Source organism: Mycobacterium sp. 94-17 (assembly GCF_035617725.1).
In the GTDB taxonomy this organism is placed as follows: Bacteria; Actinomycetota; Actinomycetes; order Mycobacteriales; family Mycobacteriaceae; genus Mycobacterium.
The window spans coordinates 8,096-65,766 of the sequence record NZ_JAPIYN010000026.1; the positions used below are offsets into that span (position 1 = coordinate 8,096).

Below are 57,671 nucleotides of genomic sequence, written 5' to 3' on the forward strand. Positions count from 1 at the left end.
ATGAGGAGGAGCGGCGCTGGTGAGTCGCGTCGTGACGATGCAGAGCGTAGCGATGAGGAGGAGCGGCGCTGGTGAGTCGCGTCGTGACGATGCAGAGCGTAGCGATGAGGAGGAGCGGCGCTGGTGAGTGTTGAAGCGCTGGACCGGCCGGTCAAGGTCGAGGTGTTCACGCCGCTGAGCTTGAGGCGCCGGATCACCAACAACGCCGCGACGATCTTCTTCCTGGGCTCGTTCTGCGTGGCGCTGGTGCCACTTTTCTGGGTGTTGTGGATCGTGGTCGAGCGGGGCTGGTACGCCGTCACGCGGTCGGAGTGGTGGACCCACTCGTTGCACGGGGTGCTGCCCGAGCAGTTCTCTGGAGGGGTCTACCACGCGCTGTACGGCACGCTGGTGCAAGCCGGGGTGGCCGCGGGGCTGGCCGTGCCACTGGGCCTGATGACCGCCGTCTTTCTGGTGGAATACGGATCCGGGCGGCTGGTGCGGCTGACGACGTTCATGGTCGACGTGCTCGCGGGGGTGCCCTCGATCGTGGCGGCGTTGTTCGTCTTCAGCCTCTGGATCGCCACCCTGGGCTTCCAGCAGAGTTCGTTCGCGGTGTCGCTGGCTCTGGTCCTGCTGATGCTGCCGGTGGTGGTGCGCTCCGGCGAGGAGATGCTCAGGCTGGTGCCCGATGACCTGAGGGAGGCCAGCTACGCGCTCGGCGTCTCGAAGTGGAAGACGATCGTGCGGATTGTCTTCCCGATCGCGATGCCCGGCATCGTGTCCGGAATCCTGCTGTCCATCGCGCGGGTGATCGGCGAAACCGCGCCGGTGCTGGTGCTGGTCGGCTACAGCCGATCGATCAACCTCGACATCTTCCACGGCAACATGGCGTCACTGCCGCTGCTGATCTACACCGAGCTCACCAACCCCGAACACGCCGGCTTCCTGCGGATCTGGGGTGCGGCGCTGACCCTGATCATCATGGTGGCCGTGATCAACGTCGTCGCGGCGCTGACCCGTTTCCTGGCAACCCGCGGACGCTGATCTGGGTCAGGACTTCGACGCCGCTTTCTTCGCCGCCTTTTTGGCCGGAGCTTTTTTGGCGGCCATCTTCTTGGCGGGGGCCTTTTTCGCCGCGGCCTTCTTTGCCGGAGCCTTGCCGTTGCCGGACCGCGCCTTCACGCTGGCCTCCAGCTTGGCGAGCAGATCCGAGACGTCCTCGGTCTCGTCCAGCTCCTTTGGCTGCTCCTCGGTGGTAAACGCCTCTCCGCCTTCGAGTTTGGCGTCGACCAGCTCTTGCAGCTGCTCCTGGTAGGTGTCGTGGTAACGGTCGGGGTTGAACTCCTCGGCCATCGACTCCACCACCTGACCGGCCATCTTGAGCTCGGCGGGCTTGATCTCGACCTTCTTGTCCAGGATGGGGAAGTCTGGGTCGCGGATCTCGTCGGGCCACAACAAGGTGTGCACCACCATCACGTCGCGCTTGCCGAAGTCCTTGACGCGCAACGCCGCCAGCCGGGTTTTGTTGCGCAGTGTGAAGTGAACGATCGCCATCCGGTCAGTTTCGGCGAGCGTCTTGGCAAGCAGCACATAGGATTTCGATGACTTGGAGTCCGGTTCCAGAAAGTAGCTGCGGTCGAACAGCATTGGGTCGACCTCGCTGGCAGGCACGAACTGCAGTACCTCGATCTCGCGGCTGCGTTCCTCGGGCAAGGTGGCGATGTCGTCGTCGGTGATGATGACCATCTGACCGTCGTCGGATTCGTAGGCCCGGGCGATGTCACGGTATTCGACGACTTCGCCGTCCACCTCGCACACGCGTTGGTAACGGATGCGGCCGTTGTCCTTCGCGTGCACCTGGTGGAACTTGATGTCGTGGTCCTGGGTGGCGCTGTACACCTTGACCGGGACGTTAACCAGCCCGAACGCGATGGAACCCTTCCAGATGGAACGCATGCAAGTCAGTATGCCCATAGTGTTCGCCGCGTAACAGCAGGCGAGCGGCCGCGTCTACGCGCAAGACGCGCGCAAGGCGTCACTGCCGCCAGGTTGTCTGGGCGTCCAGCGCGGCACGATCCGGCAGGTCGGCCCCCGGGCGAGCGACAGTGAGCGCCGCGGTCAGGCTCGCCGCGTCGAGCGCGGACGTCAGCGCGTCCACGTTGATGCCGTGCAACGCGGCGCGCCGGTCGCCGCCCAACGATCCGGATTCCCAGAGCGCGTCGAGCAGACCCGCCATGAACGCGTCACCGGCGCCGACGGTGTCGATCACGCTCACCGCGCGCGTCGGCACCCGTGCGACTCCCGCCGCGCAGAAGCCCACGGCACCGCGGTCGGCCATCGTCACCGCCACAACGGCGGGACCCAGCCTCAGCCACGTCTGTGCGATGTGCTCGGGCGGGTGAGCGGGGTCGATCCAGCGCAGGTCTTCTTCGCTCACTTTCACGATGTCGCTGCGCTCGACGAGATGCTCGATGCGCTCGACGGCCAGTGCCCGGTCGGCGATCAGCGACGGCCGTACGTTGGGATCGAAGGTGACCGTCGCCGAGACGCGATAGGCGTCGATCAGCGCCGCGACCGCGAGGCATCCCGGATCCTGCACGGCGGCAATCGATCCGGTATGGACGAAGAGCGGAGGGGCCACCGGAGGTGTGCCGGAGAGCCGCCAATCCAGGTCGAACACATACTCGGCGGATCCGTCTTTCGCGATTGTCGACCGCGCGGTCGCCGTGCGCTGCGCCGTCCGGCTTTCCGAAACGAGTTGCACCCCTGCGGCTTCGACGTAGTCGACGATGCGCCGGCCATACGAATCGTCGGCGATCGAGGTCAAAAAGTCGACCGCGCGGCCCAGCCTGCCCAGTCCGACGGCGACGTTGAGCGGACTGCCGCCGACGTGCTCGTCGCCCTCGACGACGTCGATCAGCGACTCGCCGATCACCAGCCCCCGGCTCATCGCACCAAGGCCTCCAGGGTCGCGCGAGCTCCCTTGTGGTGCAAGGAATCCAGCGCCCACAGGTATGCCTGGACGAAGCGCGGCTGGTGGGCCAGGTCGCCGAACAGCGCGGCGATCTCGATGAACGCGGTGGGATTCTCATACTGTGAGCGCGCGATCGGGATCAGCGAATCCGCGAGCTGATCCACCACCTCGTAGGGCGTGCCCCATTCGTCGGTGCCCTCGGCGTAGCGGGCCCAGCTCGCCACCACCGCGGCCGCCACGCGGACCGGACCGTCACTGGCGAGGTTGTCGCAGATCACCGGGATCAGCCACTTCGGGATGCGATCCGACGTATAGGCGCACAACCGCGGCACCATGTCGCGTACGGCCGGGTTGGAGAACCGTTCGACCAGCGTGCGGGTGTAGTCATGCAGGTCGATGCCGGGAACCGGAGGCAACGTCGGGATCGCCTCGGATTCGAAATAGGCGAGCAGCAATTCGGCGAACAGGGGATCGTTGGCGGCTTCGTGGACGAACTTGAAGCCGCACAGATGCGCGAAGTAGGCCAGGCACTGATGCCCCGCGTTGAGCAGTCGCAGCTTCATCAACTCGTACGGTGCCACGTCGTCGACCAACAGCACGCCCGCACGTTCCAAGGGTGGCCTGCCGTCGGCGAAGTCGTCTTCGAGTACCCATGCGGTGAACGGCTCGGCCACCACCGGCCACCGGTCGTTGATGCCGAAGTCGCGCCGCACTTCCGCGGCCATCTGCAAGGTGGTGGCCGGGGTGATCCGGTCGACCATCGAACTGGGGAACCGGGCCTGCTCGCCAATCCACTGGGCCAGCAAGGGATCTCGGCTTTCAGCGTTGGCCAGCACGGCCCGCCGGGCGATCTCGCCGTTGTTCTCGATGTTGTCGCACGACACGATCGTCGGCGCGGCGATCCCGCGGCCGCGGCGGCGGTCCAGCGCCTCGACGATCAACGTGAACGCGGGCCCGTCCGGGTCGCGATAACCGCCCTCGGTGATGGTCAGCGAAATGATCCGGGTGGTCGGTGCTGCCAGCACCTCCACCGCCGACTCGGGATCGTCGGGCGCATACCGGTAGTCGATGATCGAGCCGATCACGTGCGCGTCATGGCTGCCGTCGGGGTTTTCCAGGATCAGCGTGTAGAGCCCGTCCTGAGCGTCAAGGACGTCGCGCATGGTCCAGTCGGCGGGCATCACCCCCACGCCGCAGATGCCCCACTGCTGCGCCAGGCCCTGCTGCAGCAAAAGATTGAGGTATGCGGCCTGATGCGCGCGATGGAAGTGACCCGCGCCGATGTGCGCGATCCCGACGGTCACGCTGCCGCGGTCGTAGCCGGGTGCGTCGATGGGCAGCGTCGCGAGCGTCGCATTGTTCAGGTTGATTCCGGCCTCCATTGGCCAACTCCTCCCCGGGTCGGGTTCGGATGGTTACCGGGCGCCCGGACCCCCGGTCGGCAACGCCGATAACAGGAGGGCGTCAGCCAGGGCGCGCCACGAGTCGGTGATAGCGACGGCGCCGGCATCGATCAATTCCTCACGGCGGCAGTCCCGTTCGTCCGGCGGTACGAACATCAGGTTGCCGACGGTGACGTAGCCGGCCGCGACGGCGGATGTCACGCCGGCCACGGAGTCTTCGATGGCCAGCCCCTGCTCCGCCGCGACGCCCAGCACCTGCCCGCTATGCAGATACACCGCCGGGTCGGGCTTGCTGGTGGGCACCGGGAGGGAGTCCTCCGCGCTGAACGTCGCCGCCTCCGAGAGGAGCGAGTCCAGGCCGGTGGCGGCGAAGCAGGCGCGCAGGCGCTTGGTGGCGCTGGAGCTCACGGCCGCCAGCGCGTAGCGCCCCGCGAGGGCTCGCAGCGGCTCCAGCACCTCGGGGTCGGGGGTCAGGGTGGCGGCAAGGTGGGCCGTGACCCGTTCCCGCTCCTCGCGCACCCACTGCTCGAGTTCGCCGGCCGACAACGCGTTGTCGCTCGCGAGGTCGCCGGCCGAGGCCACCACCGCGGCGGGGCGGCCCTGACTCAGCGCCTGATCGAGCGGCACTTCGCATTGCACCGCCAGGTCGAGAGCCGTGGTGCGGAAGTTTTTCCCGACGGCCCGCTTGCGCAACTCCTCGGAGCTGAGCGGGGACGTGACACCGAACCGGGCCAGGAAGCGGTTGGTCACCTCGGTCGAGGCGTCGAACGCCGGCCGCTCCGACCCGAACAGGTTGTCGTCGGCGTCGCACAGCAATGTCGTGATGGGCGCAGGATCGAAGCTGCGCACAAAGGTCAAGCCGTCATTCATCGCGACACCAACTCCCGCTCGTCGTGGCGCATCGCGTCGCGCAGGGTGGGCACCACGCCGCGCTCGTCGATATCGGCAATCATGGCCCTCAGGCGCTCGGCGAAACCGGGAACCGCGCGCACCTCGGCGAACATCTCATGACTCAGCAGAGGGTCGGGGTTGCTGCTCGCCACATTGGCCAGCCTGGCCACCGGTATCGCCTGTGAGTCTTCGAGGCGCAGCTTTCGCCCGTCGAGGTCGTGGCCCCGCATGTAGCGGGCCCAGCCGGCGACCGCCAACATCAGCAGCGTGTGCGGCCTGCCCTGCGCGATGGCCTCCTGCAGGGAGGGCAGCACGAACGTCGCGATCTTGCTCGTTCCCCGTCGGGCCAGCCGGGACAGCTGGTCGCTCATGCGGGGGTTACTCAGCCGCTCGAGCAGGGTGCCCCGGTACTCGGGGGAGTTCATCCCGGGAACCGCCGGCAGCAGCGGCTGGATCTCGTCGCGCAGCAGCTTCTCGACGTAATCGAAGATGACGCGGTCGCGCATCGCCTCGTCGGTGCGCTGGTGACCCGCCAGAGTGGCCAGACATGCGAGCGCGATGTGGGTCCCGTTCAGCAGGCGTGTCTTGATCAGCTTGTGGTCGCTGACGTCGGCGACGAACTCGGCTCCGACCTCGTCGAGCGGTGGTCGCCCGTTGCTGAACGAATCCTCGATCACCCATTGGCGATGCGGCTCGGTGACCACCGGCCACTTGTCGGCGATACCGAACGTCTGCTCGACGAACGCGAGCTCCGACTTGGTGGTTTGCGGCGTGATGCGGTCGACCATGGTCGACGGGAAGGCGACGTGCGTCGCGATCCAGCGGCCGAGCGCGGGATCCTTCAACGTGGCGAACGACACCAACGCGGTCCTGGCAGGCTGGCTGTCGCCGGGAACGTTGTCGCAGCACAACACGGTGAACGGCGCGATGCCGGCGCGCCGGCGCCGGTCGAGGGCTTCAGCCAGGTATCCCCACGCGGTGGCGTAGCTGCCGGATGCGACGAGGTCGGCGCGCACGTCGGGGTGGTCGGCGTCGAACTCGTCGGTGACCGGATTCAGGAAGTAGCCGTTGTCGGTGATGGTCAGGCTGACCACGCGGGTTTGCGGGTCTGCCAGGGCGCTGCGGACCGCCGCGCCGTCATTGGGCGCGTAATGAACGGAGCCGATCGAACCGACCACGCGGGCCGTTTGGCGATCATGGCCACGCTGCACCACCGTGTAGAGCCCGTCTTGGGCCGACAGCAGGTGTTTGACGTCGGGGGAATGCAGGCTGACACTGGTCACCCCCCAACGCCCGGAGATGCCCGATCGGGCCAGATCGTCGAAGTAGACGGCTTGGTGTGCGCGGTGGAAGTTGCCCGCACCGATGTGGACGACTCCTCGACTGAGTGCCGACCGGTCGTAGGTCGGCACGTCGACTCGTTGCGAGTGCAGTCGTAGTGTCGCGTCGCTCAGTGGGACGCCGCCTTTTGGACGCCAGGGAGAGGGGATCACATCAAACATCGTGTGTCTGTGCCCCGAATGTAGGGGAGGTATACGTGTCCGTGCGTCATGTCACAAAATAATCCGGCTCCCACACGATTACCGGTGGTCAAAGCGGTTAACACGCGCGAAACGCGTAGGTTGACAACATGGCACCGCGGGTGAAACTGACCAACGCCGAGAAGGTGCTCTACCCCGCGACCGGAACCACCAAGAGCGACATCTTCGACTACTACACGCGCATTGCCCGGGTAATGATCCCGCACCTCGCCGGGCGGCCCGCCACGCGGAAGCGCTGGCCCAACGGCGTCGACGAGGAATCGTTCTTCGAAAAGCAGCTGGCCGCGTCGGCGCCCGACTGGCTGCCGCGCGCCGGCGTGACACATCGATCCGGAACGACGACCTACCCGATCATCGACAGCGTGGACGCCCTCGCCTGGATCGCCCAGCAGGCCGCGCTGGAGGTTCACGTACCGCAGTGGCGCTTCGTCGCCGAATGGACCCGCAGCCGGGCCGAGGAATACAAGCCCGGCCCGGCGACCCGCCTGGTGTTCGACCTCGACCCGGGCGACGGCGTGACGATGCCCCAGCTGGCCGAGGTGGCGTGCGCCGTCCGAGAACTGATCACCGCGATCGGGCTGGAGCTGTATCCGCTCACCAGCGGCAGCAAGGGCCTGCACCTCTACGCGCCGCTGCGCGAGCCGGTGAGCAGCAAGGGCGCCACCGTGTTGGCCAAACGCGTTGCGCAGCAACTGGAAAAAACGATGCCCACGCTGGTGACGTCGACCATGACCAGGAGCCTGCGGGCCGGCAAGGTCTTTCTCGACTGGAGTCAGAACAACGGCGCCAAGACGACCATCGCGCCGTACTCGCTGCGCGGGCGCGAACGACCCATGGTGGCGGCGCCGCGCACCTGGGAGGAACTCGACGACCCGGAGCTGGGCCAGTTGCGGTACGACGAAGTGCTGGACCGGGTCGCCCGCGACGGTGATCTGCTGGCAGCGCTGGACCGGGACGCGCCCGTCCCGGATCGCCTGAGCAAATACCGCAGCATGCGCGACGCGTCCAAAACCCCCGAACCGGTGCCCAGGGCGAAACCCGTTACCGGGCAAGGGAATAGCTTCGTCATCCAGGAACACCACGCGCGTCGGCTGCACTACGACTTCCGGCTGGAACGAGACGGCGTGCTGGTGTCCTGGGCGGTGCCGAAGAACCTGCCCGAAACCACCTCGGTGAACCATCTGGCGGTCCACACCGAGGATCATCCGCTCGAGTACGGCGGGTTCGAGGGCATCATCCCCAAAGGCGAGTATGGCGCAGGGAAGGTGGTCATCTGGGACGCCGGCACCTACGAGGCCGAGAAGTTCAATGACTCCGCCGAAAAAGGGGAGGTGATCGTCAACCTGCATGGTGACAAGGTGTCCGGACGCTATGCACTGATCCAAACAAACGGCAACCAGTGGCTGGCGCACCGGATGAAGGACCAGAACGTCTTCCAGTTCGACGCCATCGCCCCCATGCTGGCCACCCACGGTTCGGTGGCAGCGCTCAAGGCGGGCCAATGGGCCTTCGAAGGAAAATGGGATGGCTACCGGCTCTTGATCGAGGCGGACCATGGCGCCGTCCGGATTCGGTCGCGCCGCGGCCGCGAAGTCACTCGGGAGTATCCCGAACTGGCCTCGCTGGCCGAGGATCTCGTCGATCACCATGTGGTCCTCGACGGCGAGGCCGTGGTCCTGGACTCCGCCGGTGTGCCCGACTTCCACGAGATGCAGAACCGCGGCCGGGGCTCGCGGGTCGAATTCTGGGCGTTCGACGTGCTGTACCTCGACGGCCGCTCGCTGCTGCGGGCCAGCTACCGGGACCGGCGTAAAGTACTGGAAATGCTGGGCGCCGGCGGCGATCTCATTGTTCCCGAGCTGCTACCCGGGGACGGCGCCCAGGCGCTGCAGTACTCCAGCGAGCGCGGCTGGGAGGGGGTGATCGCCAAGCGGCGGGACTCCACCTATCAGCCCGGCCGGCGCTCGTCGTCGTGGATCAAGGACAAGCACTGGAACACCCAGGAAGTCGTCATCGGCGGCTGGAAGGCGGGGGAAGGCGGACGCAGCACCGGCATCGGATCGCTGCTGATGGGCATCCCCGCCGCCGACGGCCTGCACTTCGCGGGGCGCGTCGGCACCGGGTTCACCGAACGCGACCTGGCCAAGCTGAAGAAGACGCTGGCGCCGCTGCATACCGACGAATCCCCTTTCCGCCCACCACTTCCCCGCAGCGAGGCGCGGGGCGTGACATACGTCGAACCGGTCCTGGTCGGGGAGGTGCGCTACAGCGAGTGGACACCGGAAAACCGGCTGCGCCAATCGAGTTGGCGGGGCCTGCGGCCGGACAAAGAAGCGAGTGAGGTGGTACGCGAGTGAAATGGGTTACCTATCAAGGCGATGACGGCGAGCGGACGGGGGTGCTCGTCGACGACGCGATCCACCCGATGCCGCCGGGGGTGACGCTGCTCGATCTGGTCGGCCGCGGCGCGGAAGGCCTGAGCGACGCCGGCGAGCAGGCGCTGCGTTCGGACCCTGTACGGGTGCACCACGTGAAGCTGATGGCCCCGATCCCGGGTCCGCCGTCGATCCGGGATTCCCTGTGCTTCCTCGACCACATGCGCAACTGCCAAGCCGCGCTGGGTGCCGGGCGCGTACTCGCCGACACCTGGTATCGCATCCCCGCGTTCTACTTCGCCTGTCCGACAACGGTTTTAGGCCCCTACGACGACGCTCCGACGGCACCCGGAAGTGCTTGGCAGGACTTCGAATTGGAAATCGCGGCGGTGATCGGCGCGGGCGGCAGGGATCTCACCGTCGAACAGGCCGAGCGGTCCATCATCGGCTACACGATCTTCAACGACTGGTCCGCGCGCGACCTGCAGCAGCTGGAAAGCCAACTGGGAATCGGGCAGGGCAAGGGCAAGGACAGCGGGGTAACGCTCGGCCCCTACCTGGTGACCCCCGACGAGCTCGAGCCGTACCGCCGCCCCTCCGATCCGGGCAGGCTGGACCTCCAGGTCACCGCCCTGGTCAACGACGTCGTCATCGGCACGGGGTCGACGGCACAGATGGACTGGACCTTCGGTGAAGTCATCTCCTATGCCTCGCGCGGCGTCACCCTCAACCCCGGCGACGTCATCGGCTCCGGGACCGTGCCCACCTGCACACTGGTCGAGCACCTCAATCCCGCTGCGCTGGAATCATTTCCCGGCTGGCTGCAGGACGGAGACGTCGTCACGCTCCAGGTGCAGGGCCTGGGGGAGACCCGGCAGACCGTCCGCGCGAGCGGCGCGCCCCACCGGTTGGCCGCCCGCCCCAATCCGGACGCCCCGCCTGCCGCCCGGCGGGTCAACCGGGCGCCGACCCGGGTGCCCTACACCCGCGGGCTGCACGCAGTCGCCGACCGGGTGTGGGCGTGGACGCTGCCGGACGGCGGTTACGGGTGGAGCAACGCCGGGCTGATCGCCGGCGAGGGCGCCTCCCTGTTGGTGGACACTCTGTTCGACCTGGCGCTGACGCGCGAGATGCTCACCGCGATGCGGCCCATCACCGGACCGGCGCCGATCACCGACGCGGTGATCACCCACTCCAACGGCGACCACACGCACGGCAACCAATTGCTCGACGCGTCGGTGCGCATCATCGCCGCACAGGGCACCGCCGAGGAGATCGAGCACGGCATGCCGCCCGAGATGCTGGCCATGGCGCAAACCGCCAACCTCGGGCCGGTGGCCACCCCGTACACGCGAGAACGCTTCGGGCACTTCGACTTCAGCAACATCACGCTGCGCAACGCCGACCAGACCTTCGAACGCGAGCTGTCCGTCGAGGTCGGTGGTCGACGGGTCGAGGTCTTGAACCTGGGCCCCGCGCACACCGCCGCCGACTCGGTGGTACACGTGCCCGACGCCGGGGTGCTGTTCGGCGGCGACCTGCTGTTCATCGGCTGCACGCCCATCGTGTGGGCGGGCCCGATCGCCAATTGGGTGGCGGCGTGCGACACGATGATCGCGCTGGACGCGCCGACGGTGATCCCCGGCCACGGCCCGATCACCGATACGGATGGAATCCGCGCGGTGCGTGGCTATCTGGTGCACGTCGCCGAGCAGGCCGAGGCCGCGTACCGCCGGGGCCTGTCCTGGGCGGACGCCGCCGACACCATCGACCTCGGTGAGTACGCCACCTGGCTGGACGCTGAGCGCGTCGTCGTCAATGTCTATCAGCGATACCGCGAACTCGACGCGCAGACACCGCAATTGGAGGTCATGGCCCTGCTGATGATGCAGGCCGAATGGCTGGCCAAACGGTCCGCCTGATCACCTGCGGTGCCCAGATCCAAACGTCGAGCGTCGGGCCTGACGCCGAATTCGTGCGTAGGCTCGCGTTCGGTGGGCCCATAACGGCTAGAGCCGCACCGCCCTGACGAAGCGGATCGTGGTTGCGGGAACCTGATTCCCGGCGGGCCCCAGTTCGGGCAGCCCTGCCGCGGAGAACAGGTCGGCGAGCCGGAATGTGGTGGTATCCCACCCGTTTGCCGCCAGGTGTTCGGCGACGTCGGTGTGCTCGCCCGGGTACGCCAGGCCGGCGATGTCCAGCTCGAGCCCGTGCCGTCGCCACCCCTCGGTCATGAGCCGGGACTGGTTCTGCCCTTCCGGCGTCGCCGGGGCGACGGTCCCAAAGTCGGCCGCGAACCGGCTGCCCTCGTGGGACAACGGGATGATGGCGTCCAGCAATCTAATTTCGGCCTCGGGCGGAAGGAACCCGATCAACACCCCCTCGGCCAGCCATGCCGTCGGATGGTCCGGATCAAAGCCCGCCGCCTGCAACGCCGTCGGCCAGTCGTCTCGCAAATCGACACCGACGGTGCGCAGTTCGGCGGTCGGGGCCGCGCCGATCTGAGCCAGCGTCGCCGTCTTGAACGCGATCACCTCCGGCTGATCGATCTCGTACACCGTTGTCTCGGCCGGCCACCGCAGCCGGTAGGCCCGCGAGTCCAGACCCGAGGCCACGATCACCACCTGACGCAGGCCGGCCTGGCCGGCCGCGGCGAAATAGTCGTCGTAGAACCGCGCCCTGGCGGCGAAGGTGTCGACCATCCGCGAAAATCCGACACCCTCCTCGATGTCGTCCGAATCAAGTTCGCCGGTCGCCAGCCTGGTGAACACGTCCAGTCCGACGGCGCGCACCAACGGCTCGGCGAACTCGTCGACGACGACCGGTTGCGGGCGTTTGGTGGCGGCCGCCCGGGCCGCGGCCACCATCGTGGCGGTGGCGCCCACGCTGTTGGCCAGGTCCCAGGTGTCGCCGTCGGTTCGTGCCATGGTTTCTCCTTCGATGGGTGGCAAAACCACGGTATGCCTCGTTGGTGAACGGCGATGTCGCCTACGGTTTCCCTATGCCCGCAGTGACACTCGAACCCGTCGAAGACGACATCGCCTGCATCACCCTGAACCGGCCGGAGCGCCTCAACGCCATCGATGGGTCGTTGATCGACGGCGTCCACGAGGCACTCGACGTGCTGGACAAAGGCGACTACCGGGTGGCGATCCTGACCGGCGCCGGACGCGGGTTCTGCGCCGGCGCCGACCTGAGCGGCACCGGTCGGGCGTGGACGCCGAGCAAGCCGACCACGCCGGCGTTCAAGGTCAACTACGACGCCCAGGTGCGGTTGGCCAACCTCTACACCCGGATCTACGAGATGGATGTTCCGGTGATCGGCGCGGTCAACGGCGTCGCCGTCGGGGGAGGCCTGGCTTTCGCGTTGGTCTGCGATATCCGGGTCGCCTCCGAACAGGCCCGGTTCGGGTCGGTGTTCATCAAAGCGGGCTTCTCGTCGATGGACATGGGCAACAGCTACCTGCTGCCGAAGATCGTCGGCGCCGGGGTGGCGCGCGAACTCATGCTCACCGGCCGCATTATCGATGCGGCCGAGGCCTATCGCATCAAGCTGGTGCACGAGGTCGTGGCCCCCGATGGGCTGATGCCGGCCGCGCTCGAGCTGGCCCGCTCGATCGCCGCGAACAACGCATACGGCGTGTGGCAGACCAAGATCGGCCTCAACGCCGCGCTGGACGCGCCGAGCCTGCGCCATGCCATCGAGATCGAGAACCGCACCCAGATCCTCAGCGGCTTCACCAACAACCCGGCCGAGGCCGCGATGGCACACCGCGAAAAGCGGGCCCCGAAATGGGATGTGCTGTAACGCTTTTCCGCCGCTGACCCGATGGCGGCGGCCCGCCGCGCCCGGCTTCTGTCGATTGTGGCGACCCGCTGCGCCCGGCTGCGCCGCGCTTGCGACCGCCGCTACAGCTTCGCGATCACATTTTCCGCGAACATCTCCAGGTTGCGGATCTTGCTGTCCAGCGGCTCGGTGTCGTTGCCCTTGATGTAGGGGATGCGAAACCCGACGATGACATCGGTGACGCCCTTGTCCTCGAGCCGTTTGATGCCATCCGCGGTGTAGGCGTCGGCCGAGATGACATGGATCTCGAACGGCCCGGTCTTGCCGGCCTCTTCGCGGAACTTCCTGAGCTTGGCCAGCAGCTGGTCGAGTTCCTCGGGGTCGCCGCCGCCGTGCATCCAGCCGTCGAGGCGCGCCGCGCGCCGCAGCGCCGCGTCAGCATGCCCCCCGATGAGGATCGGGACGGGCTTGGTGGGGGCCGGCGTCATCTTGGTCTTGGGGATGTCATAGAACTCGCCGTGGAATTCGAAATACTCACCGGTGGTGAGTCCCTGGATGATTTCGATGCATTCGTCCATCCGCTTGCCGCGCTTGGCGAACGGGACACCCAGCAACTCATAGTCCTCGGGCCACGGGCTGGTGCCGACGCCGAAACCCACCCGGTTGTCGGTCATGGCGGCCAGCGACCCGATCTGCTTGGCCACCAACGCCGGTGGCCGGATGGGCAGTTTGAGCACGAAGAAGTTGAATCGCAGCTTCGTCGTCACCGCGCCCAATGCCGAAGTCAGCACGAAGGTTTCGATGAACTCCTTGCCGTCCAGGAACTCGCGGTTGCCGTCCGGGGTGTAGGGGTATTTCGAGTCGGATTCGAAGGGATACGCGATGCTGTCGGCGATCGTCATGGCGTCGTAGCCGGCCTCCTCGGCCGCCTTGGCCAGTGGGATGTAGTACTTAAAGTCAGTCATCGCCTCGGCGTAGGTAAACCGCACGTCATCTGCCTTCCTGGAGTGGTCGTCACTCGACATTAGAACGTGTTCTAGTTTGAGCACAACCGTCGGTGGGGCGCGGCGAGGACCCGGGTTCACCGGGCAGAGCGGTCTCGGGCTAAAGCTGGTTCTCCGGGCCGATGACCGCCCATACCGTCTTGCCGGACGAGATGGGCGTGCTGCCCCATGCGCGGGACAACGCGTCGACGATCGCCAACCCGGCCACATCGATGCCCTGCTTCGGCGACGGCAATCGCACCGCGGGCGCGGTGCTTGCATCCGATACCGCGACGGTCGCGGTGGTGCCCTGCACCTCGATTCGTACCGCGGGAACGCTGTGGGTGTGTTCCAGCACGTTCTCCACGAAGACGTTGACCACCACCAACGCCACCGGGATGAGCTTGGGCCGCGACCAGATTGTGAGCCATTCGCGGACCAGGCGGCGTGACTCGCGCAGGCTGGTCAGGTCGGCGGGCAGCTGCACTTCGAAGCGGCGCACGGGGCGGCGGCTGTTCTGGCCGAGTGCCTTGAACGCGGCCTTCTCGCTCGAATAGACCGGCATGAAGTGGGTGAGACCGCTACTGGTGATCGCTTCACGGACGGCCCGGTTGGTGCAGGCCAACACGATCGGAATGTGGCCGACGCTGCCGATTTGCCAGTACGCGCCCACGAAGGCCGACCATGCCGAGGGGGTGTGCACCTTCAGCCCGGAGACGTTGACGATCACGGCGGCGGCATCGTCGAGGGCGGCCAGGAGGATGCGTTCGCGAAGGGCGGTCGAGTGGGCGTCATCGAGCTCACCGTCGACGGTCAGAACGGCGACCGCGTCATCGGTACGCATCTCAACGGCGACCGGGCTCATGCCAGCGTCCCGGCGTCCGGTTCCATTTCCGCTCCTCGCATCATCCCCGGTCGATTGCTTGAGTATCCGCTCTCAGCGACAAAAGTCTAATTCGGGGTTCGACGCCCTCGATACAGCGGGAAAATCGCAGGCCGCAACTGCGGATACCGTAAATCCATAGCGCAAGTCCGCAACGATAGCGCCATCCGGTCCCCTCCTACCAGCCCGTCGGGCAGTCGCGCACGCCACAGCCCCATGCCCGGCAGGCGTTTGCAACGGGCATACCACGCGGTGAGCGCCGCCAAACTTTTCGTTTAAATCCGGAAAACAGGTCGTTGACCTGCGCAAAGCATCGACTTCGCAGCCGTCATACCGGCGGGCCCGTGGGCGCTCAGTGATTGCTCAACGCGTATGGGGGAGCGCCCACCCCCGCGACCGAGTGCGTCCCCCAGGGTGTCTCCTCGACGATGCGTGCCCGCGCGCTGCGCTCACCGACCGTCAGCGTGCCGGTTCTCGCTCGCTTGAGGACGTCGCCGGACAAAGGGTCCGATGCCGAACCGAACACCGTCCCCTGCCAGTGGTAGTGGCCGTCGATCGGGTCGAGGTGACCGGTGAGCCGGACCCGCACCGCGTGGCGGGTACCGGCGATCTCCAGGGTGGCGGCGCCGTCGTAGGCGTCTTCGCGGGCGGGCGCGCTGCCCGACAGGTCGAAGGCCGATACCACCGGGGGTGGCGCGACAGGACGCAGCTGAGCACGCTCGTTGTACACCTGCTGGCTGCTGGCGCGCACCTCGATGCGGCCGCTGGCGGTGCGCTCCATGGCCTTCAGACATTCGCAGACGTAGCGCGCCTGCGCGGCCGGATCGGGGCCGGTGATGAAGAAGTAATTCGGAAACCCGCGGACGGATATCCCGCAGAACGGTTCCATGCCGTCGTGCCAGGCTTGCCGGATGGTCACGCCGGCCGTGCCGACCAATATGTCGTCGGCGACATCCCCGGGGATGAAAAAGCCCGTGCCGTAGATGATCGCGTCGGCGCGGTGGTCGACGCCGTCGACGGTGCGCACCCCCGAGGCGGTCACCGCGTCGATCGCGGAGGCGGCGATTGTCATCGGGTGCGAACGGGTGCGGCGGCGCAGCCTGAGCGCGGCGCGGGTGGACCACGGCTGGACGTCGGTCACGATGCGGCGCGGCGCGTGGGCGAAGACGGTGACCGACGCCGCCGGCTGTACCAGCCACCCGAGGTGGTGGCCGGCCGAGGCGTCGGTGCCGACCACCGCGATGTGCTTGCCGGACGGGTCGAACCCGCGGTCCCAGGCCGCGGAATGGAATGAGGCTCCGCCGAAATCGTCGCGCCCGGGTATGGGGGGCAGCCAGGGCCGCTGGACGGGACGGTCAGCGGCGACGGCGACGTCGGCGCGGATCTGCTCGGCATCCGCCGTGGTCAGTTGCCAGGTGTCGGAGTCGTCGTCATAGTGCACACGCTCGAAGGGCCGGTCCAGCATCACCAGGTCGGTGAAACCGCTTGCCCGCAAGGCACTTTGGGTGATCGTGCCGCGGGAACCCGAACCCGCGACGGCGATGCGGCAACGGCGCTCGGCGCGGTCCCGCGACTGGCTCACAGAAACCTGCTGCGCTTCCAGCCGCGGCGTGCGATCGGGCCCATCAGGCCGACCTCGTTCAGGAACGCCGCCAGTGGGGCGAATCCGGCGACCTGGGTGTCGCGCCGATGGGGATTGGTACGCGCGACCTTTCGCGCCCTCTTGGGGTCGAGGCCCGCCCGGGCGTAGGGGACGGGATTGCTGAACAGATAGTTGAAGAAGTAGCCGCCCAGGCCGTTGATGTTGGCCATGAACCAGCGGTTGACCCGGGGCATCTCGACCACGCGCTTGCGCGCCCCGTCGCGTGCGAACTGGATGTGGCGCGCCTCTTCCGTGACGTGAATACGCATGAGCCGCTGGATGATTGGCTGTAACTGCGGATCGTCCATCATCTGCCGCTGCAGCGAGTCGAAGATCTCCTCGCCGATCAGGGCGGCCACCCAGAGCATCGAGCCGCGCTGAAAGGCCAACGGCAGCGCATTGATGATCATCCGGTGAATGAGCCTGGGGCGCACCGGCCTGGCGCCGACGCGTTCGATGGCCTTGCCGAACATCACCATGTGCCGGGTCTCGTCGCCCAGTTCGGTCAGCTTGTAATGCGTCGACCTGCTGGTCGGGTCCTCGTGCAGGATGGTGCGTAGCAACGCCTGGTTGAGCATGTTCTCGAACCAGATGCCGGCGGACAGCGTGTTGACCAGTTCCTGCCGGGACAGCTCGATCTGTTGCTCGCGGGTCATCTCGTCCCACATCGGCGTCCCGTAGAGCGACACCAGCCGGGGCGGCAGATAGAACTTGTCCGGGTCCAGCGGGGCATCCCAGTCGATGTCGACGACGGGTTCGTACGACTTCTTGACCGAGCCCTTCAGTAAACGATCCGAAAATTCCTCACGACTCGGGCCTGCCGCCTTCACCGGGGTGGTCATCGTTGCCGTCCCTCCATTGGGTGCTTGAGACGGTACCCATGGTACTGGGTACTTGCGGTCCCGGCTAGATCTCGAAGGTTGCAATTCGGCAATCTGACTGGCAACGAGCATCAGGAGGCGACGCAGTGGGCCGGCACATTCACGTCATCGGCATCGGCGCCGGCGACCCCGGCTATGTGACTGTTCAGGCGATCGAGGCGCTCAACAACACACAGGTGTTCTTCGCGATGGACAAGGGCGAGCAGAAGAGCGACCTGGTGGCGCTGCGGCGCGAGATCTGCGGGCGCTTCATCCGCGAGCCGGGCTACCGCTTCGTCGAGCTGGCCGACCCGAAGCGCGCGGCCGACACCGACTACCGGGACGCGGTCGCGCGGTGGCACGGCGCCCGCGCGCAGATCTGGGCCGACGCCATCTGCGCCGAGCTCGGCCCGGACGGCGTCGGGGGGTTTTTGGCCTGGGGTGATCCGTCGCTCTACGACAGCACGTTGCGCATCCTCGACGCGGTGGCCGCGCGGGTCGACTTCAGCTTCGACGTGATCCCCGGCATCACCGCGGTGCAGGCGCTGACCGCGCGGCACCGCATCCCGCTCAACGATGTCGGCGAACCCGTGCTGATCACCACGGGACGCCAGCTGCGCGACCATGGGCCGGTCTCGGGGTCCGCCGTCGTCATGCTCGACGGTGACTGCTCGTTCCAGATCTGCCCGCACGACACCCGGATCTGGTGGGGCGCCTACCTCGGCACCGACGACGAACTGCTCGTGGCGGGCACCATCGGGGAGGTGGGACCCCGCATCGTTTCGCTGCGGGCGCAAGCCCGCGCCCGGCACGGCTGGATCATGGACACCTATTTGCTGCGACCGGCACACTGAAAACGTGCCCGAACTTCCCGAGATCGAAGCGCTGGTCGACCACCTGCGGCGCCACGCCGTCGGCCTGACCATCGGCCGGGTCGACATCGCCGCCCTGTCGGTGCTGAAGACCTTCGACCCGCCGATCGACGCGCTGCGCGGCCAGACCTTGGTCGGCGCCGAGCGGTGGGGTAAATACCTCGGACTGCGGACGGACAGCCTCTTGCTGATCGCCCATCTGTCACGTGCCGGCTGGTTGCGGTGGTCGGACAAGCTGGCCGCGGCGCCGCTGCGGCCCGGCAAGGGCCCGATCGCGCTGCGGGTGCACCTGGGCACGCCCGGCGAGGCGCCCGGCTTCGACCTCACCGAGGCGGGCACCCAGAAGCGGCTGGCGGTGTGGCTGGTCGAGGACCCGGCGCTGGTACCCGGGATCGCCGCGCTCGGCCCGGACGCGCTGAACCTCGACGTGGACGCGCTGAGCGATCTGCTGGCCGGCAACGCCGGCCGGATCAAGACCGTCATCACCGATCAGAAGGTGATTGCCGGGATCGGCAACGCGTACAGCGACGAGATCCTGCACGTCGCCCGCATCTCGCCGTTCGCCACCGCAGGCAAGCTGTCCGGCGCGCAGCTCGCCGCGCTGCACGACGCCATGGTCTCCGTGCTCACCGACGCGGTGAGCCGGTCCGTCGGGCAGGGGGCGGCCACGCTCAAAGGCGAGAAACGCTCGGGATTGCGGGTGCACGCCCGCACCGGGTTGCCGTGCCCGGTGTGCGGGGATACCGTGCGCGAAGTATCGTTCGCGGACAAGTCTTTTCAGTACTGTCCGACGTGTCAGACCGGCGGCAAGGTCCTGGCCGACCGGCGCATGTCGCGTCTGCTGAAGTAGTCGGCGGTCCGCGACTTGACACCTGTCGATATGCTGCCCCGATGACTCGCCAGAAGATCCTCATCACCGGTGCCAGCTCCGGGCTGGGTGCCGGCATGGCGCGCGCGTTCGCGGCCAAGGGCCGCGACCTGGCGTTGTGTGCGCGTCGCACCGACCGGCTCGACGAGCTCAAAGCCGAGCTGTCGCAGAAATACCCGGGCATCACGATCGCGGTCGCCGCGCTCGACGTCAACGACCACGAGGCCGTCCCCAAGGTCTTCGCCGAACTCAGCGACGAGCTGGGCGGCATCGACCGGATCATCGTCAACGCCGGCATCGGCAAGGGCGCAAAACTGGGATCCGGCAAGCTGTGGGCCAACAAGGCCACCCTCGAGACCAACCTGGTGTCCGCTCTGGTGCAGATCGAGACCGCGCTCGAGATGTTCAACAAGTCCGGTTCGGGCCACCTGGTGCTGATCTCGTCTGTGCTCGGCAACAAGGGCGTGCCCGGAGTCAAGGCGGCCTACGCGGCGAGCAAGGCCGGGGTGAGCTCGCTGGGCGAGTCGCTGCGCGCCGAATACGCCAAGGGGCCCGTCAAGGTTTCGGTCATCGAGCCCGGCTACATCGAGTCCGAGATGACGGCCAAGTCCAACAGCACAATGTTGATGGTGGACAACGAAACTGGCGTCAAGGCGCTTGTCGGCGCCATGGAGCGGGAGGCGGGCCGGGCCGTGGTGCCGTGGTGGCCGTGGGCCCCGCTGGTGCAGTTGATGCGGACGCTGCCGCCCCAGCTGACCAAATTTTTCGCCTGAGTGCGCCCGTTCGCCCCGAGCAGTCAGTGCGATGCTGGCGTGTAATGCGCTGCGTCGGTGGTGAATTCGGGCTTGCCGTAGGTCGCCAGCCGGAGCTTGAGCAGCCCGATGACGTAGGCGTCGGTGATGTCGCGGATCACGGGGATGCGGCTGGCCTGCTGGACGGCGGTGAACCGGCCGATGATGAAGGGCACGGTCAGCGCGACGCGGATGAGGTCCGTCGACCCGAGGGATACGCCCATGGCCTCGGCGACGTCGCGGTCACCGCCGCAGAACGTGCGGACGAACGTGAGCTTGCTGAAGCTCTTCTCGACCGCCTCGGCGCACCGGTCGAACAAGGTGGTGTTCGGGCGCAGATAGGCCGACATCGTGCCGCTGACCAGTTCGCGGCAGATGTCGTCGAATCCGTGCCGTAGCAGCGCCGAGCGCGCGTGCAGGACGTGCATGATGTCGGCGGGTTCGCAGGGCAGCAGTTCCTCCGGCAGTCCCAGCAAAAAGCAACGGTACCTGGCGAATTCGACGACGGCGCGTTCTTCGGCGGTGAACTCGGTGCGGCCCTCCTGGTGCGCCTTGCGGGCCAGCAGGTACTGCCCGATCATCCCGGCGGGCATCTGGTCGACCTGCGGCACCGGCATGCCGTAGATCGCGGTGTCCCACTTGTCCGACTTCTTCAGCGCGTTGTAGCGCACCATCGAATGCATCAACCGGACCATGGCGGCGGCCTCGAAGCCGGGCCCGTAGCGGTCCAGCGCGTTGGGCAGGGTGGTGACGGCGAAGAAACTGGCCGTCTCGTTGACCCGCCGTGCGGCCCGCTTACCCGAGAGCGCGCCGGTCAGGGCCATCGGCAGCGCGGCGTAGGTGTTGGTGAAGGTCGCGATGAACGCGCCCCGCGTGATGAACGGGGCCAGCAGCGCCGCGGGGATGCGCTCCTGGCGGGCACCCTCGCGGACGAGGTCGAAGTCGATCCACTCCGGGGTGGCCTCCATGGCGGCGAGGAACGCCGCGAGCTCGGCAGGCGCGTCGGGAACCGCCTCGATACCCTCGCGGCAGGCCGTCTTGAGCATGTCGATCAGCTGGCTGACGCTGTGCGTATTCATCAGGGCGGCATAGGGATCCGCGACGACGTCACCGAGCAGCGTGGCGGTGCTGATCAATTCCATGATGCGGTCGTCTTTCAGGATCGGCGCGCGGTCGGCGACCCAGGTGGGCAGGGCGGAGTCGACGTCGGGCTGGGTGGCTAGCCGGTCCGGCCGCTGGTCGAAGTCGAAGTTCCCATAGAGGTCGGGCTGCAGGTCGCGCTGGCTTCGGACCCGCCGCGCGAGCTCGGGGTAAAACGTGACCATCAGACAACCTCCCGCTAACTAACACGTCGTGAGTAATACTCACAAGTTGTTAGTTATGCTGTCAAGCGTGACGGCGAAGCGACGGATGACTGCCGAGGGGCGGCGCGAGCAGATCCTCGATGTCACGCACGCGATCGTGGACGTCGAGGGATTCCACGCGGCGACGCCGCTGCGCATCGCCGAGGCGGCCGGGATCAATCGATCGTTGATCTATCAGCTCTTCGGCGATCCGGCGGGGCTGTTCGTCGCGCTGATCGACCGCGAGGCGGCACGCGCCGGCGCACAGTTTGCCGAGGCGATCTCGGGATTGGACACCGTCGCCGAGGACGAGTCGCTGGTGGTCGCGTTCGACGGTGTGCTGGCCGCCGTCGACGCCCACCCGGCGACCTGGCGGCTGTTCTTGTTTCCCCCGCAGGGCGCCCCGCCGGAGTTGTATGCGCGGCTGGCCCAGTCGCAGGCCGTCGTCCTGAAGTTCTTCGTCAAGGAGTTGCTGCGCCACAGTCCCACCCTGCACGAGCCGGAGTACACCGCGCGGATCCTGCATGCCGCCGGTCGGGAATTGCTGCAGCTGCACCTGAGTGACCCGCAGAACGCGACTCAAGAACGGCTGCGCACGTTTGTCCGCCGACTCGGTTCAGAGCTCGAAGTCCCCACCCGCTGACAGCCGCGGCCGACACGAAAAGTCAGTCCGCGCGGCCTCTTTCGCTGCGGTAGCGGCGCACCAGCGCGTCGGTGGAGCTGTCCGACTGCGGCGCCGGCGGCTTGTCGGAGGTGATCACCGGAAGCAGGGCCTTGGCCTGGGTCTTGCCCAGCTCCACGCCCCACTGGTCGAACGAGTCGATTCCCCAGACCACGCCCTCGGTGAAGACCTGATGCTCGTACAACGCGATCAGCTGGCCCAGCACCGACGGGGTGAGCCGGTCGGCCAGGATCGAGGTCGACGGCCGGTTTCCGGGCATCACCTTGTGCGGCACGACGTTTGCGTCCGTGCCTTCGGCGGCGATCTCCTCGGCGGTCTTGCCGAAGGCCAGCACCTGGGTCTGGGCGAAGAAGTTGCTCATCAACAGGTCGTGCATGCTGCCGCCGCCCTCGGCGGTGGGCAGGTCGTCGAGTGGCTGGCTGAACCCGATGAAATCGGCGGGCACCAAACGTGTGCCTTGGTGCAGCAATTGGTAGAAGGCGTGCTGGCCATTGGTTCCCGGCTCGCCCCAGAAGATTTCGCCGGTGTCGGTGGCGACCGGGCTGCCGTCCGCGCGGGTCGACTTGCCGTTGGACTCCATGGTCAACTGCTGCAGGTAGGCCGCAAAGCGGGCCAGGTCGTTGGAATAGGGCAGCACGGCACGGGACTGTGCGCCCATGAAATTGGAGTACCACAGGCCGATAAGCCCCAGCAGCACAGGCGCATTGGATTCCAGCGGCGCGGTCTTGAAATGCCGGTCCACGATGTGAAACCCGGAGAGGAAGTCCGCGAAGGCTTCCCGGCCGATGACGGCCATGACCGACAGGCCGATCGCCGAGTCCACCGAGTAGCGGCCCCCGACCCAATCCCAGAACCCGAACATGTTCTCGGTGTTGATGCCGAAGTCGTCGACGAGGCGCTTGTTGGTGGAGACGGCGACGAAGTGCTGGGCCACCGCGGCGTCGCCGAGCGCGTCGGTGATCCAGCGGCGCGCGGCCGTGGCGTTGGTCAGGGTTTCCAGCGTCGAGAACGTCTTGGACGCGACGATGAAAAGCGTTGTGGCGGGTTCTAAGTCGGCCAGGGTGGCGATCAGGTCGGCCGGGTCCACGTTGGAGACGAACCGCGCCGATATGCCCGCGTCCGCGTAGTGGCGCAGCGCCTGGTAGACCATCACGGGACCGAGGTCCGATCCGCCGATGCCGATGTTGACCACCGTGTTGATCCGTTTGCCGCTGGCCCCGGTCCATTCACCGCTGCGCAGCCGGTCGGTGAACTCGCCCATGGCGTCGAGCACCGAGTGCACGTCCTGCACGACGTTTTCGCCGTCCACCACCAGTTCGGCGTCGCGGGGCAGTCGCAGCGCGGTGTGCAGGACCGCGCGATCCTCCGAGGTGTTGATGTGCACCCCGGCGAACATCTGGTCGCGCCGCTCTTCGAGGTTGGCCGTGTGCGCCAGATCGACCAAGAGCCGCAGCGTTTCTCGCGTGATCCGATGCTTGCTGTAGTCGATGTAGAGATCGCCGACGGTGACCGTCAGCTCCCGGCCGCGATCGGGATCGTCGTCGAAGAACTGGCGCAGATGGGTGTCGCCGATTTGTTCATGATGCCTGCGCAGGGCGTCCCATGCCGGAGTGGCGGTGATGTCGGGGAGGGTGGTGTGCACCGGGGTCATACTTCGACCCTATGGGCTCCGACGTGACGGAGCCAGGTGTCGCGGCGGGCCGTGGGGCCGGCCGACAGACCCGGCCAGGTCAGTGACCAAGCCGGCCCCTGCCCATCCGCAACAGCAGCATCGCCAGGTCCTTGCCCTCGACGCCGAGCTCGCTGTAGCGCTCGATGACCTTCATCTCGCGGCTGTGGACGAGCCGCGTGCCGCCCGACGCCATCCGCGCCTTGCCGATCGCCTGCGACACCTCGGTGCGCCGCTTCACCGCGGCGAGAATCGCGGCGTCGAGCCGGTCGATCTCGCGGCGCAGCTCGTCAATGTCGGTGACCTCTTCGGGCTCCACGGTCTCGGTGTTCATCTCTGCTGACTCCGCGTCTTCGTCGTGATGTGGGGGTTCTGGTCTCATGCGGTATCGGGCCTCACAAAAGACGAGCCCCGGGTGGGCGAGTGCGGACCACGGGGCTCTGCGGAAGCAGTTAGGCCACGGGTACCGCGAACGGGTACCCGTAGGAAAATCGGCGGCGCCACTCGTGGCCGGGGGAGCGTCGGCTGCACTGCACATTCAGCACGAATCGAGTGTGCCACCAACACCGGCAAGCGCGCAAAAAACGGCGTTCAAGCTGCGTGTTCACGATTCGGGAGCGAATTGGCGGCCGGTGCGCCGATCGCATCGCGACACGCCGAACTCCCGGAAGTCGGCCTGACGCCGTCGCGGCCACCCGGGCCACTAGCCTGGTCTGAACTCCGCGGCGCCGTGCGTCGGTGGGCGGCGGTAGGTTTGGACTGACATGAGTGTGCACACAGCAGATGCCCAGCAGGCCTCCGAAGCAGACCAACTGCTGAAGGACCTCAATCCGCAGCAACGCCAAGCGGTGGTGCACGAGGGTTCTCCTCTGCTGATCGTCGCGGGCGCGGGCTCGGGAAAGACCGCGGTGCTGACCCGCCGCATCGCGTACCTGATCGCCGAACGCGGGGTCGGTGTCGGCCAGGTGCTGGCCATCACCTTCACCAACAAAGCCGCCGCCGAGATGCGCGAACGGGTGGTGCGCCTGGTGGGCAACCGGGCCCGCGCCATGTGGGTGTCCACCTTCCACTCGACGTGCGTGCGCATCCTGCGCAACCAGGCGTCCCTGATCGACGGACTCAACTCCAACTTCTCCATCTACGACGCCGACGACTCCCGGCGCCTGCTGCAGATGATCGGGCGCGACATGGGGCTCGACATCAAGCGCTACTCGCCACGCCTGCTGGCCAACGCCATCTCGAACCTGAAGAACGAGCTGATCGACCCCGCCGAGGCGGTCGCCGACCTGACCGACGACTCCGACGAGCTGTCCCGCACGGTGGCCGGGGTCTACGGCGAATACCAGCGGCGGCTGCGCGCGGCCAACGCGCTGGATTTCGACGACCTGATCGGCGAGACCGTGGCGGTGTTGCAGGCCTTCCCGCAGATCGCCCAGCACTACCGGCGGCGCTTCCGCCATGTCCTCGTCGACGAGTACCAGGACACCAACCACGCGCAGTACGTGCTGGTGCGCGAACTGGCCGGCCACGGCGGAGGCGAGGCGGGGCAGCGCGGCGGCGAGGAAGTCCCCGACGAGGTGCCCCCGGCGGAGTTGTGCGTGGTCGGCGACGCCGACCAGTCGATCTATGCCTTCCGGGGCGCCACCATCCGCAACATCGAGGACTTCGAACGCGATTACCCGAACGCGACAACGATTCTGCTGGAACAGAATTACCGCTCGACGCAGAACATCCTGTCCGCGGCCAACTCGGTGATCGCCCGCAACTCCGGCCGCCGCGACAAGCGGTTGTGGACGGCCGAAGGCGCCGGCGAGCTGATCGTCGGCTACGTCGCCGACAACGAGCACGACGAGGCCCGCTTCGTCGCCGAAGAGATCGACGCCCTCGCCGACAGGGGTGAGATCACCTACAACGACGTCGCCATCTTCTACCGCACCAACAACTCGTCGCGATCGTTCGAAGAGGTGTTCATCCGCGCCGGAATCCCCTACAAAGTCGTTGGGGGAGTGCGGTTTTACGAGCGCAAAGAGATTCGTGACATCGTCGCCTACCTCAGGGTGCTCGACAACCCCGGCGACGCGGTCAGCATGCGGCGCATCCTCAACACCCCGCGCCGGGGCATCGGCGATCGTGCCGAGGCGTGTGTGGCGGTGTACGCCGAGAACACCGGCGCCAGTTTCGCCGACGCGCTCCTGGCCGCGGCCGACGGCAAAGTGCCGATGCTGAATTCGCGGGCGGAGAAGGCGATCGCCGGTTTCGTCGAGCTGCTGGACGAGCTGCGCGGCCGCCTGGACGACGATCTCGGTGACCTGGTCGAGTCGGTGCTCGAACGCACCGGCTACCGCCGCGAACTCGAATCCTCTACCGATCCGCAAGAACTCGCGCGCTTGGACAACCTCAACGAACTCGTCAGCGTGGCGCACGAATTCAGCACCGACCGGGCCAACGCCGCGGCGCTGGGCGAGTCGCTGCAGACCCCCGAAGACGAAGACGTGCCGGATACCGGCGTGCTGGCGGAGTTTCTGGAGCGGGTGTCGCTGGTCTCCGACAGCGACGAGATCCCCGAGGACGGCGCCGGCATGGTCACCCTGATGACCCTGCACACCGCCAAGGGCCTCGAGTTCCCGGTGGTGTTCGTGACCGGCTGGGAGGACGGGATGTTCCCCCACATGCGGTCGTTGGACGATCCGGTCGAACTCTCCGAGGAGCGGCGGTTGGCCTACGTCGGGATCACCCGGGCCCGCCAACGGCTCTACGTGAGCAGAGCCATCGTCCGGTCCTCCTGGGGGCAGCCCATGCTGAACCCGGAATCGCGCTTCCTGCAAGAGATTCCGCAGGAACTCATCGAATGGCGACGCACCGCGCCTGGTCCGTCGTTCAGTGCGCCGGTGAGCGGCGCCGGCCGGTTCGGCACGCCGCGGGCGGCCCCGACCCGCTCGGGCATGAGCAAGCGCCCGCTACTGGTGCTCGCACCCGGCGACCGGGTAACGCACGACAAGTACGGACTCGGCCGGGTCGAGGAAGTTTCCGGCGTCGGCGAATCGGCGATGTCACTGATCGACTTCGGCAGCTCTGGCCGGGTGAAGCTGATGCACAACCACGCGCCGCTCAGCAAGCTCTGACGGCCACCGATCGGCGCGGGCTCAGGCCTCCAGCCACCGTTTAGTCTGGGGCAGCATCACCAGCACCACCGTGGCGACCGGCAATATCGGCAGCAGGTGCACCACCCACGCGACGCGGGCACCCGCGATGAACACGCCCGCGTAGGTCAGCACCGCGACCAGCGCGCCGGCCGCCAAGAGGTAGCGGCTCACCGCCCGGCGCTGCAGGAGCATGATCACGCCCGACACCGTGGTGCCCGCGAACACCAGGGCCAAGAAGGCGACCGCGATGCAGAACAGGCGGTCGGTTCGCCACCAACCGGCAATCAGGTCGGTGGCCACCACCGAGGTTGCCCAGCCGCTGACGATGCTCACCGCGCACGCGGCGACGGCCGTCCGATCGGTGGGCTCGGGCGCCGCCACTCCGGCGTAACCCGCGCGGGATGCTGCCCGGTGGGGCGGTGACTGCGGGGAGAAGTGGGTGGTCGGGGTGTCCGGCGTGGTCGGGATGGGCCCGGTCGGCGCGCGCCGGATGATCCGTGTCCGTGAGTCGGAGGGCGAATCGTGCTGCGGTGTGGGCTCGGGCGGACGCGGACCGGGATGTTCGTCGTTCGGCGCGGTCACCTCAGCCAGCGTAGTTGCCGACCATAAGACCACGCTTAGCGAGCCACGGCACGGGGTCGATCCTCTCGGTGCCGCCCTGCAGCACCTCGAAATGCAGGTGCGGGCCGGTGGAATTGCCCCGGTTACCCATGGTGGCGATCTGGTCGCCGGCCATCACGCGCTCACCGACGCTGACCAACGTGGTGTTGATGTGGCCGTAGAGCGTGACCGTCCCATCGGCGTGGCGCAACTTGACCAGCATGCCGTAGCCGCTGGCAGGGCCGGAGTCGATGACGACGCCGTCGGACACCGCGTAGATCGGTGTCCCGATCGAGTTGGCCAGGTCGATGCCGGCGTGCAACACGCCCCAGCGGTAGCCGAAGTTGGAGGTGAAGATGCCCTTGGTCGGCATCACGTAGAGCGGCTGGGACAACCGCGCCTCGCGCTGCGCGCGATCGTTGGCGAAGGCGACGCCCTTGGCGAACTCCTGGTTGTGCAGCGCGGCGGTGGCCGCCGGCGCCGCGGCGATCACCTGCGGGCCGCGAACGGTGCCACTGCCCGCCCCGCCGGTTAGCGACGACGCGTTGGCCGTCAGCACGGCGTCGGTCTTGGGGGTGTCGGCGTGACTGGTGGCCGTGTGGGCGGCCGCGGCGGCCGCTCCCGCCGCCATCGCCGAGATCAGCAGGCGGCCCCGGGCCGCGCTGGTCGGTTCCTTGCGGTGCTGTCCTCCGCGGCGTGCGACGCCGACAACGTCGGTGCGGTGCGAGCGTTCCAGACGTCGCTCGCTGCGCGGCTCGGCGATCACCTTCGGCAGCATCTCGGTGACGGGCACGGCCAGCCACAGCGGGCGGACGTCGTCGGCCTCGGTCAGGTCGTCGAGCTCGGGTGCCAGCAGCACCTGCGCTTCGTTGTCGAACGGCGAGTCATTGCTGAAGTCCAGGTCGCCGAGATCGCCGGTGTCGTCGCTGAGGTCGAAGTCGTCGAAGTCGAACCCGTCGAGCGGAAGAATCTCCGTGACCTCGGTGCGATGCGGTGCCTCGGACCGTCGGGCGCCTGCCGCGCGACCGACCCTAAGGACGCCTTCAGCCACGGCAGAAGGCCGGGCAAAACGGTGCTGGGACAACCTGAAATGTCCTCGTATCGTGACCATAACGTTATCTGGACCCTAGGAAGGTATCCGCTGACGCTCGGGACTGGCAACCTCGCGGGTGAATCCGGGCAGAATTGTGATTTGGATCACGAGCACGGTCAACCCGTGGCCCGTGAGCTGAGCCACATCGGCGGACGCGGCGGTAGACGCCGTCAGCGGGGTGGATACAGTTCGTCCGTGCGAGTTGCCGAGCGCGGCGCCGCCCACCACGAGGCCTAGAAGTTGAGTCGAGCGAAGACAGAGAGTCCATGGACCTTTTCGAGTATCAAGCAAAAGAATTGTTCGCCAAGCACAACGTACCGACTACGCCGGGACGAGTGACCGACACCGCCGAGGGCGCTCGCGAGATCGCCACCGAAATCGGCCGTCCGGTGATGGTCAAAGCGCAGGTGAAGGTCGGCGGGCGCGGAAAGGCGGGGGGCGTCAAGTACGCGGCGACACCCGACGACGCCTACGAGCACGCCAAGAACATCCTCGGCCTCGACATCAAGGGGCACGTGGTGAAGAAGCTGCTGGTCGCCGAGGCCAGCGACATCGCCGAGGAGTACTACATCTCCTTCCTGCTCGACCGCGCCAACCGCACCTACCTGGCAATGTGCTCGGTCGAGGGCGGCATGGAGATCGAGGAGGTGGCCGCCACCAAGCCCGAGCGGCTGGCGAAGGTTCCGGTGGACGCCGTCAAGGGCGTCGACCTGGCGACCGCCCGTTCCATCGCGGAGCAGGGCCACCTGCCCGCCGAGGTGCTCGACGCCGCCGCGGTGACCATCAACAAGCTGTGGGAGGTGTTCGTCGCCGAAGACGCCACCCTGGTTGAGGTCAACCCGCTGGTGCGCGACCCGCAAGACCAAATTCTTGCGCTGGACGGCAAGGTCACGTTGGACGCCAACGCCGACTTCCGTCAGCCCGACCACGCCGAGTTCGAGGACCGCGACGCCACCGACCCGCTGGAGCTCAAGGCCAAGGAGCACGACCTCAACTACGTCAAGCTGGACGGTGCGGTCGGCATCATCGGTAACGGCGCGGGCCTGGTGATGTCCACGCTCGACGTGGTCGCCTACGCGGGCGAGAAGCACGGCGGCGTCAAGCCGGCCAACTTCCTCGACATCGGCGGTGGCGCGTCGGCCGAAGTGATGGCCGCGGGGCTGGACGTCATCCTGAACGACAAGCAGGTCAAGAGCGTCTTCGTGAACGTGTTCGGCGGCATCACCTCGTGCGACGCCGTCGCCAACGGGATCGTGACCGCGCTGAAGATGCTCGGCGACGAGGCCAACAAGCCGCTGGTGGTCCGCCTCGACGGCAACAACGTCGACGAGGGCCGCCAGATCCTGGCCCAAGCCAACCACCCGCTGGTCATCCAGGCCGAGACCATGGACGCCGGTGCCGACAAAGCCGCCGAGCTGGCGAACAAGTAAGGGAGCCAAGCCATGTCGATCTTTTTGAATAAGGACTCCAAAGTCATCGTCCAGGGCATCACCGGCGGCGAGGGCACCAAGCACACCGCGCTGATGCTGAAGGCCGGCACCCAGGTCGTCGGTGGGGTGAACGCCCGCAAGGCGGGCACCACCGTCTCGCACGTGGACCCTGTGGGCAAGGACGTCGAGCTGCCGGTGTTCGGCACCGTCGCCGAGGCGATGAAGGAGACCGGCGCCAACGTGTCGGTCGTCTTCGTGCCGCCCAAGTTCGCCAAGGACGCGATCATCGAGGCCATCGACGCCGAGATCCCGCTGCTGGTGGTCATCACCGAGGGAATTCCGGTGCAGGACAGCGCCTACGCGTGGGCCTATAACGTCGACAAAGGCCAGAAGACCCGCATCATCGGGCCGAACTGTCCCGGCATCATCACGCCGGGCGAGGCGCTGGCCGGCATCACGCCCGCGAACATCAGTGGGCCCGGGCCCGTGGGGCTGGTGTCCAAGTCGGGCACCCTGACCTACCAGATGATGTACGAGCTGCGCGATTTCGGCTTCTCCACCTCGATCGGCATCGGTGGCGACCCGGTGATCGGCACGACCCACATCGACGCCATCGAGGCCTTCGAGAAGGATCCCGACACCAAGGTCATCGTGATGATCGGCGAGATCGGCGGTGACGCCGAGGAACGCGCGGCCGACTACATCAAGGCCAACGTGTCCAAGCCGGTCGTCGGGTATGTCGCGGGATTCACCGCGCCGGAGGGCAAGACGATGGGCCATGCCGGCGCCATCGTGTCCGGCTCGTCGGGCACCGCGGCCGCCAAGAAGGAGGCCCTGGAGGCGGCGGGCGTCAAGGTCGGCAAGACGCCGTCGGAGACGGCGGAGCTGGCCCGGGAGATCCTCAAGAGCCTGTAGCTCTATTCCGAGACTGCGATCAGAGCGCGATTCCACTTTCGAATCCGCGGCCTGGTCGCGGTTTCGTTTTGGCCCCGGCTATCGGTTAGCCTGTCGAACTAACAGTTGCCAGGAGGTTCGTCATGCCGGTGGATCCGCGCACTCCGGTGCTCGTCGGCGTCGGCCAGTTCACCGAACGCATCGACGACCCCGGCTACCGGGGCATGTCGGCGGTCGACCTCGCGACGGCGGCGGTACGGGCGGCGCTCGCCGACACCGGTGCGCCCGGCGTTGCGAAGGCCGTCGACACTGTGTTCGCACTGCGACAATTCGAGATCTCCGGCCCGATTCCGACACCCCTCGGCAAGTCGAACAACTACCCGCGTTCGGTGATGAACCGGCTCGGCGGCAACCCGGCCCGCGTGGTACTCGAACCCGTCGGTGGGCAAGGGCCGCAGAAGCTCGTCACCGAGGCGGGCAACACCATCGTGGCCGGCGACGCCGACGTCGTAGTGATCATGGGCTCGGAGGCGGGGTCGACGGCTCGTTACTTCGCAAACCGCGACGACAAGCCGGACTTCTCCGAACACGTCGACGGTCAACTGGAAGACCGCGGCCACCGGATCTTCAGCTACATCGACGCATACACGATTCAGCACGGCCTGACCGGCGCCCCCGTGCAGTACGGGCTCATGGAGAATGCCCGCCGGGCGCGCCACGGCCGCAGCGTGGCCGAGTATCGGCTCGAGATGGCCGAACTGTTCGTCCCGATGTCGAAAGTCGCTGCCAAGAACCCGTTTTCGTCTTCACCTGTGGAGCGGTCGGTCGACGAGATCGTCACGCTGACCGACGACAACCGGATGATCTGTGACCCGTACCCGCGGCTGCTCGTCGCCCGTGATCAGGTCAACCAGGGCGCCGCGGCCGTGCTGATGTCGGTGGAGGCGGCCACCCGCCTCGGTGTGGCCGAGGACAAATGGGTTTATCTGCACGGCCATTCGGACATGATCGAGCAGGCGATGCTAGACAGAGTCGACCTCGGCGCCAGCCCGGCAGCGGTCCACGCGGCCCGAGAAGCGTTGCGCGTGGCCGGAATCGGCATCGACGACATCGCCACGTTCGATCTGTACAGCTGCTTCCCGTTTCCGGTGTTCGTCATCTGCGAAGCCCTGGGCATCGACGGCGACGACCCGCGCGGCCTGACGCTGACCGGTGGATTGCCGTACTTCGGTGGCCCCGGCAACAGCTACTCGCTGCACGGTATCGCCGAAACGGTAGCTCAGATGCGCGACAGGCCAGGGCAATTCGGCCTCGTCGGCGCCAACGGCGGCATCATGAGCAAGTACTCGGTCGGCATCTACTCGACCACTCCGGTGGGCTGGCGCACCGACAACTGCGCGGAGCTGAAGCACGAGATCGACGCATTGCCGAAGGTCGACGTCACGAAGACGCCCGACGGCCCGGCCACCATCGAGACGTATTCGGTGCGGTATGACTGGCCCACCCGCACCGGCATCATCGTCGGCAGGCTCGCCGCGGACGACGTGCGGTTCATGGCGACGACCGACGACGACGATCTCGTCGCACTGATGTGCGACGGCGATCCACTCGGTGCGGAGATTTTTGTGTGGTCCACCGATAACGGCAACCGGGCGTCGCTCTGACGCCTACACCATCGCGGCGAGCTTGCCGGCGAGGCGCTCGACGTAGGCGGCGACCTCGCCCTCGGATTTGTCCGGCAACCCGAACAGCACCTCGGTCACCCCGAGCTCGGCCCACTTGGCGAGCTTCTCGGGTACCGGCTTGAAGTCCAGCGCCACGATCTGCGGAGCACCGTTGCGGCCCGCGGCCGCCCAGGTGTCCTGTAACAGCTTCACCGGCTCATCGATATCGAAATCGCGCGGGGTGGTGATCCAGCCATCGGCGCTGCGGGCGATCCACTTGAAGTTCTTTTCGTTGCCCGCGGCGCCCACCAGCACCGGGAGGTGCGACTGCACCGGCTTGGGCCACGCCCAGCTGGGGCCGAATTTGACGAATTCGCCGTCGTAGGAGGCTTCTTCCTGTGTCCACAGCGCCCGCATCGCCTCGAGGTACTCGCGCAGGCAGGTGCGGCGCCGTCCGGCCGGTACGCCGTGGTCGGCGAGTTCGTCGGTGTTCCAGCCGAACCCGACGCCCAGACTGACCCGGCCGCCCGACAGGTGGTCAAGAGTGGCAATACTTTTCGCCAAGGTGATTGGGTCGTGCTCGACCGGCAGGGCCACCGCGGTCGACAGCCGCACCCGCGAGGTGACCGCGCACGCCGCGCCCAGACTTACCCACGGGTCTAGTGTCCGCATGTAGCGATCGTCGGGCAGCGATTCGTCCCCCGTGGTGGGGTGAGCCGCCTCGCGCTTCACCGGGATGTGAGTGTGTTCTGGCACGTAGAAGGTCGCAAAGCCGTGGTCGTCGGCGAGCTTCGCGGCGTTCGCCGGCGAGATGCCCCGATCACTGGTAAAAAGCACAAGCCCGTAATCCATGCAGAGAATTAGAACGTGTTCTACCTGCGCTGGGCAAGCCTTTGTGACACGGACCGTCTCGCGAGCGGAGCGCGGCGCCGTCGCTGTGGGCCGCGCCGTGCAAGGCAGTGGCGGCGGCACGGGTTAGCGAACGTGCGCTAGCGTGGTTGATCGACCGCGTCTGCGAAGGCAGCGAGGCGCCTGGAAGCACAGCGTTGCACGTGCCACCGTGGCGACCGCTGGGCAGTTCAAGGCACTGGAAGCAACAGGAGGAGCGATGACCTACTCTCCCGGAGGCCCGGGCTATATACCGGCGCAACCCGGCGGAACCTATGCGGGCGCCACGCCGTCCTTCGCCAAGGACGACGACGGGACGAGCAAGCTCCCGCTGTACCTGAGCATCGCGGTGGTTGTCCTCGGCCTGGCCGCGTACCTGTTGAACTTCGGTCCCACCTTCACCATCGGCGCCGAGCTCGGCCCCGGCATCGGTGGGCGCGCGGGTGACGCCGGCACCGCGGTGGTGGTTGCCGTGCTGGCCGCGCTGCTCGCCGGCCTCGGCCTGCTGCCGAAGACCAAGAGCTATCCGGGAATCGTCGCGGTGATCGCGGTGCTGGGCGCCTTGCTGGCCATCACCGAGACGATCAACCTGCCCGCCGGTTTCTCGATCGGCTGGGCGATGTGGCCGCTGGTGGCGGCCGTCGTGCTGCAGGCGATCGCCGCGGTGGTCGTGGTGCTGCTCGACGCCGGGGTGATCACCGCGCCGGCGCCGCGGCCCAAGTACGACCCCTACGCGCAATACGGCCAGTACGGGCAATACGGCCAGTACGGCCAGCAGCCCTATTACGGTCAGCAGCCGGGCGCCCAGCAACACGGGGCGCAGCAACACGGGGGCCAGCAGCAGGCCCCGCAGGGATATGGGGCGCAGTACGGCGGCTACTCGCCGAGCGGGGCGCCCACCCAGAGCGGCGTACCGACCGGTGGTTTCGGCGCTTCGCCCGCGCAGTCGGCTCCCCAGCCGTCCGCGCAGCAGCAGGGCCCGAACACGCCGCCCACCGGCTTCCCCAGCTTCAGCCCGCCGCCGAACGCCGGCGGATCCGAAGCTGGCTCCGCGACGGCTAACTTCTCCGAGCATGGTGGGGGCCAGCAGTTCGGCCAGGAGCAGCAGTCGCCGTCGTCACCGTCTGGTCCAGCGCCCGCCTAACCGTGCGCTGTCGCGCCTAGTCGGGAACGTGCCCCAGAGTGACACGGGTGGAGGACAACCGGGCAGCAGGCGCTCGCCAGGCGCGTGACCTCGTCAGGGTCGCGTTCGCGCCTGCGGTGGTGGCGCTGGTCATCATCGCCGCGATCACGCTGACCCAGTTGTTGATCGCCAACAGCGACATGACCGGCGCGCTGGGCGCCATCGCCAGCATGTGGCTGGGCGTGCACCAGGTACCGGTCTCGATCGGTGGCCGCGAGCTCGGGGTGATGCCGCTGCTGCCGGTCCTCCTGATGATCTGGGCGACCGCGCGCAGCACCGCACGGGCCACCACGCCCCGCTCGTCGTGGCTGGTCGTCCGCTGGGTGATCGCCTCGGCGCTGGGCGGCCCGCTGTTCATGACGGCTATCGCCCTGGCCGTCATCCACGATGCGTCGTCGGTGATCACCGAGCTGCAAACCCCCAGCGCGCTGCGCGCGTTCCTCAGCGTGCTTGTGGTGCATGCCGCCGGGGCCGGCGTCGGTGTCTGGTCCAGGATCGGGCCGCGTGTGTTGTCGGTGTCGTCGTTACCCTTCTGGGTGGGCGACTCACTGCGCGCCGCCGCCGCGGGGCTGCTGGCGTTGCTCGGGTTGTCCGGCCTGGTGACGGCGGGGTCGCTGGTCGTGCACTGGTCGACCATGCAGGAGCTCTACGGCATCACCGACTCGATCTTCGGGGAGTTCAGCCTCACCCTGTTGTCAATCTTGTATGCGCCCAACGTGATTGTGGGTACCGCGGCGATGGCCGTTGGGTCCAGCGCGCACATCGGGTTCGCGACATTCAGTTCGTTCACCGTGTTCGGGGGTGATATCCCGGCGCTGCCGGTGCTGGCCGCGGTTCCCAGACCTCCGCTGGGGCCGGTGTGGGTGGCGCTGTTGATCATCGGCGCGTCGTCGGGGGTGGCTGTCGGCCAGCAATGCGCCCGGCGCGCGCTGCCGCCGCTGGCCGCGGCGGCCAAGTTGCTGGTCGCCGCGGTGGCCGGGGCGTTGGCGATGTCCCTGCTCGCGTACGCCGGCAGCGGGCAGTTGGGCAACTTCGGCCACGTCGGGGTGGACCAGGGCGCACTGCTGATCGGCGTCTTCTTCTGGTTCGCGGTCATCGGCGGGGCCACCGTGATGATGAGCGGCGGGATCAGCCGCCGTCCCCGACGGCGCAAGCCCCGGCCCGCGCCCGCTGCGACGGCCGAGGAACCCGCGGACTTCGTGCCCCCGGACGACTCGGCGGAACTTGGCGCGCCGAGTGGCGGGCCGCTCGAATCCGGTGCTCCGGGCGGCGGGCCGCGCGAACCCGATGCGCCGGATGACGGGCCGCTCGAACCAGGTGCGCCAGACGATGACGACGCGCCGCCTCCCGCCGAGCCGGAGCGGGACGCGACCGAGCGAGAGTCCGGGGATTAGGACTTTTGCCCGCCTCGCAGCGACTGCCGCGGCGGGCGGGGTGTGGAACACGGGCACGGGTGCGACGGCGCCGCTGTGGCACCCGCGATTGTCGCTGCGAGGCGGGCAATTCCCCTATGGCCGCCCTGCTCGCCAAGGCGCAAACCGCCGACGGAGTCGGCTACCCGACACTCCCCGCGCCACGGCGCGCCCGGCAACGCGCCACCTCACGTCGCCGCGCGTCGCGCATCGCCATTAGGCTCGCCGATGTGGTCGAACCGCTCCATGTGCCGCCGAACGCACCGGCACGGGTGGTGGTACTGGCGTCCGGCACCGGGTCGCTGCTCAACGCCCTGTTGACGTCGGCCGTCGCGGACTATCCCGCCCGGGTGGTCGCCGTCGGTGCCGATCGCGACTGCCCGGCGATCGCGATCGCCGCGGCCGCTTCCGTGCCGGCGTTCACCGTCCGGCTGGGCGATCACCCGGACCGCGGTGGCTGGGACGCGGCCATAACCGAGGCCGCCGTGGCGCACTCACCCGACCTGGTGGTCTCCGCAGGATTCATGAAAATACTTGGGCCACAATTTCTTTCGAGATTCCACGGCCGGGTCATCAACACCCATCCGACGCTGCTGCCTGCGTTCCCGGGCGCGAACGGGGTGGCCGAAGCGCTGGCCTACGGTGTGAAGGTCACAGGCTGTACGGTGCACCTGGTGGACGCCGGGACGGACACCGGGCCGATTTTGGCGCAGGAATCCGTTCCGGTGCTCGACGGCGACACGGAAGAGACTCTGCACGAACGCATCAAAGTCACCGAACGGAAGCTACTGGTGGACGTGGTGGCCGCGATCGCGGCGGGCGGCCTGACCCTGGTCGGGAGAAGAGCGACGATCGGACGAAAGGCGACCAACCGATGAGCACCGACGACTGGCGCGAAGGCGCCAAACGGCCGATCCGGCGCGCGTTGATCAGCGTGTACGACAAGACCGGGCTGGTCGACCTCGCCCGGGGCCTGGCCGATGCGGGCGTCGAGATCGTCTCTACCGGCTCCACGGCGAAGACCATTGCCGACAAAGGCATTTCGGTCACCCGGGTCGAGGAGCTCACCGGTTTCCCAGAGGTGCTCGACGGCCGGGTCAAGACCCTGCACCCACGTGTGCACGCGGGCCTGCTCGCCGACCTGCGCAAGCCCGAGCACGCCGCGGCGCTCGAGGAGCTGGGCATCGCGGCGTTCGAGCTCGTCATCGTCAACCTCTACCCCTTCACCGAGACCGTCGACTCGGGGGCGAGTATCGATGAATGCGTCGAACAGATCGACATCGGCGGCCCGTCGATGGTGCGGGCCGCGGCGAAAAACCATCCCAGCGTGGCCGTGATCACCGACCCACGCGGCTACGACGGCGTGCTCGCCGCGGTAAGTGAAGGCGGCTTCACCCTTGCCCAACGTAAAAAGCTGGCCGCACTGGCATTTCAGCACACCGCCGAATACGACGTCGCGGTCGCGAGCTGGATGGAGTCGACGCTGGCTCCCGAACACCCCCCGGCGACCTTCCCGAAGTGGCTGGGCCGCAGCTGGCGTCGCTCGGCGATGCTGCGCTACGGGGAGAACCCGCACCAGCAGGCGGCGCTCTACAGCGACCCCGGCGCGTGGCCGGGCCTGGCGCAGGCCGAGCAGCTGCACGGAAAAGAGATGTCCTACAACAACTTCACCGACGCGGACGCGGCCTGGCGGGCCGCTTTCGATCATGAGCAGACCTGCGTGGCGATCATCAAGCACGCCAACCCATGTGGGATCGCCGTCTCCTCGGTATCGGTCGCGGACGCACACCGCAAGGCGCACGAATGCGATCCGCTGAGCGCCTTCGGCGGGGTGATCGCCGCCAACACCGAGGTCAGCCTGGAGATGGCCGAGTACGTGAGCACCATCTTCACCGAGGTCATCATCGCCCCGGCCTACGAGCCGGCCGCCCTGGAGGTGTTGACGCGCAAGAAGAACATCCGGGTGCTGGTGGGTTCGGAGCCGTTGAGCGGCGGTGTCGAGCTGCGGCCGATCAGCGGTGGCCTGTTGGTGCAGCAGCGCGACGAGCTCGACGCGCACGGCGATAACTCGGCGAACTGGACCCTGGCCACCGGCTCGCCCGCCGATCCGGCGACGCTGGCCGACCTGGTGTTCGCCTGGCGCGTGTGTCGCGCCGTGAAATCCAACGCGATCGTGATCGCGGCCGGCGGCGCCACCATCGGCGTCGGCATGGGTCAGGTGAACCGCGTCGACGCGGCGCGGCTGGCCGTGGAACGTGGTGGCGATCGGGTGCGCGGCGCGGTGGCGGCGTCGGACGCGTTCTTTCCGTTCCCCGACGGGCTAGAGACGCTGACCGGCGCCGGTGTGACCGCGATCGTGCACCCCGGCGGGTCGGTGCGCGATGACGAGGTGACCGCCGCGGCCGCCGGCACCGGCACCACGCTTTACCTCACCGGAGCACGACATTTTGCTCACTGAAGGGCGCACCCGCGCGGCGCCGTGTGCGGGCGCAATAACTTTCGGCTCTTGATGTATGTATGCCAAGCGCAATAGAGTCCGAATTGGGTAAGCCGATGGCCGTCTTATTCAATTCGAGAGGAATGAAATGCGCGAGATTGCTAAACGAACAGCGGCATTTTCCATTGCGATAGCTGGATTTGCACTACTGGGCTCGGCGTGCAGTCACAACAACAACTCCAGCGGAGCGTCGTCGTCGGCGTCATCGTCGGCGTCGTCATCTGCGACATCCTCAGCTGAAACCGCAACCACCAGTGCCAGTGCGGGCGCGTCGACAACCATCCCGGGCGCCAACGGCACGCCGTACACCGTGCAGGGACCCATTCTGGCGAAGTACCAGACCCTCACGCCCGACCAACTGAAGGACTTGGGCAAGCCGTACGACAACGAGCAGAAGACCAAGGACGGTACCGGCGTCTATCAGCAGTTCGACGGTGGCGTGCTCATTTATCGCACCGGTGGGCAGGTCTACTTCGTTTGGGGCAAGATTCGCGACGCGTGGAATGCGCAGCAGGCTTCTCAGGGCAAGCTCGGTTACCCGACCTCTGATGAGCAAGTCCAGCCCGACGGGTCGTACAAGTCGACGTTCGAACACGGCACCATCACGTGGAAGACAGGCGATCCGGAAGCCACTGTCACCACCAGTTAATTCAAGATTCGGGCCGGAGGTCGGGCAGTCACGCGATTGCCCGACCTTCTGCGTTGTCGGGGACCCCGTGCCGTTTCGGCGCCACCGTCGTAGCGTGGAGTGGTGACTTCACCCAGCAACCTGCCCCGCACCGTAGCCGAACTGCGCGCCGCCGGTCACCGCGAACGGGGAGTCAAGCAGGAAATCCGCGAAAATCTGCTCACCGCATTAGCCGACGGGGCCGACAGCGCGGCCATCTGGCCGGGCATTCTGGGCTTCGACGACACCGTTTTGCCCCAGCTCGAGCGGGCGCTGATCGCGGGCCACGATTTCGTTTTGCTGGGTGAGCGCGGCCAGGGGAAAACCCGGCTGCTGCGCGCGCTGACCGGGTTGCTCGACGAGTGGACACCGGTGATCGCCGGCGCCGAACTGGGCGAGCACCCCTACTCGCCGATCACGCCCGAGTCGATCCGCAAGGCCGCCACCCTGGGCGATGACCTGCCGGTCGAATGGCGGCACCGCAGCGAGCGCTACACGGAGAAGCTCGCCACCCCCGACACCAGCGTCGCCGACCTGGTCGGCGACATCGACCCGATCAAGGTCGCCGAGGGGCGCAGCCTGGGCGACCCCGAGACCATCGCCTACGGACTGATCCCGCGCGCACACCGCGGCATCGTTGCGGTCAACGAGCTGCCCGACCTCGCCGAGCGCATCCAGGTGTCGATGCTCAACGTGATGGAGGAACGCGACATCCAGGTCCGCGGTTACACGCTGCGGCTGCCGCTGGATGTGTTGGTGGTCGCCAGCGCCAACCCGGAGGACTACACCAACCGGGGACGCATCATCACGCCGCTCAAAGACCGGTTCGGCGCGGAGATCCGCACCCACTACCCGTTGGAGCTCGACGCGGAGGTCGGCGTGATCGCGCAGGAGGCGCACCTGTCCTCCCAGGTGCCCGACTACCTGATGCAGATCATCGCGCGGTTCGCCCGCTACTTGCGGGAGTCCAACTCCGTCGACCAGCGCTCCGGCGTGTCGGCGCGGTTCGCCATCGCCGCCGCCGAGACCGTCGCCGCCGCCGCACGGCACCGCGGCGCGGTGCTGGGGGAGACGGACCCCGTTGCCCGGGTGGTCGATCTGGGCACGGTGATCGACGTGCTGCGCGGCAAGCTGGAATTCGAGTCAGGCGAGGAAGGCCGCGAACAGGCCGTGCTCGAGCACCTGCTACGCCGGTCGACCGCGGACACCGCGTCACGGGCGCTGGGCGGCCTCGACGTCGGCCAGTTGGTGGCGGCGGTCGAGTCCGGCTCGGCGGTGACGACGGGTGAGCGGGTGTCGGCCAAGGACGTGCTTGCCGCGGTGCCGTCCCTGCCGGTGGTGGACAAGATCGCGGCCAAGCTCGGCGCGCAGTCCGAGGGCGAACGCGCAGCGGCGCTGGAACTGGCGCTCGAGGCCCTGTATCTGGCCAAGCGCATCGACAAGGTGTCCGGGGAGGGTCAAACCGTCTATGGCTGAACCCGTCAAGGGCCACTCGCTGCGCTACTCCGCCTATACCGGCGGGCCCGACCCGCTGGCCCCGCCGGTGGATCTGCGCGAGGCGCTCGAACAAATCGGTCAGGATGTCATGGCAGGCACGTCGCCACGGCGTGCGCTGTCCGAGCTGCTGCGCCGCGGCACCAAGAATATGGCCGGCGCGGACCGGCTGGCCGCGGAGGCCAACCGGCGCCGGCGGGAGTTGTTGCGTCGCAACAATTTAGACGGAACCTTGCAGGAGATCAAGAAACTCCTGGACGAGGCCGTGCTGGCCGAACGCAAGGAGTTGGCCCGCGCGCTCGACGACGACGCGCGCTTCGGCGAACTGCAGTTGGACGCGTTGCCGCCGTCGCCGGCCAAGGCCGTCCAGGAGCTCTCCGACTACAACTGGCGCAGCGCCGAGGCCCGTGAAAAGTACGACCAGATCAAGGATCTGCTCGGCCGCGAGATGCTGGACCAGCGCTTCGCGGGCATGAAGCAGGCCCTGGAAGGCGCCACCGACGAGGATCGCCAGCGGGTCAACGAGATGCTCGATGACCTCAACAACCTGCTCGACAAGCACAGCCGCGGCGAAGACACCCCACAGGACTTCGACGATTTCATGGACAAGCACGGCGAGTTCTTTCCGGAGAACCCGCGCAACGTCGATGAGCTGCTGGACTCGCTGGCCAAGCGCGCCGCCGCCGCGCAGCGCTTCCGCAACAGCCTGAGCGCCGAGCAGCGCGCCGAGCTGGATGCCTTGGCGCAGCAGGCATTTGGCTCACCGTCGCTGATGCAGGCGCTGAACCGGCTCGACGCGCACCTGCAGGCGGCGCGCCCGGGGGAGGATTGGGGCGGATCTGAGCAGTTCTCCGGTGACAACCCGTTCGGGATGGGCCAGGGCGCCCAGGCGCTGTCCGACATCGCCGAGCTGGAGCAACTGGCCGAGCAGCTCTCGCAGAGCTATCCGGGCGCCACCATGGAAGACGTCGACCTGGACGCGCTGGCGCGCCAGCTCGGTGACGAGGCGGCCGTCGACGCGCGCACCCTCGCCGATTTGGAACGTGCGCTGGTGAACCAGGGCTTTTTGGACCGCGGCTCCGACGGCCAGTGGCGACTGTCGCCGAAGGCGATGCGCCGGCTCGGCGAGACAGCGTTGCGCGATGTGGCGCAACAGCTTTCCGGGCGCCGCGGCGAGCGTGACCATCGGCGCGCGGGCGCGGCCGGCGAGCTCACCGGTGCCACCCGGCCCTGGCAGTTCGGTGACACCGAGCCGTGGAACATCTCCCGCACATTGACCAATGCCGTTCTGCGGCAATCGGGAACCGCAACCTTGGACGGCCCCGACCGGCGGTTGAAGATCAGCGTCGACGACGTCGAGGTCTCCGAAACCGAGACACGTACGCAGGCCGCGGTCGCGCTACTGGTGGACACCTCGTTCTCCATGGTGATGGAGAATCGCTGGCTGCCGATGAAGCAGACGGCGCTGGCGCTCAACCATTTGGTGTGCACGCGTTTCCGCTCGGATGCCTTGCAGATCATCGCCTTTGGCCGGTACGCGCGGACGGTGACCGCCGCCGAGCTGACCGGTCTGGAGGGCGTCTACGAGCAGGGCACCAACCTGCATCACGCGCTGGCGCTGGCCGGTCGCCATCTGCGCCGGCACCCCAACGCTCAGCCCGTGGTGCTGGTGGTGACCGATGGTGAGCCGACCGCACACCTGGAGGACTTCGACGGCGACGGCACGACCGTCTTCTTCGATTACCCACCGCATCCGCGGACCATCGCCCATACCGTGCGCGGCTTCGACGAGATGGCGCGGTTGGGCGCCCAGATCACCATCTTCCGGCTGGGCAGCGACCCGGGCCTGGCCCGTTTCATCGACCAGGTCGCCCGGCGCGTCGAGGGACGGGTCGTGGTACCCGATCTCGACGGATTGGGTGCGGCCGTGGTCGGGGACTACCTGCGGTCTCGGCGCCGCTGACCGCGCAGCCGATTTCGCGACACCGGGTCAGGGGATAGGTACGCCCCGGACTGGGTACCCCGGACCTCGTAAAGGAGGAGACGCATGAGCAAGGTGCCAATGATCGAACTCAACGACGGAGTCAGCATTCCGCAGCTCGGTTTCGGTGTGTTCCAGATCAAGCCCGACGAGACCGCGGCGGCGGTGCAAACCGCCCTCGGGATCGGATATCGCCACATCGACACGGCCGAGATGTACGGCAATGAAAAAGAAGTGGCACAAGGCATTCGCGGTGCGGGACTGGATCGCTGCGACGTCTTCATCACCAGCAAGCTCAACAACGGATTTCACCAGCCCGACGACGCGCGTCGTGCCTTCGACAAGACGCTGAAGAAGCTGGATTCCGACTACGTCGACCTGTTCCTGATTCACTGGCCGCTGCCCACGCTCTACGACGGCGACTTCGTCTCGACGTGGAAGGTGTTCGAAGAGTTCGCGCGCGACGGACGCGCCCGCAGCATCGGTGTGTCGAACTTCCAAGTCGCACACCTGGATCGGCTCGCCGGCGAGACCGATACCGTCCCGTCGGTCAATCAGATCGAAGCGCATCCCTACTTCGCCAACGACGAAGTCCGAGCGTACGGGCGCAAGCATGGCATCGCCACCGAGGCGTGGTCGCCCATCGCCCAGGGACGGGTGCTCGATGACCCGGTGGTCAACCGCATCGCCGACGCCCGGGGGAAATCGGCGGCACAGGTGGTGTTGCGCTGGCACATTCAGCGGGGCGACATCGTCTTCCCGAAATCGGTGACGCCGCAACGGGTCAAAGCCAACTTCGAGCTGTTCGACTTCGAACTCGACGACGAGGACGTGGACGCGATCTCGGCTCTGGACAAGGGTGAGGCGGGCCGCAACGGCCCCAACCCCGACACGTTCGATTACGTGCCCGGCTAGGGGCTTGCGTTACCCGCGCGGCCGGCGCGCTTTGCGGAGGATGCCGACAGTGCCCCACAGCGAGAAGCCGCGAATGCGGACCGTCGGCGCGCCGGGGGTGCCCTGTCCGGGGACGGCGCGGTCGAAGTTTCCCATCACGCCGCGGCCGTGCACCTCGACGTTGACTTCGGGCGGCAGCAAAATGTTCTGCACACCCATGACCGACATCGCATGAATGTCGACCTCGGTCGAGGTGAAGTCGGCATAGCGCAGATCGATCACCCCGCTGCCCCACAGGGCGAAGGTGGTGAGCTTCTTCGGGACGTTCCATCGGCCGCGACGCTCGAAGCCGCTCATCAACGCCAGCAATAGCGTCGACGGCGCAGGATTGGGCTTGCCGCCCCGGCGCGGGCTGATCGGCGTCCCCGGCAGGTCGGCCCGCAGCTGATCCAGCTCCTCATACGTCGTTGCCGCGTAGGCCCTGGTCAGGCGGTCTTCGTAATCGTTGAGCTGCAGGCGGCCCTGCTCGGCGGCGTACGCGAGCAACTGCGCGATCTGGATGCGATCGGTGTCGGCCGCGCGCGACGGTTCGTCACGCGTGTCCTCCGCGTCCCGCTGCGTTGAGTTGCTCATCACCCACGAGCCTACGACGTCCAGTTTTTGCCGCAAGAGGATTGGCTAAACTGCAACCTTGCGCCCGCGGGGGCCGCGCCGCCGGCCGTCTGGCCGGCCCTTTTGTTTGCCATGTGGCTAACTTCGGGGCGGGCTACCTCGTCCAGTTTGGCGAACGCTTCTGCAGGAACGCCAGCATGCCTTCGCGGGCCTCGTCGGACACGAAGAGCCGGGCCGATTCCTCGGCGAGGCGCTCGGCGTCGCGGTCGAACCCCGCCAGCACCGCGGCGGTGGTCAGTGCCTTGGACGCCGCGAGGCCCTGGGGCGAACCACGGCCGATATCGGCGACCAGTGAGGCGACCGCCGCGTCGACGTCCTCGGCGGCCTCGGTGATCAATCCGATCTCGGCCGCCCGGACGGCGTCGAACGTCTCGCCGCTGAGGTAGTAGCGCGCAGCGGCCCGCGCCGACAGCTTCGGCAGCAGCGTCAGCGAGATGATCGCCGGCGCGACGCCGATCCGGGCCTCGGTGAGCGCGAAGGTGCTGCGCGGGCCGGCGACCGCGATATCGCAGGCGCCCACCAAACCGAATCCGCCCGCCCGGACGTGCCCGTCGACCGCGGCGATCACCGGCAGCGGCGAGGAGACGATGGCCCGCATCAAGGCGGCCATCTCCCGGGCCCGCGCGACGGCCATGTCATATGCCGATGGCGGCGATGCGCCGTCGCCACCCGCGTCACCCCCGCCGGCCTCGCTCAGATCCGCACCGGCACAAAAGGTTCCGCCGGCGTGGCCCAGCACCACCACCCGCACCGCCGGGTCAGCCGCTGCGTCGCGCAGCCCCTGGTGCAGCTGGTTGACCAGCCTGCTGGACAGCGCGTTGCGGTTGTGCGGCGAGTTCAGCGTCAGCCGCGCGCACAGCCCGCCCGTGTCGGCGGGCCCGGCGTATTCGACGAGCGCGTCCATCAGTAGCTGCGGGGCAGGCCCAGCGACGTCTGCGCGACGAAGTTGAGCACCATCTCGCGGCTCACCGGAGCGATGCGGCCCAGCCGGGCCGAGGTCAGCATGGCCGCCACGCCGTACTCCTTGGTCAGTCCGTTGCCGCCCATCGACTGCACCGCCTGATCCACCGATCGCGTAGCCGCCTCGGCCGCAGCGTATTTGGCCATGTTCGCGGCCTCGGCCGCACCCATGTCGTTACCGGAGTCGTAGAGGGTGGCGGCCTTCTGCAGCATCAGCTTGGCCAGCTCGACTTCGATGTGGCATTGCGCCAACGGATGTGACAGACCCTGGTGCGCACCGATGGGAGTGCCCCATACCTGGCGGGTCTTGACGTAGTCGGCGGCCTTGTTGAGGGCGAACCGTCCCATCCCGACAGAGCTCGCCGCGCCCATGATGCGTTCGGGGTTAAGCCCGGCGAAAAGCTGTGCGATAGCGGCATCTTCGGCGCCGACGAGCGCGTCGCCGGGCAGTCGGACGTCGTCGAGGAAGACCTGGAACTGGCGTTCGGGGCTGATCAATTCCATTTCGATCGGGGTGTAGCTGAAGCCGGGTGCGTCGGTGGGCACGACGAACAGCGCTGGGCGCAGCTTGCCGGTTTTGGCTTCTTCGGTGCGAGCCACCACCAACACCGCCTGCGCCTGGTCGATGCCGGAGATGTAGACCTTCTGACCCTTGAGGACCCAGTCGCTGCCGTCGCGGCGGGCGGTCGTGGTGATCTTGTGCGAGTTGGAGCCCGCGTCCGGTTCGGTGATGGCGAACGCCATCGTCAGCGTGCCGTCGGCGATCCCCGGAATCCAGCGCTTCTTCTGCTCCTCGGTGCCGAACTTGCTGATGATGGTGCCGTTGATGGCGGGCGAGACGACCATCAGCAGCAGCGCGCTACCCGCTGCCGCCATTTCCTCCATGACCAACGACAGCTCGTACATTCCGGCGCCGCCACCGCCGTACTCCTCGGGAAGGTTTACCCCGAGGAAGCCGAGTTTGCCTGCGTCCGACCATAATTCGTCGGTGTGCTCATGTGCGCGGGCCTTGCGCAGGTAGTACTCGCTGCCGTAATTGGCGGCCCACGCAGCCACCGACTTGCGCAGGGCCTGACGCTCCTCGCTCTCGATGAAGCTGGTGTCGCTCATGCTGGATCTCCTTCTGAATGCGGCGCTTCCACTCGTGCCAGCACCGCGCCCACTTCGACTTGCTGACCGGTCTTGACGTTGAGTTCGGCGAGCACCCCGTCGACCGGGGCGGCGATGGTGTGTTCCATCTTCATGGCTTCCAGCCAGATCAGTGGCCGGCCGACTGCGACGGTGTCGCCCACCGCGGCACCGAGCCGGATGACGCTGCCGGGCATCGGCGCCACCAGCGAACCCTTTTCGACGGTCGAACCGGGCTCGGGGAACCGCGGCACCGCGGACAGGTGCACCGGCCCGCGCGCGGAATCGACGTAGACATCGGAATCGCTGGTGCCGTAGCGCCGTACCGAGAAACCGTGCTCGACGCCGTCGGCGCGCAGCACGACGTCGTTGGCCGTCGCCGAAACCAGCTGCACCGACGGGTCGTCGGGGAGCGCCAAACCGGTTCTGGTGAAGCGGTAGCGGACCCGATGCTCCTCGCCCAGGTCGTCGAGATAGCTCTTGACCTGATGGCCCGACGACAGGTTTCGCCAGCCGCTGGGAACGGCAGCCATCACCCGCGCGACTGCGCGGTTGTGCGCGGCGTCGGCGAGTGCGGCGGCGACGGCGGAGAGCCGGGTCACCGCGGCATCGGCCAGCGGTGCGGCCAGAGTGGCCAGGTCGTGGGTGTCGAAAAAGGCTGTGTCGGTGGCGCCGTCGAGGAACGCCGGGTGCCTGAGCACGTGCACCAGCAGGTCGCGGTTGGTGCGCACCCCGTGCACGTGGGTGCGGGCCAGCGCGTCGGCGAGAACGAGCGACGCCTGACGGCGCGTCGGTGCGTAGGAGATGACCTTGGCCAGCATCGGGTCGTAGTGGATGGACACGGTGACACCGCCGACGATGCCCGAATCCAGCCGGATCCCGGTCCGCCCGCCCAGCGAGCCGAATTCGGTCCGAACCGACGGCACCTCGAACGCGTGCACCGGCCCGGCTTGCGGCTGCCAGTCCTTGGCGGGGTCCTCGGCGTAGAGCCGGGCCTCGATCGAATAGCCCCGCGCGGCAGGGGGTTCCGGGCTGAGTCGGTCGCCGTCGGCGACGGCGAGCTGCAGTTCGACGAGGTCGAGGCCGGTGGTTTCCTCGGTGACCGGGTGTTCGACCTGCAGCCGGGTGTTCATCTCCAGGAAGTAGAACTCGCCTTCGTCGTCGGCGAGGAACTCGACCGTGCCTGCGCCGGTGTAGCCGATCGCGGAGGCGGCCAGCCGGGCCGCGTCGAACAGCTTGGCGCGCATGCCCGGGACCCGCTCCACCAAGGGCGACGGGGCCTCTTCGATGACCTTCTGGTGCCGGCGCTGGATCGAGCATTCGCGCTCGCCGATCGCCCACACGGTGCCGTGGGTGTCGGCCATGACCTGGACCTCGATGTGGTGCCCGGTGGGCAGATAGCGCTCGCAGAACACGGTCGGGTCGCCGAACGCCGACTGCGCTTCGCGGCCGGCGGCGGCGACTTCGCCCGGCAGAGCGGATAATTCGCGGACCACCCGCATGCCCCGCCCGCCACCGCCCGCGGATGCCTTGACCAGCACAGGTAGCTGCGCCTCGGTGACGGTGTCGGGATCGAGCTCCTCGAGCACCGGCACCCCGGCCGCGGACATCAGCTTCTTGGACTCGATCTTGGAACCCATCGCGCGCACCGCGTCGGCCGGCGGCCCGACCCACGTGAGGCCCGCCGCCCGTACGGCCGTCGCGAATTCTGCGTTCTCCGAGAGGAAGCCGTAACCGGGGTGGATCGCGTCGGCGCCCGCCGCGTGGGCGGCGCCGATGATGGCCTCGGCGTTGAGGTAGTCGCTTGTCTTTTCCAGCCGCACCCGGGCGTCGGCCTCGGCAACGTGGGGTGCGCCCGCATCAGGGTCGGTGTACACGGCGACGGTGCCCAGGCCGAGCCGGCGGCAGGTGGCGAATACCCGCCGGGCGATTTCGCCGCGGTTGGCGACCAGAACTCGAGTAACCATGGGGCTCACATCCGGAAGACGCCGAAGTTCGACGTCCCCTCGATCGGGCCATTGGCGATGGCGGATAGACACATACCCAACACGGTGCGGGTATCTCGCGGGTCGATCACCCCGTCGTCGTAGAGCATCCCGGACAACACCAGCGGCAGCGACTCGGCCTCGATCTGGCCCTCGACCGCTGCCCGCATCGCCGCGTCAGCCTCCTCGTCGACCTGCTGGCCGCGCGCTTCGGCGGCCGCGCGGGCCACGATCGACAGCACGCCCGAAAGCTGGGCGCCGCCCATCACCGCGGACTTGGATGTCGGCCATGCGAAGAGGAACCGCGGATCGTAGGCGCGGCCGCACATGCCGTAATGGCCCGCGCCGTAGGACGCGCCGATGAGCAGTGAGATGTGCGGGACTGTCGAGTTGGAGACGGCATTGATCATCATCGACCCGTGCTTGATCATCCCGCCCTCCTCGTAGTCCTTGCCTACCATGTAGCCGGTGGTGTTGTGCAAGAACAACAGTGGGGTGTTCGAGCGGTTGGCGAGCTGGATGAACTGGGTGGCTTTCTGCGACTCCTCGCTGAACAGCACGCCGCGCGCATTGGCCAGGATGCCAAGAGGATAGCCGTGCAGTTGGGCCCAGCCCGTCACCAGCGACGGCCCGTACAGCGGCTTGAATTCGTCGAATTCCGAACTGTCGACGATGCGGGCTATCACTTCCCGGGGATCGAACGGGATGCGCAGATCCGCGGGCACGATCCCGATGAGCTCCGCGGTGTCGAACAGCGGCGCGGTGACCGGTTTGGGTTTCGGACCCTGTTTGACCCAGTTCAGCCGGGCCACCACGCGGCGGCCGATCCGGATCGCATCGATTTCGTCGACGGCGAAGTAGTCGGCCAAACCCGAGACGCGGGCGTGCATTTCGGCGCCGCCGAGGGATTCGTCGTCAGATTCCTCGCCGGTAGCCATCTTTACCAGCGGGGGTCCGGCGAGGAACACCTTGGAACGTTCCTTGATCATCACCACGTGGTCTGACATGCCTGGGACATAGGCGCCGCCCGCGGTGGAGTTGCCGAACACCAATGCGACGGTGGGGATCCCGGCGGCCGAGAGCCGGGTCAGGTCGCGGAACATCCGTCCGCCGGGAATGAAGATCTCCTTCTGCGTGGGCAGGTCCGCCCCGCCGGACTCCACCAGCGAGATCACCGGAAGCCGGTTCTCGAACGCGATCTGGTTGGCCCGCAGGATCTTTTTCAGGGTCCACGGGTTGCTGGTGCCGCCTTTGACGGTCGGGTCGTTGGCGACGATCATGCATTCGACGCCCTCGACGACGCCGATGCCGGTGACCGTGCTGGCCCCGACCTTGAAGGCGCTGCCCCAGGCGGCCAGCGGGCTGAGCTCCAAGAAGGGCGAATCCTGGTCGACCAGCAACTCGATGCGTTCGCGAGCCGTGAGCTTGCCGCGGTCATGGTGGCGCTCAACGTATTTGGCGCCGCCACCGGCCAGCGCGTTGGCCAGCTCGGTGTCGATCTCCTCGAGCCGGGATGCCGCGGCCGTTGCGGCCGCGGCATACGCGTCGCTCGCGGGGTCCAGCACGGACTTCAACGGGCTCATGACTGGAATCCCAGGAGTTTTGCGGACAGTGCGGTGAGGATTTCGGTGGTTCCCCCGCCGATGCCCAGAATTCTCATGTCCCGGTATTGGCGTTCGACCTCGGATTCGGCCATGTAGCCCATGCCGCCGAACAACTGGACGGCTTGGTTGGCCACCCACTCGCCGGCTTCGACGGCGGTGTTCTTGGCGAAACACACCTGTGGAATCAGGTTGGTCTCGCCGGCGAGCTGCCGTTCCACCACGCTGCGCGAGTAGACGCGGGCGACGTCGATGCGGCGGGCCATCTCGGCCAGCGTGTTCTGCACCGACTGCCGTGATATCAATGGGCGACCGAAGGTTTCGCGGTCGCGGCACCATTGCACGGTCAGGTCCAGGCAGCGTTGTGCGCTCGAATAGGCCTGTGCGGCAAGGCCGATTCGCTCGGCGACGAAGGCCTGCGCGATCTGGGCGAACCCGCTGTTCTCGGTGCCGACCAGGTTGGCCGCCGGGACGCGGACGTCGGTGTAGGACAGCTCGGCGGTGTCCGAGGAGCGCCAGCCCATCTTGTCCAGCTTGCGCGACACCTCGAAACCGGGCGTGCTCTTCTCGACCACCAGCAGCGAAACCCCGCCGGCGCCGGGGCCTCCGGTGCGCACCGCGGTGACCACGTAGTCGGCGCGGACCCCCGAGGTGATGTAGGTCTTGGCGCCGTTGACGATGTAGTGGTCGCCGTCACGAACCGCGGAGGTCCGCAGATGCCCGACGTCCGAACCGCCCCCCGGCTCGGTGATGGCCAGTGAACCGATCATCTCGCCCGCCAGCGTCGGGCGGACGAATTGTTCGATGAGCCGCTGATCGCCCGAGGCGATCATGTGCGGTACCGCGATGCCGCAGGTGAACAACGACGCGAACACGCCGCCGGGCGCCCCGGCCTGGTGCATCTCCTCGCAGATGATCACCGCGTCGGCGCCGTCGCCGCCACCACCGCCGACCGATTCGGGGAAGCCCGCTCCTAACAGCCCGGCTTGCCCTGCGCCGCGGTGCAATTCGCGCGGCAGATCGCCGGTGCGCTCCCACTCATCGATGTGGGGCAGGATCTCGCGTTCGGTGAACGAGCGCACCGTCTTTCGCAATTGTTCGCGCTCGGGCGTGTTCCAAAGATTCACAGCAGACTCTCCGGGATGTCGAGGTAGCGGGCGCGGAGCCATTCGCCGAGCCCCTTGGCCTGGGGGTCGAATCGGGCTTGGTAGGCGACGCCCTGGCCGAGGATGCCGTCGATGACGAAGTTGACCGCCCGCAGGTTCGGCAGCAGGTGGCGGGAGACGTCGAAGTCCTCGGCCTCGGGCAGTAGCTCTTTGAGCAGCCCGACGGTCAATGTGTTGGCCAGCCACCGCCATTGCTCATCGGTGCGGACCCAGACCCCGACGTTGGCCGAGCCGCCCTTGTCGCCGCTGCGGGCGCCGGCGATGCGGCCCAACGGCGCCCGTTGCGTCGGGCCGGCCGGCAGCGGGTCTGGCAGCGGGGGTGCGGCGGGAGGCGCCAATTTCAAAGTCTGAGTGGCGCAAGCGATGTCAACTCGGGTGCCGTCGGCGTGCACCGCGACGTGTGGCACGGCGGCGGCATCGACGAAACCGGGGGTGAACACACCGTAGACCTGACCGTCGCCCGGCGGTGCGGTGACGTGAAATCCGGGATAGCTGGCCAGCGCCAATTCCACAGCGGCCGAAGAGAATTGGCGTCCGACATTGGCGGGGTCGGGGTCGCGTGCGACGCAGTGCAGCAGGGCGCTGGCGGCCTCTTCGGTGGGGGCGTCGGGGTGGTCGGTGCGGGCCAACGACCACTGCAGCTCGGTGGGCTTGACGGTGAGCGCGGCGTCGAGCTGCCGGCGCACCAGGTCGGCCTTGGCCTCGATGTCCAACCCGGTCAGTACGAACGTCATCGAGTTGCGGAACCCGCCGATGCTGTTCATCGACACTTTGTAGGTGGGTGGCGGGGCCTCGCCGCGCACCCCGCTGATGCGCACCCTGTCGGGCCCGTCGGACGACAGCTCGACGCTGTCCATCCGGGCGGTGACGTCGGGGTTGGCGTAGCGCGCCCCGGTGATCTCGTAGAGCAGCTGCGCGGTGACGGTGTCGACGCTGACCAGGCCGCCGGTGCCCGGGTGTTTGGTGATCACCGACGATCCGTCGGCGCTGACCTCGGCCAGGGGAAAGCCGGCGTGCAGGAGGCCGGAGGACTCCGGGATTTCGGTGAAGAACGAATAGTTGCCGCCGGTGGCCTGGACCCCGCATTCGATGACGTGGCCGGCGACCACGGCTCCGGCGAGCCGGTCATAGTCGGTGCGGTTCCACCCGAAGTGCGCGGCGGCCGCCCCGACGATCACCGACGCGTCGGTCACGCGGCCGGTGACGACCACGTCGGCGCCGCTGTCGAGGCAATCGACGATCCCCCATGCGCCCAGGTACGCGTTCGCGGTCAGCGGGCTGCCCAGCCCGAGCTCGGCGGCGCGCGGCAACAGGTCGTCGCCCTCCACGTGCGCGACCCGGGCTTCGATGCCCAGGCGTTCGGCCAGCGCGCGTATCGCGTCGGCCAGGCCGGCCGGGTTGAGACCGCCCGCGTTGGCGACGATGCGGACCCCGCGGTCGCAGGCCTCGCCCAGACAGTCCTCGAGCTGCGTCAGAAACGTCTTGGCGTAGCCGCGCTCGGGGTGCTTCATCCGGTCGCGGCCCAGGATCAGCATGGTGAGTTCGGCCAGGTAGTCACCGGTGAGGTAGTCCACGGAACCATTCGGGCCACCGCCGGTGAGCATCTCGCGCATGGCCGCGAGCCGGTCGCCGTAGAACCCCGAACAGTTCGCGATCCGGACGGCTCCGGGACTGCCCGTGGCGCCAGAGGCGCCGGACGCAGCACCGGACGCAGCAGAGGCCATGCCTGTCCTCCATTCGGGATTCACCGGTTCGGACCCACCAACCAACCGGTAGGTTAGCGGGTGCCGCCGGTGTCACGTCAAGGATGCCCGCTGGACCCCAGTCGCTGAGATTGGACCCAGGGTCGTGGACCGCGTCCGTTTCACAGCCCGCACGGCAATCCCGACGTAGCGCGGGGCGTGGTCCGGGGCGCGTGGCCCAGGGTCCAAGCCCCCGGGGGCGCCCATTTTGGCGACGAGCGGACCAGCGACTATCCTGATATGCGATCGTCGCCCGTTCGGCCGTAACGGCCACGCCGCGCGACATACGTCGAATCACCGAAGCAACACGAGGAGTTAGGCCCGACCATGGCCGTACCCAAGCGCAGAATGTCGCGCGCGAACACCCGTAGCCGGCGCGCGCAGTGGAAGGCCGAGAAGACCGAACTCGTCGGTGTGACGGTCGCAGGTCAGCGCCACAAAGTGCCCCGCAGGCTGCTCAAGGCGGCCCGCCTCGGTCTGATCGACCTCGACCGCCGCTAGTCCCGATGGCGGCGGCCCGCTGCGCCCGGCTTCGCCGCGCTGGCGACCGCCGCTAGCCCCTCGCGCGGCGCGCCTCTCAGGTCCGTCTCAGGCGGTGGGACGAAACTAGGGGCCGTGCGAATACTGGTCGTCGACGATGACCGCGCAGTGCGCGAGTCGTTACGTAGGTCGTTGTCCTTCAACGGGTACTCCGTGGAGTTGGCCCACGACGGGGTCGAAGCCCTGGAATTGATATCGCGCGAGCGCCCCGACGCGCTCGTCCTGGATGTGATGATGCCGCGCCTCGACGGCCTCGAGGTGTGCCGTCAGCTCCGCAGTACGGGTGACGACCTGCCGATCCTGGTGCTCACGGCGCGCGATTCGGTGTCCGAGCGGGTCGCCGGGCTGGATGCCGGCGCCGACGACTACCTGCCGAAGCCGTTCGCGCTGGAAGAGCTGCTGGCCCGGATGCGCGCGCTGCTGCGCCGCACCAAGCCGGAGGACGACGCCGAATCGGTCGCGATGACGTTCTCCGACCTGACGCTGGACCCGGTGACCCGCGAGGTCACCCGCGGACAGCGCGGGATCAGCCTGACCCGCACCGAATTCGCGCTGCTGGAAATGCTGATCGCCAATCCGCGCCGGGTGCTCACTCGCAGCCGCATCCTCGAGGAGGTCTGGGGATTCGACTTTCCCACCTCCGGCAATGCGTTAGAGGTGTATGTCGGATACCTACGGCGCAAAACCGAAGCCGCCGGGGAACCGCGGCTGATCCACACCGTGCGCGGCGTGGGTTACGTGCTGCGGGAGACACCCCCGTGACGATGCGGGCCGCTGGATGATCCGGTTTCCCCGGCCCCAACGTCCACCCCTGCGCCCGCCGCTGCGCGCGACGCCATCCCTGTCGCTGCGGTGGCGGGTGATGCTGCTGGCGATGTCGATGGTCGCCATGGTGGTCGTGCTGATGGCGTTCGCCGTGTACGCCGTGATCTCGGCCGCGCTCTACAGCGACATCGACAACCAGCTGCAAAGCCGGGCGCAACTGCTGATCGCGAGCGGTTCACTGGCCGCTGACCCCGGCAAGGCCATCGAAGGCACCGCCTACTCCGACGTCAACGCGATGCTGGTGAACCCCGGTCACGCCATCTACACCGCCCAGCAGCCGGGTCAGACCCTGCCGGTCGGCCCGCCGGAGAAAGCGGTGATCCACGGCGACTTGTTCATGTCCCGGCGCACCGCCGGTGATCAGCGAATCCTTGCCGTGCACCTGCAGAACGGCACGTCGTTGCTGATCTCCAAGAGCCTCAAGCCCACCGAGGCGGTGATGAACAGACTGCGCTGGGTGCTTTTGATCGTCGGCGGCGTCGGGGTGGCGGTTGCCGCGGTGGCGGGCGGCATGGTCACCAGGGCCGGGCTGCGCCCGGTGGCACGTCTGACCGAGGCGGCCGAGCGCGTGGCGCGCACCGACGACCTCCGACCCATCCCCGTGTTCGGTAGTGACGAATTGGCAAGGCTCACCGAGTCGTTCAACCTGATGCTGCGTGCGCTCGCCGAGTCCCGGGAGCGGCAGGCGCGGCTGGTCACCGACGCCGGGCATGAACTGCGCACGCCGCTGACGTCGCTGCGCACCAACGTCGAACTGCTGATGGCCGCGATGGAACCGGGGGCGCCGCGGCTGCCCGAGCAGGAGATGGTTGACCTGCGGGCCGACGTCATCGCGCAGATCGAGGAATTGTCGACGTTGGTCGGCGATTTGGTGGACCTCACCCGTGACGACGCCGGCCAGGTGGTGCACGAGTCCGTCGACATGTCTGAGGTCGTCGACCGCAGCCTGGAGCGAGTTCGCCGGCGGCGCAACGACATTCAGTTCGACGTCGACGTGACGCCGTGGCAGATGTTCGGCGACGCCGCCGGGTTGTCGCGGGCGGTGCTGAACCTGCTGGACAACGCGGCCAAGTGGAGCCCGCCCGGCGGCCATGTCGGTGTCACGATGCGTCAGCTCGACCACTCGCACGCCGAGTTAGTGATCGCCGACCATGGCTCCGGTATTCCGCCGCAGGAGCGCCGACTGGTGTTCGAGCGGTTCTATCGCTCGACCACGGCGCGCGCCATGCCGGGCTCGGGACTCGGGCTGGCGATCGTGAAGAAGGTGGTGCTCAACCACGGGGGGCTGCTGCGCGTCGAGGACACCGTTCCGGGCGGCCAGCCCCCGGGTACATCCTTCTATGTGCTGCTGCCCGGTCGGCCCCTGCCCGCCCCGGCGTACCCGCCCGCCGCCCCTGCTGAGCCGCAAATCGGCCAGGTAGACACCGCGACCGGCACCAACCAGGCGGTAGCCGGAGCTGAGGCGAACTCTCGGGATTCAGCGAACGTTGTCTCAGTGGACTCTCAGTCCGCGCGGGCAAAGTAGGTCTGCGGCTACTGTTGAACGCAGCCGTCGACTTGCCGACACACTGAGATAGAGGAAGAGCGACTTAGCGACATGACGAATGACCCGAGGTATTCGCCACCGCCGCAGCAGCCGGGATACCCCCCCGCGCCGAATCAGGCTGCGCCCCTCCCGAGCCATGCGGCGTCCTCCGGTTACGCCCCGGGACAACAGCAGCCGTACCACCCGCAGTATGACTGGCGCTACCGGTCGCAGCCCTCGTCGTCGCCGACGACGCAGTTCCGTCCGCCCTACGAGCCCTTCGGCAACACCGGGCCGGGCCGGATCCCGGGGGGCACCGGCGCGGGCCCGATACCGCGAGGCACCGGCGTGGGCCCAATTCCGGGCATGCCGCCGGGAATGCCCGCCCCGCCCGAACCCCAAAAGCGTTCTCGCACAGGCTTGTTGGTCGTCGGCGCGCTGGCCGTCGCGGTGGTGTCGGCCGGCATCGGCGGCGCCGCAGCGACGGCCGTCGAACTCGGTACGCACACAACCGGCAACGGCGGCGGCCGAGTGATCGGTGCCGCGCCCAGCGTCCCTGCCGCGAACATGCCGCCCGGCAGCGTCGAAGGTGTCGCCGCGAAGGTGGTGCCGAGCGTGGTGATGCTCGAGACCGACATGGGGCGGCAGTCCGAAGAGGGCTCCGGCATCGTCTTGTCCACCGACGGGCTCATCCTGACGAACAACCACGTGATCGCGGCCGCGGCAAGTCCGCCCAAGGGGCCCGGAGGCGCTTCCGGAGCCCCGCCCCCTGCTGCTCCCGCGCCCCCAAGCGGGCCGGGTGGCCCCGGCGGTGCCGGTGGCGGCGGCCCGGCGCCCAAGACGACGGTGACCTTCTCTGACGGTCGCACCGCACCCTTCACGGTCGTCGGCGCAGACCCCACCAGCGATATTGCCGTGATTCGCGTGCAGGGCATGTCCGGGCTCACCCCGATCTCGCTGGGCTCGTCGTCCGACCTGCGGGTCGGTCAGCCGGTCGTCGCGATCGGGTCGCCGTTGGGTCTGTCGGGCACGGTGACCACCGGCATCGTCAGCGCACTGAACCGGCCGGTGTCCACCACCGGCGAGTCGGGCAACCAGAACACCGTGCTGGATGCGATCCAGACTGACGCCGCGATCAATCCGGGTAACTCCGGGGGCGCGCTGGTCAACATGAACGGCCAGTTGGTGGGCGTCAACTCGGCGATAGCCACCTTGGGCGCCGACTCGCCGGACGCCCAGAGCGGTTCGATCGGTCTGGGCTTCGCGATCCCGGTCGATCAGGCCAAGCGTATCGCTGACGAGCTGATCGCCACCGGCAAGGCGTCGCACGCCTCGCTGGGCGTGCAGGTGATGAACGACAAGGGCACCCCCGGCGCCAAGGTCGTCGAGGTTGTCGCGGGCGGGGCGGCGGCATCCGCCGGGGTCCCGAAGAACGTGGTCGTCACCAAGGTCGACGATCGGCCGATCAACAGCGCCGACGCGTTGGTCGCGGCCGTGCGGTCCAGGGCGCCCGGCGACAAGATCACGCTGACGTTCCAGGATCCCGCGGGCGGCGGCAGTCGGACATTGCCGGTCACCCTGGGGAAGGCGGATCAGTAGTGAGAGTGGACGAACCCTCGGGGACGGGATTGTCTGAGCTCGGATATACGGTTGCACCCATGGAAACGGGTGCGGAATTGGTCGTGGGCCGGGCTCTGGTTGTGGTGGTCGACGACCGCACCGCGCACGGCGACGAGGACCATAGCGGTCCGCTGGTGACCGAACTGCTCACCGAGGCGGGATTCGTCGTCGACGGTGTGGTCGCGGTCGCCGCCGACGAGATCGAGATCCGCAACGCGCTCAACACCGCGGTGATCGGCGGGGTCGACCTGGTCGTCTCGGTCGGCGGGACGGGCGTCACACCGCGCGACGTCGCCCCGGAGGCCACCCGGGAGATCCTGGATCGCGAGATCCTGGGTATCGCGGAGGCCGTCCGCGCGTCGGGGCTGTCGGCGGGAATCATCGATGCCGGATTGTCACGCGGCCTGGCCGGGGTGTCCGGCAGCACGCTGGTGGTCAACCTGGCCGGCTCGCGCTACGCGGTGCGCGACGGGATGGCGACGCTGAATCCCTTGGCGGCCCAGATCATCGGGCAGTTGTCG

49 protein-coding genes and 1 pseudogene (1 of these 50 cut by a window edge) are annotated in these 57,671 nt (G+C 67.7%); 26 read left to right on the forward strand and 24 right to left on the reverse strand.

Translation table 11 applies throughout. From position 1 onward, the window contains the following. Positions 1 to 123: 123 nt before the first annotated feature. Positions 124 to 1,026, forward strand: a complete 903-nt coding sequence (gene pstA, locus OQ789_RS22995; RefSeq protein WP_324688483.1) for a phosphate ABC transporter permease PstA — start codon at positions 124 to 126, stop codon at positions 1,024 to 1,026. Positions 1,027 to 1,032: 6 nt separating this feature from the next. On the opposite strand, the gene OQ789_RS23000 is transcribed toward pstA, so the two are convergent. The 5 genes from OQ789_RS23000 to OQ789_RS23020 form a co-directional block, all read right to left on the reverse strand. Then, positions 1,033 to 1,938, reverse strand: coding sequence for a Ku protein (locus OQ789_RS23000; protein ID WP_324688484.1), 906 nt, complete (start codon positions 1,936 to 1,938; stop codon positions 1,033 to 1,035). Positions 1,939 to 2,017: 79 nt separating this feature from the next. Further along, positions 2,018 to 2,932 carry a carbohydrate kinase gene (locus OQ789_RS23005; protein ID WP_324688485.1) on the reverse strand — a complete coding sequence of 305 codons (915 nt, stop codon included), beginning with the start codon at positions 2,930 to 2,932 and terminating at the stop codon, positions 2,018 to 2,020. Continuing rightward, the gene (locus OQ789_RS23010; RefSeq protein ID WP_324688486.1) at positions 2,929 to 4,338 is read right to left on the reverse strand and encodes a mannitol dehydrogenase family protein; all 1,410 of its coding nucleotides are present in this window, start codon (positions 4,336 to 4,338) and stop codon (positions 2,929 to 2,931) included. Before OQ789_RS23010 ends, OQ789_RS23005 begins: the two co-directional genes overlap by 4 nt. 33 nt (positions 4,339 to 4,371) lie before the next feature. Further along, positions 4,372 to 5,229 (reverse strand): HAD family hydrolase, encoded by an 858-nt coding sequence (locus tag OQ789_RS23015; RefSeq protein WP_324688487.1) that lies wholly within the window; start codon positions 5,227 to 5,229, stop codon positions 4,372 to 4,374. Beyond that, a complete protein-coding gene (locus tag OQ789_RS23020) occupies positions 5,226 to 6,752 on the reverse strand; it encodes a mannitol dehydrogenase family protein (protein ID WP_324688488.1) in 1,527 nt (508 codons plus the stop codon). Before OQ789_RS23020 ends, OQ789_RS23015 begins: the two co-directional genes overlap by 4 nt. Positions 6,753 to 6,880: 128 nt before the next feature. Between OQ789_RS23020 and OQ789_RS23025 the strand changes: the two genes are divergently transcribed. Both OQ789_RS23025 and OQ789_RS23030 read left to right on the forward strand, forming a co-directional pair. After that, positions 6,881 to 9,148 carry an ATP-dependent DNA ligase gene (locus tag OQ789_RS23025; protein WP_324688489.1) on the forward strand — a complete coding sequence of 756 codons (2,268 nt, stop codon included), beginning with the start codon at positions 6,881 to 6,883 and terminating at the stop codon, positions 9,146 to 9,148. Next, positions 9,145 to 11,088, forward strand: a complete 1,944-nt coding sequence (locus tag OQ789_RS23030; protein WP_324688490.1) for a fumarylacetoacetate hydrolase family protein — start codon at positions 9,145 to 9,147, stop codon at positions 11,086 to 11,088. Before OQ789_RS23025 ends, OQ789_RS23030 begins: the two co-directional genes overlap by 4 nt. An 87-nt stretch (positions 11,089 to 11,175) precedes the next feature. Here the strand turns inward: OQ789_RS23030 and OQ789_RS23035 are convergent, their stop codons facing one another. Continuing rightward, positions 11,176 to 12,093 (reverse strand): class I SAM-dependent methyltransferase, encoded by a 918-nt coding sequence (locus tag OQ789_RS23035; RefSeq protein ID WP_324688491.1) that lies wholly within the window; start codon positions 12,091 to 12,093, stop codon positions 11,176 to 11,178. Positions 12,094 to 12,167: 74 nt separating this feature from the next. On the opposite strand from OQ789_RS23035, the gene OQ789_RS23040 reads away from it, so the two are divergent. Continuing rightward, entirely contained in the window at positions 12,168 to 12,974 is an 807-nt protein-coding gene (locus OQ789_RS23040) for an enoyl-CoA hydratase/isomerase family protein (RefSeq protein WP_324688492.1), read from the forward strand. Positions 12,975 to 13,075: 101 nt separating this feature from the next. Here the strand turns inward: OQ789_RS23040 and OQ789_RS23045 are convergent, their stop codons facing one another. The 4 genes from OQ789_RS23045 to OQ789_RS23060 form a co-directional block, all read right to left on the reverse strand. Further along, positions 13,076 to 13,942: a TIGR03619 family F420-dependent LLM class oxidoreductase gene (locus tag OQ789_RS23045; protein ID WP_324688493.1), complete on the reverse strand. Its 867-nt coding sequence runs from the start codon at positions 13,940 to 13,942 to the stop codon at positions 13,076 to 13,078. 115 nt (positions 13,943 to 14,057) lie between these two features. Continuing rightward, positions 14,058 to 14,801 carry an STAS domain-containing protein gene (locus tag OQ789_RS23050; protein ID WP_324688494.1) on the reverse strand — a complete coding sequence of 248 codons (744 nt, stop codon included), beginning with the start codon at positions 14,799 to 14,801 and terminating at the stop codon, positions 14,058 to 14,060. 370 nt (positions 14,802 to 15,171) lie between these two features. Continuing rightward, the gene (locus OQ789_RS23055) at positions 15,172 to 16,401 is read right to left on the reverse strand and encodes a DUF4873 domain-containing protein (protein ID WP_324688495.1); all 1,230 of its coding nucleotides are present in this window, start codon (positions 16,399 to 16,401) and stop codon (positions 15,172 to 15,174) included. Then, entirely contained in the window at positions 16,398 to 17,303 is a 906-nt protein-coding gene (locus OQ789_RS23060; protein WP_324688496.1) for a diiron oxygenase, read from the reverse strand. Before OQ789_RS23060 ends, OQ789_RS23055 begins: the two co-directional genes overlap by 4 nt. A 125-nt stretch (positions 17,304 to 17,428) precedes the next feature. Here OQ789_RS23060 and cobF point away from each other — a divergent pair, with 125 nt between their 5' ends. From cobF to OQ789_RS23080, 4 genes and pseudogenes are all read left to right on the forward strand, one after another. After that, on the forward strand, positions 17,429 to 18,175 hold the full coding sequence (cobF, locus tag OQ789_RS23065) for a precorrin-6A synthase (deacetylating) (protein WP_324688497.1): 747 nt from the start codon (positions 17,429 to 17,431) through the stop codon (positions 18,173 to 18,175). 4 nt (positions 18,176 to 18,179) lie between these two features. Then, positions 18,180 to 18,422, forward strand: a pseudogene (locus OQ789_RS23070) (DNA-formamidopyrimidine glycosylase family protein); the annotation flags it as partial. Positions 18,423 to 18,572: 150 nt separating this feature from the next. Beyond that, positions 18,573 to 19,043, forward strand: a complete 471-nt coding sequence (locus OQ789_RS23075; protein ID WP_324688536.1) for a zinc finger domain-containing protein — start codon at positions 18,573 to 18,575, stop codon at positions 19,041 to 19,043. Between the two features lie 41 nt (positions 19,044 to 19,084). Further along, positions 19,085 to 19,834, forward strand: a complete 750-nt coding sequence (locus tag OQ789_RS23080) for an SDR family oxidoreductase (RefSeq protein WP_324688498.1) — start codon at positions 19,085 to 19,087, stop codon at positions 19,832 to 19,834. A gap of 23 nt (positions 19,835 to 19,857) precedes the next feature. Here the strand turns inward: OQ789_RS23080 and OQ789_RS23085 are convergent, their stop codons facing one another. Beyond that, on the reverse strand, positions 19,858 to 21,177 hold the full coding sequence (locus OQ789_RS23085; protein ID WP_324688499.1) for an oxygenase MpaB family protein: 1,320 nt from the start codon (positions 21,175 to 21,177) through the stop codon (positions 19,858 to 19,860). A gap of 85 nt (positions 21,178 to 21,262) precedes the next feature. Here OQ789_RS23085 and OQ789_RS23090 point away from each other — a divergent pair, with 85 nt between their 5' ends. Then, on the forward strand, positions 21,263 to 21,838 hold the full coding sequence (locus OQ789_RS23090; protein ID WP_324688537.1) for a TetR/AcrR family transcriptional regulator: 576 nt from the start codon (positions 21,263 to 21,265) through the stop codon (positions 21,836 to 21,838). A gap of 22 nt (positions 21,839 to 21,860) precedes the next feature. Here OQ789_RS23090 and pgi read toward each other — a convergent pair whose 3' ends face one another. After that, positions 21,861 to 23,528, reverse strand: coding sequence for a glucose-6-phosphate isomerase (gene pgi / locus OQ789_RS23095; protein WP_324688500.1), 1,668 nt, complete (start codon positions 23,526 to 23,528; stop codon positions 21,861 to 21,863). A gap of 79 nt (positions 23,529 to 23,607) precedes the next feature. Continuing rightward, positions 23,608 to 23,928: a chorismate mutase gene (locus OQ789_RS23100; protein ID WP_324688501.1), complete on the reverse strand. Its 321-nt coding sequence runs from the start codon at positions 23,926 to 23,928 to the stop codon at positions 23,608 to 23,610. A 382-nt stretch (positions 23,929 to 24,310) separates the two neighbouring features. Here OQ789_RS23100 and pcrA point away from each other — a divergent pair, with 382 nt between their 5' ends. Further along, the gene (pcrA, locus tag OQ789_RS23105; RefSeq protein WP_324688502.1) at positions 24,311 to 26,668 is read left to right on the forward strand and encodes a DNA helicase PcrA; all 2,358 of its coding nucleotides are present in this window, start codon (positions 24,311 to 24,313) and stop codon (positions 26,666 to 26,668) included. Between the two features lie 21 nt (positions 26,669 to 26,689). Here pcrA and OQ789_RS23110 read toward each other — a convergent pair whose 3' ends face one another. Both OQ789_RS23110 and OQ789_RS23115 read right to left on the reverse strand, forming a co-directional pair. After that, positions 26,690 to 27,271, reverse strand: coding sequence for a hypothetical protein (locus tag OQ789_RS23110; RefSeq protein WP_324688503.1), 582 nt, complete (start codon positions 27,269 to 27,271; stop codon positions 26,690 to 26,692). Between the two features lies 1 nt (position 27,272). Further along, entirely contained in the window at positions 27,273 to 28,373 is a 1,101-nt protein-coding gene (locus tag OQ789_RS23115) for a M23 family metallopeptidase (RefSeq protein WP_420716185.1), read from the reverse strand. 275 nt (positions 28,374 to 28,648) lie between these two features. Here OQ789_RS23115 and sucC point away from each other — a divergent pair, with 275 nt between their 5' ends. The 3 genes from sucC to OQ789_RS23130 all read left to right on the forward strand — a co-directional run bounded on the left by sucC (position 28,649) and on the right by OQ789_RS23130 (position 32,370). Further along, positions 28,649 to 29,812: an ADP-forming succinate--CoA ligase subunit beta gene (gene sucC, locus OQ789_RS23120; RefSeq protein WP_324688505.1), complete on the forward strand. Its 1,164-nt coding sequence runs from the start codon at positions 28,649 to 28,651 to the stop codon at positions 29,810 to 29,812. 12 nt (positions 29,813 to 29,824) lie between these two features. After that, positions 29,825 to 30,727, forward strand: a complete 903-nt coding sequence (sucD, locus tag OQ789_RS23125; protein ID WP_065031183.1) for a succinate--CoA ligase subunit alpha — start codon at positions 29,825 to 29,827, stop codon at positions 30,725 to 30,727. A 122-nt stretch (positions 30,728 to 30,849) separates the two neighbouring features. Further along, positions 30,850 to 32,370, forward strand: coding sequence for an acetyl-CoA acetyltransferase (locus OQ789_RS23130; protein ID WP_324688506.1), 1,521 nt, complete (start codon positions 30,850 to 30,852; stop codon positions 32,368 to 32,370). A 3-nt stretch (positions 32,371 to 32,373) separates the two neighbouring features. On the opposite strand, the gene OQ789_RS23135 is transcribed toward OQ789_RS23130, so the two are convergent. Further along, positions 32,374 to 33,222: an LLM class F420-dependent oxidoreductase gene (locus OQ789_RS23135; RefSeq protein ID WP_324688507.1), complete on the reverse strand. Its 849-nt coding sequence runs from the start codon at positions 33,220 to 33,222 to the stop codon at positions 32,374 to 32,376. A gap of 256 nt (positions 33,223 to 33,478) precedes the next feature. Between OQ789_RS23135 and OQ789_RS23140 the strand changes: the two genes are divergently transcribed. The 4 genes from OQ789_RS23140 (at position 33,479) to purH (ending at position 38,311) form a co-directional block, all read left to right on the forward strand. Then, positions 33,479 to 34,402 (forward strand): DUF5336 domain-containing protein, encoded by a 924-nt coding sequence (locus tag OQ789_RS23140; RefSeq protein WP_324688508.1) that lies wholly within the window; start codon positions 33,479 to 33,481, stop codon positions 34,400 to 34,402. A 47-nt stretch (positions 34,403 to 34,449) separates the two neighbouring features. Then, the gene (locus OQ789_RS23145; RefSeq protein ID WP_324688509.1) at positions 34,450 to 35,835 is read left to right on the forward strand and encodes a DUF6350 family protein; all 1,386 of its coding nucleotides are present in this window, start codon (positions 34,450 to 34,452) and stop codon (positions 35,833 to 35,835) included. Between the two features lie 248 nt (positions 35,836 to 36,083). Then, the gene (gene purN / locus OQ789_RS23150; RefSeq protein ID WP_324688510.1) at positions 36,084 to 36,731 is read left to right on the forward strand and encodes a phosphoribosylglycinamide formyltransferase; all 648 of its coding nucleotides are present in this window, start codon (positions 36,084 to 36,086) and stop codon (positions 36,729 to 36,731) included. Beyond that, positions 36,728 to 38,311, forward strand: a complete 1,584-nt coding sequence (purH, locus tag OQ789_RS23155) for a bifunctional phosphoribosylaminoimidazolecarboxamide formyltransferase/IMP cyclohydrolase (RefSeq protein WP_324688511.1) — start codon at positions 36,728 to 36,730, stop codon at positions 38,309 to 38,311. The genes purN and purH overlap by 4 nt, the downstream gene beginning before the upstream one ends. A gap of 204 nt (positions 38,312 to 38,515) precedes the next feature. Here purH and OQ789_RS23160 read toward each other — a convergent pair whose 3' ends face one another. Further along, positions 38,516 to 38,650: a hypothetical protein gene (locus OQ789_RS23160; RefSeq protein ID WP_324688512.1), complete on the reverse strand. Its 135-nt coding sequence runs from the start codon at positions 38,648 to 38,650 to the stop codon at positions 38,516 to 38,518. 10 nt (positions 38,651 to 38,660) lie between these two features. On the opposite strand from OQ789_RS23160, the gene OQ789_RS23165 reads away from it, so the two are divergent. The 4 genes from OQ789_RS23165 (at position 38,661) to OQ789_RS23180 (ending at position 43,407) form a co-directional block, all read left to right on the forward strand. Continuing rightward, entirely contained in the window at positions 38,661 to 38,999 is a 339-nt protein-coding gene (locus OQ789_RS23165; protein ID WP_324688513.1) for a hypothetical protein, read from the forward strand. A gap of 99 nt (positions 39,000 to 39,098) precedes the next feature. After that, positions 39,099 to 40,493, forward strand: a complete 1,395-nt coding sequence (locus OQ789_RS23170) for an ATP-binding protein (protein WP_324688514.1) — start codon at positions 39,099 to 39,101, stop codon at positions 40,491 to 40,493. Beyond that, positions 40,486 to 42,474 carry a VWA domain-containing protein gene (locus OQ789_RS23175; protein ID WP_324688515.1) on the forward strand — a complete coding sequence of 663 codons (1,989 nt, stop codon included), beginning with the start codon at positions 40,486 to 40,488 and terminating at the stop codon, positions 42,472 to 42,474. Before OQ789_RS23170 ends, OQ789_RS23175 begins: the two co-directional genes overlap by 8 nt. Positions 42,475 to 42,558: 84 nt before the next feature. Continuing rightward, complete coding sequence (locus tag OQ789_RS23180) at positions 42,559 to 43,407, forward strand: aldo/keto reductase (protein ID WP_324688516.1); 849 nt, start codon at positions 42,559 to 42,561, stop codon at positions 43,405 to 43,407. 9 nt (positions 43,408 to 43,416) lie between these two features. Here the strand turns inward: OQ789_RS23180 and OQ789_RS23185 are convergent, their stop codons facing one another. From OQ789_RS23185 to OQ789_RS23215, 7 genes are all read right to left on the reverse strand, one after another. Next, a complete protein-coding gene (locus OQ789_RS23185; RefSeq protein ID WP_324688517.1) occupies positions 43,417 to 44,019 on the reverse strand; it encodes a DUF1707 domain-containing protein in 603 nt (200 codons plus the stop codon). A gap of 133 nt (positions 44,020 to 44,152) precedes the next feature. Next, positions 44,153 to 44,962, reverse strand: a complete 810-nt coding sequence (locus tag OQ789_RS23190) for an enoyl-CoA hydratase family protein (protein WP_324688518.1) — start codon at positions 44,960 to 44,962, stop codon at positions 44,153 to 44,155. Then, a complete protein-coding gene (locus tag OQ789_RS23195; RefSeq protein ID WP_324688519.1) occupies positions 44,962 to 46,128 on the reverse strand; it encodes an acyl-CoA dehydrogenase family protein in 1,167 nt (388 codons plus the stop codon). Before OQ789_RS23195 ends, OQ789_RS23190 begins: the two co-directional genes overlap by 1 nt. Next, positions 46,125 to 48,113, reverse strand: coding sequence for a biotin carboxylase N-terminal domain-containing protein (locus OQ789_RS23200; protein ID WP_324688520.1), 1,989 nt, complete (start codon positions 48,111 to 48,113; stop codon positions 46,125 to 46,127). The genes OQ789_RS23195 and OQ789_RS23200 overlap by 4 nt, the downstream gene beginning before the upstream one ends. 5 nt (positions 48,114 to 48,118) lie before the next feature. Continuing rightward, a complete protein-coding gene (locus OQ789_RS23205) occupies positions 48,119 to 49,714 on the reverse strand; it encodes an acyl-CoA carboxylase subunit beta (RefSeq protein WP_324688521.1) in 1,596 nt (531 codons plus the stop codon). Beyond that, entirely contained in the window at positions 49,711 to 50,859 is a 1,149-nt protein-coding gene (locus OQ789_RS23210; RefSeq protein WP_324688522.1) for an acyl-CoA dehydrogenase family protein, read from the reverse strand. Before OQ789_RS23210 ends, OQ789_RS23205 begins: the two co-directional genes overlap by 4 nt. Then, on the reverse strand, positions 50,856 to 52,622 hold the full coding sequence (locus OQ789_RS23215) for an acyclic terpene utilization AtuA family protein (RefSeq protein WP_324688523.1): 1,767 nt from the start codon (positions 52,620 to 52,622) through the stop codon (positions 50,856 to 50,858). The genes OQ789_RS23210 and OQ789_RS23215 overlap by 4 nt, the downstream gene beginning before the upstream one ends. A 345-nt stretch (positions 52,623 to 52,967) precedes the next feature. Between OQ789_RS23215 and rpmF the strand changes: the two genes are divergently transcribed. The 5 genes from rpmF to OQ789_RS23240 all read left to right on the forward strand — a co-directional run. Next, positions 52,968 to 53,141, forward strand: a complete 174-nt coding sequence (gene rpmF, locus OQ789_RS23220) for a 50S ribosomal protein L32 (RefSeq protein ID WP_003872812.1) — start codon at positions 52,968 to 52,970, stop codon at positions 53,139 to 53,141. Positions 53,142 to 53,255: 114 nt separating this feature from the next. Further along, a complete protein-coding gene (mprA, locus tag OQ789_RS23225; RefSeq protein ID WP_324688524.1) occupies positions 53,256 to 53,942 on the forward strand; it encodes a two-component system response regulator MprA in 687 nt (228 codons plus the stop codon). A 16-nt stretch (positions 53,943 to 53,958) separates the two neighbouring features. After that, positions 53,959 to 55,530 (forward strand): HAMP domain-containing sensor histidine kinase, encoded by a 1,572-nt coding sequence (locus OQ789_RS23230; RefSeq protein WP_324688525.1) that lies wholly within the window; start codon positions 53,959 to 53,961, stop codon positions 55,528 to 55,530. Positions 55,531 to 55,602: 72 nt separating this feature from the next. Next, the gene (locus OQ789_RS23235; protein ID WP_324688526.1) at positions 55,603 to 57,129 is read left to right on the forward strand and encodes a S1C family serine protease; all 1,527 of its coding nucleotides are present in this window, start codon (positions 55,603 to 55,605) and stop codon (positions 57,127 to 57,129) included. Positions 57,130 to 57,188: 59 nt separating this feature from the next. Then, a protein-coding gene (locus tag OQ789_RS23240) for a MogA/MoaB family molybdenum cofactor biosynthesis protein (protein WP_324688527.1) crosses the window boundary here: on the forward strand, positions 57,189 to 57,671 show its 5' portion. Its footprint extends 15 nt past the window's final position; the window shows 483 of its 498 coding nt (coding positions 1-483); it begins with the start codon at positions 57,189 to 57,191; its stop codon lies off the right edge, out of view.

What these genes read in the sequence shown, in the direction of transcription:
- OQ789_RS23000 (WP_324688484.1), bottom strand. Translation starts at nt 1,938, where the DNA reads ATGCGTTCCATCTGGAAGGGTTCCATCGCGTTCGGGCTGGTTAACGTC.
- OQ789_RS23005 (WP_324688485.1), bottom strand. Translation starts at nt 2,932, where the DNA reads ATGAGCCGGGGGCTGGTGATCGGCGAGTCGCTGATCGACGTCGTCGAG.
- OQ789_RS23010 (WP_324688486.1), bottom strand. Translation starts at nt 4,338, where the DNA reads ATGGAGGCCGGAATCAACCTGAACAATGCGACGCTCGCGACGCTGCCC.
- OQ789_RS23015 (WP_324688487.1), bottom strand. Translation starts at nt 5,229, where the DNA reads ATGAATGACGGCTTGACCTTTGTGCGCAGCTTCGATCCTGCGCCCATC.
- OQ789_RS23020 (WP_324688488.1), bottom strand. Translation starts at nt 6,752, where the DNA reads ATGTTTGATGTGATCCCCTCTCCCTGGCGTCCAAAAGGCGGCGTCCCA.
- OQ789_RS23025 (WP_324688489.1), top strand. Translation starts at nt 6,881, where the DNA reads ATGGCACCGCGGGTGAAACTGACCAACGCCGAGAAGGTGCTCTACCCC.
- OQ789_RS23035 (WP_324688491.1), bottom strand. Translation starts at nt 12,093, where the DNA reads ATGGCACGAACCGACGGCGACACCTGGGACCTGGCCAACAGCGTGGGC.
- OQ789_RS23040 (WP_324688492.1), top strand. Translation starts at nt 12,168, where the DNA reads ATGCCCGCAGTGACACTCGAACCCGTCGAAGACGACATCGCCTGCATC.
- OQ789_RS23050 (WP_324688494.1), bottom strand. Translation starts at nt 14,801, where the DNA reads ATGAGCCCGGTCGCCGTTGAGATGCGTACCGATGACGCGGTCGCCGTT.
- OQ789_RS23060 (WP_324688496.1), bottom strand. Translation starts at nt 17,303, where the DNA reads ATGACCACCCCGGTGAAGGCGGCAGGCCCGAGTCGTGAGGAATTTTCG.
- OQ789_RS23080 (WP_324688498.1), top strand. Translation starts at nt 19,085, where the DNA reads ATGACTCGCCAGAAGATCCTCATCACCGGTGCCAGCTCCGGGCTGGGT.
- OQ789_RS23085 (WP_324688499.1), bottom strand. Translation starts at nt 21,177, where the DNA reads ATGGTCACGTTTTACCCCGAGCTCGCGCGGCGGGTCCGAAGCCAGCGC.
- OQ789_RS23090 (WP_324688537.1), top strand. Translation starts at nt 21,263, where the DNA reads ATGACTGCCGAGGGGCGGCGCGAGCAGATCCTCGATGTCACGCACGCG.
- pgi (WP_324688500.1), bottom strand. Translation starts at nt 23,528, where the DNA reads ATGACCCCGGTGCACACCACCCTCCCCGACATCACCGCCACTCCGGCA.
- OQ789_RS23100 (WP_324688501.1), bottom strand. Translation starts at nt 23,928, where the DNA reads ATGAGACCAGAACCCCCACATCACGACGAAGACGCGGAGTCAGCAGAG.
- pcrA (WP_324688502.1), top strand. Translation starts at nt 24,311, where the DNA reads ATGAGTGTGCACACAGCAGATGCCCAGCAGGCCTCCGAAGCAGACCAA.
- sucC (WP_324688505.1), top strand. Translation starts at nt 28,649, where the DNA reads ATGGACCTTTTCGAGTATCAAGCAAAAGAATTGTTCGCCAAGCACAAC.
- sucD (WP_065031183.1), top strand. Translation starts at nt 29,825, where the DNA reads ATGTCGATCTTTTTGAATAAGGACTCCAAAGTCATCGTCCAGGGCATC.
- OQ789_RS23130 (WP_324688506.1), top strand. Translation starts at nt 30,850, where the DNA reads ATGCCGGTGGATCCGCGCACTCCGGTGCTCGTCGGCGTCGGCCAGTTC.
- OQ789_RS23135 (WP_324688507.1), bottom strand. Translation starts at nt 33,222, where the DNA reads ATGGATTACGGGCTTGTGCTTTTTACCAGTGATCGGGGCATCTCGCCG.
- OQ789_RS23140 (WP_324688508.1), top strand. Translation starts at nt 33,479, where the DNA reads ATGACCTACTCTCCCGGAGGCCCGGGCTATATACCGGCGCAACCCGGC.
- purH (WP_324688511.1), top strand. Translation starts at nt 36,728, where the DNA reads ATGAGCACCGACGACTGGCGCGAAGGCGCCAAACGGCCGATCCGGCGC.
- OQ789_RS23175 (WP_324688515.1), top strand. Translation starts at nt 40,486, where the DNA reads ATGGCTGAACCCGTCAAGGGCCACTCGCTGCGCTACTCCGCCTATACC.
- OQ789_RS23180 (WP_324688516.1), top strand. Translation starts at nt 42,559, where the DNA reads ATGAGCAAGGTGCCAATGATCGAACTCAACGACGGAGTCAGCATTCCG.
- OQ789_RS23185 (WP_324688517.1), bottom strand. Translation starts at nt 44,019, where the DNA reads ATGAGCAACTCAACGCAGCGGGACGCGGAGGACACGCGTGACGAACCG.
- OQ789_RS23190 (WP_324688518.1), bottom strand. Translation starts at nt 44,962, where the DNA reads ATGGACGCGCTCGTCGAATACGCCGGGCCCGCCGACACGGGCGGGCTG.
- OQ789_RS23195 (WP_324688519.1), bottom strand. Translation starts at nt 46,128, where the DNA reads ATGAGCGACACCAGCTTCATCGAGAGCGAGGAGCGTCAGGCCCTGCGC.
- OQ789_RS23200 (WP_324688520.1), bottom strand. Translation starts at nt 48,113, where the DNA reads ATGGTTACTCGAGTTCTGGTCGCCAACCGCGGCGAAATCGCCCGGCGG.
- OQ789_RS23205 (WP_324688521.1), bottom strand. Translation starts at nt 49,714, where the DNA reads ATGAGCCCGTTGAAGTCCGTGCTGGACCCCGCGAGCGACGCGTATGCC.
- OQ789_RS23215 (WP_324688523.1), bottom strand. Translation starts at nt 52,622, where the DNA reads ATGGCCTCTGCTGCGTCCGGTGCTGCGTCCGGCGCCTCTGGCGCCACG.
- rpmF (WP_003872812.1), top strand. Translation starts at nt 52,968, where the DNA reads ATGGCCGTACCCAAGCGCAGAATGTCGCGCGCGAACACCCGTAGCCGG.
- OQ789_RS23230 (WP_324688525.1), top strand. Translation starts at nt 53,959, where the DNA reads ATGATCCGGTTTCCCCGGCCCCAACGTCCACCCCTGCGCCCGCCGCTG.
- OQ789_RS23235 (WP_324688526.1), top strand. Translation starts at nt 55,603, where the DNA reads ATGACGAATGACCCGAGGTATTCGCCACCGCCGCAGCAGCCGGGATAC.